The following is a 43,032-nucleotide window of genomic DNA, read 5'->3' as shown; positions in this document are numbered from 1 at the left end:
GGCCCGCGCTCTCGTTTGACTCTCACTGACCTCACCGTCATCGTACGTACACGAACGATATGGGTGTCTACCTTCGTCCATACAGCCTTGAAGAGGCGCTGAGCGTGCTGGCTCGGCGGCACACGGTGCTGGCCGGCGGCACCGACTTCTATCCGGCGCGGGTCGGCCGGGCGATCGACGAGGACGTGGTCGATATCGGCGGCATCGACGTTTTGCGCGGTATCACCGCCGATGCGGCAGGCTGGCGATTGGGCGCGACCACGACCTGGAGCGAACTCATAGAGGCCGATCTTCCGCCCGTGTTCGACGGCCTGAAGCAGGCCGCCCGCGAGGTCGGCGGCCGGCAGATCCAGAACGCCGGCACCTTGGCCGGCAACATCTGCAACGCCTCGCCGGCCGCCGACGGCGTGCCCGCCCTGCTGGCGCTCGATGCCGAGGTCGAGATCGCAGGATCGACGGCCCGGCGGCTGCCGCTCCGCCAGTTCATCACCGGCGTGCGCCGCACGGCGCTGGCGCCGGGCGAGCTGGTGGTGGCGCTGCACGTGCCGCGCCCCCGGCATGATGCCGAAAGCGCGTTCCTCAAGCTGGGCGCACGGCGCTATCTCGTGATCTCCATCGCCATGGCGGCGGCGACTCTGGAGTTCGCCGACGGCCGCGTCGCCGCCGCCCGCGTCGCCGTCGGTGCCTGTTCGCCCGTGGCCGAACGGCTGCCGGCATTGGAGGCAGCGCTGATCGGCGCGCCGCGCGACCGACTGGCCGACCGGGTCGATGCCGCGCAGCTCGCGCCGCTCTCGCCGATCGACGACGTACGCGGCAGCGCCATCTATCGGCGGGACGTGGTCGTCACCCTGCTGCGCCGCCTGCTGATGGGCTTCGCCCGATGAAGGTCGACTTCACCCTGAACGGCCGATCGGCCGCTTGGGAGGGGCCGCCGATCACGCGACTTGCCGCCGCGCTGCGCCTCGACCTCGGACATACCGGCACCAAGGTCGGCTGCGACGCCGGCGACTGCGGCGCCTGCACCGTCCTGCTCGACCAGAGACAGGTCTGCGCCTGCCTGGTGGCGATGGGCCAGGTTGCCGGCCGCACGGTCGAGACCGTCGAGGGCCTCGGCGATGGCAACGGCACGCTCGCCGCCTTGCAGACGTCGTTCCTCGCCCATGGCGCTGCCCAGTGCGGCATCTGCACGCCCGGCATGCTGATGGCAGCCCACGAGCTTTTGGGCAGGACGGCGCGGCCGACGCGCAGCGACGTCGAGGATGCGCTGGGCGGCGTGCTCTGCCGCTGCACCGGCTATGGCAAGATCGTCGACGCCGTCATGGATGCAACGGCATCCCTGCCGGTTGCACCACCGGCCGGTGGTGCTGTCGGTGCGCGGCTGGCGCGGGTCGACGGCATCGCCAAGATCGCGGGTCGCGAGAAGTTCGGCGCCGACGATGTTCCCGCCGATGCCCTGTGGATCCGGGTCGTGCGCTCGCCGCATGCGCGGGCGCGTTTCACCCTGGGTGATCTTGGGCCATTGCGCCGGCGCCTCGCCGCGGTGCTGACGGCGGCCGATGTGCCGTCGAACGGCTACGGCATCTATCCCGACATCAAGGACCAGCCGGTGCTGGCCGATGGCCAGGTGCGCTATCGCGGCGAAGCCGTCGTCGCCCTGGTCGGCGAGCGCGAGGTCGTGCTCGCGATCCGCGACGAGGAGGTGCCGATCACCTGGATGCCGGAGCCGCCGGTCGTCGGCATCGAGGCCGCGACCGCGCCCGATGCACCCCTGGTGCAGGCCGACAAGCCGCGCAATCTCCTGCTCGAGGGCGGAGTCCGGCGTGGCAAGACCGATGAAGCCTTCGCGACCTCGGCCGCCGTGGCCGAGGGCGTGTTCGAGACCACCTTCGTCGAGCACGCCTATATCGAGCCCGAGGCCGGGTGGGCCGAGCGCGTCGGCGATCGCATCGAGATCCATGTCTCGACCCAGACGCCCTACATGGACCGCGACGAGGTGGCGATCGTCATGCGGCTGCGGCCCGAGGCGGTGCGCATCGTGCCGACGGCCTGCGGCGGCGGCTTCGGCGGCAAGCTCGATCTCTCCGTCCAGCCCTTGGTGGCGCTGGCAGCATGGAAGCTCCGGCGGCCGGTCGCCCTGGTCTACACGCGGCCGGAAAGCATGGCCGCCTCGACCAAGCGCCATCCGGCGCGCGTTGCCGCGAAGTTCGGCTGCGACGCCGAGGGCAGGCTTTTGGCCTGCGAGGTGACGGCGAGCTTCGACACCGGCGCCTATGCCTCGTGGGGACCGACTGTTGCCAACCGCGTGCCGGTGCATGCCATGGGGCCCTACCGCGTGCCCAATGTGCGCACCTGGGGCGACGCGTGGTTCACCAACGCGCCGCCGTCCGGCGCCTTCCGCGGCTTCGGCGTGCCGCAGGCCGCCATCGCCCACGAGGCGATGATGGACGAGTTGGCCGACAAGCTCGGCATCGACCGCCTGGAGTTCCGCCATCGCAATGCGCTCAGGGTCGGCGACACCACGGCGACCGGCCAGACGCTGGCCCATTCCGCCGGCCTGGCCCAGTGCCTGGACGCGCTGCGGCCGCATTGGCGCAAGGCGCAGGACGAGATCGCAATCTTCAACGCGCCCGGTGGTCCGAAGCGGCGCGGCGTCGGTGTCGGCTGCATGTGGTACGGCATCGGCAACACTTCTATGTCGAACCCGTCGCGCATGCGGGTCGGCCTGTCGCCGGCCGGCACGCTGACGCTCTACAGCGGCGCGGTCGATATCGGCCAGGGCTCCAACACCATCATGACCCAGATCGCGGCCGATGCGCTGGGCCTGCCAGTCGCCCAGTTCGCCCTGGTGTCGGGCGACACCGATCTCACCGCCGACGCCGGCAAGACCTCGGCCTCGCGCCAGACCTTCGTCTCGGGCCAGGCCGCCGAACGCGCCGGGCGCGACCTGCGCCAGCAGATCCTGCGCCTGGCCAATGCCGGGTCGGACGCCACGCTCTCGCTCGACGGGCCGAAGCTTGCCGTGCGCGATGGCGACGAAGTGCGCGTGATCGATCTCGCGACGGCCGGCACCCTGATGGGCGAGGGCACCTTCGATCCGCCGACCATGCCGCTCGATGCCGACGGCCAGGGCATCCCCTATGCGACCTACGCCTTCGCCGCGCAGATCGCCGTCGTCGAGGTCGATATCGAGCTGGGCACGGTGAAGGTGCTGCGCATGGTTGCTGCCCATGATGTCGGCAAGGCCATCAACCCGACCCTGGTCGAGGGCCAGATCGAAGGCGGGATCGCCCAAGGCCTGGGCCTGGCGCTGATGGAGGAATACCTCCCCGGCCGCACCGAGAACCTGCACGACTATCTCATTCCCACGGTCGGCGACGTGCCCGAGATCGAATGCATCCTGATCGAGGATCGCGAGCCGCTGGGTCCGTCGGGCGCCAAGGGCGTCGGCGAGCCCGGCTTGGTCCCGACGGCGCCGGCCATTTTGGGCGCGGTCCATCACGCCACCGGCGTGCGGGCGAAGCGCGTGCCGCTGTTGCCGCATCGCCTGCGCGAGGCCATCGTTGCCAATTCGCTCACCTCTCCCGCGAAGCGGGGGAGGCAGGGAGGGGGCTCATGAGCGACGACATCACGCTCACCGAGGCCGAGGCCAAGGCCGGCATCGTGCGCTGCGATGCCTGTCCAGTGCTGTGCCGCATCCGGCCGGGCCGCGCCGGCGCCTGCGACCGCTATGCCAACGAGGACGGCAAGCTGGTGCGCGTCGATCCCCTGGTGCTGCTGGCCAAGCCCGACCTCGCGCGCGTCGCTTTCGTCGAAGGCAGCGATTCCTGGCGCGGCGAGCTTGGCAAGGGGGAAGGCGCCTTCATCACCGGCATCGGCGCCACCACGACCTATCCCGACTACAAGCCCGCACCGTTCATCGTCTCCTCGAAGCACGAGGGCGTCGACATGGTCACGGTCGTGACCGAGGGCATCTTCAGCTACTGCGGCGTCAAGGTGAAGATCGACACCGACCGCTACCTTGGTCCCGAGCAGGCCGCGGTGCGCGTCAAGGGCGAGGCGGTGGGCCACGTCACCACGGCGGAGTATGGCTCGCAGATGCTGTCGCTGGGCGGCGTGCATCACCTGGTCGGTGGCAGCAAGAAAGAGGGCGTCGTCACCTGCGACGCGCTGCTGGCGCTCTGCAATAGAGAAGCCGTCGAGCTTGCGATCGACGATGGCTCGACCGTGGTGGTGCAGGCCGACCGGCCGCCGGTGGTCAACGGCACGCGCGAGGAGCGCATGCGCGTCGGCTGCGGCTCGGCCGCCATCGGCATGTTCGCGCCGCAATGGCAGGGCCATGTCGACGAGGTGATCGTGGTCGACGACCACATCACCGGTGTCCTGAGCGAGCACCAGGGCGGCCGCTTCCTCGACATGAAGCCCGCGGGCATCCGCGTGCGCGGCCGCAAGTCGACTCCTGGCCGCTATTTCCAGGTTGCCGAGCCCGGACTGGGCTGGGGTGGCACCAACGTCTCCGATCCGCTGGACATCATCGAGAAGATCGATCCCAAGCAGGCCTGGCCCGGCCTGAAGCTGCTGATGGTCTCGACCACCGGCGAGCATTCGGCGTGGTTCGAGCTCGACCAGGACCTGAAGCCAAAGCCCGCCGATATGCCGGCGCCGGTGCGCCATGTCGTGGAGCGCATCGCCGAGAACTGCGAGCCCGCGCTGTGCACCGTGATGTTCATGGCCGGCGCCGGCGGCTCGCTGCGCGCCGGCGTCACCGAGAATCCCGTGCGGCTCACACGCTCGGTGCGCGATGCGCTGACCAAGGTGACCTTGGGCGGCGTGCCCGCCTATGTCTGGCCAGGCGGCGGCATCACCTTGATGGTCGACGTTGCCAAGATGCCGGAGAAGTCGTTCGGCTACGTGCCGACACCGGCACTGGTGGCGCCTATCGAGTTCACCTTGCGCGCCAGCGACTACGCCGCGCTGGGCGGCTACGCCTCGCGCGCTGTCACGCTCGAAGACGTGCTGCGCACCCACAAGGTGCGGCTGGACGAGGGTGGGCAATGAGCGCCATTGCTGCCCGCTTCCCTGACGGCCGCCTGCATCTGCAGCACGGGCCGATCGATCTCATCATCGAAGCGTTCGGCGCCGTATCGGAAGTCGAGCGCGCCTATGCTCAGGCGATCGATCGCTTCAGCGACATCCTGCCGACCTTGGTGCGCGAGCTCCCAACGCTACGCCGCCCGGTCGGCGATGCCTATCCGCTGCTGCAGGGGCCGGTGGCGCGCCGCATGGCCGAGGCCGTGTGGCCGCATCGCGCGGTCTACATCACACCGATGGCCGCGGTGGCTGGCGCCGTCGCCGACGAGATACTGCAGGCGCTGGTAAAGGGCCGCACGCTCGACAAGGCCTACGTCAACGACGGCGGCGACATCGCCATCCACCTGACGCCGGGCCACGAGCTGCGCGCCGGCATCTTCGCCACTGCGCTCGACGGCGTTGCACGCCTCACCCACGACCAGCCGGTACGCGGCATCGCCACTTCAGGCCGCGGCGGGCGCTCGTTCTCCCTGGGCATCGCCGATTCGGCGACCGTGCTCGCGACATCCGCCGCCGCTGCTGATGCCGCGGCAACGCTGATTGCCAATGCAGTGAACCTGGACCATCCAGCGATCGAACGTCGACCCGCGCGCGAGCTCGATCCCGATAGCGACCTTGGCGACCTGCTGGTGACTGTCGCGGTCGGACCGCTGCCGGATGTCGCTATCGCCCAAGCCCTGGACAGCGGCGCGGCCGAAGCACGCCGCCTGCGGCTCTGCGGCCTGATCGAAGGCGCGGCGATCTCGCTTGGCGGCCAATGGCGACTGGAAACGGGCGGCACGGCGCTTGCTCGGGTGAGGGCAGGATGAGCGATCCCCTGAAGGAAGCGATGGCGGTGCTCGACGCCTACATGGACGGCCTCAATCGCCGCGACGAAGCGGCGACCAATGCGGCCTGCAACTTCCCGCATGTGCGGTTGGCTGGCGGCAAGGTCGTGGTCTGGAACAATCACGGCGACTACAAGCTCGCGGATTTCATCGCGCGAGCGGGCGAGGGCTGGGCGCGCAGCCAGTGGGACGAGCGCACGCCGATCCATGTCGGGCCGGACAAGGTGCATCTGAAAGTCGCGTTCAGCCGCTGGAAGGCGGACGGTTCGCTGATCGGCCGCTTCGAGACGATCTACATCGTCACGCGTCAGGATGGGCATTGGGGGATACAGGCGCGCTCTTCTTTCGCGAACTGAGCGGCTTGTGATGCGTAGGCCGGGCTCGCTAGGCTCGGTCAGGGAAAAGGTCTGCTTCACGGAGGGGATACATGCTGACCCGTAACACTTTTCTGGCCGGAGCCGCGGCACTCGTCGCGCTGTCGGTCGTGGCGCCAGCCGGCGCCCAGGCGCCGATCAAGATCGGCGAGCTCAACAGCTACAAGGTCTTCCCGGCCTTCCTCGAACCCTACAAGAAGGGTTTTGAGCTGGCGGTCGAGGAGGTCAATGCCGCGGGCGGCGTGCTCGGCCGCAAGATCGAGGTGGTGAGCCGCGACGACAACGGCAATCCCGGCGACGCCGTGCGCGTGGCCGAGGAGCTTTTGAGCCGCGAAGGCGCCTCGTTCCTGGTCGGTACCTTCCCGTCGAACGTCGGCTTGGCCGTCGCCGACTTCGCCAAGCAGCGCAAGGTGCTGTTCATCGCCGCCGAGCCGCTGACCGACAAGATCGTGTGGGACCAGGGCAACGCCTACACCTTCCGCCTGCGCACCTCGACCTACATGCAGACGGCGATGCTCATTCCCGACGCCGTCAAGCTCAACAAGAAGCGCTGGGCGATCGTCTATCCCAACTACGAGTACGGCCAGTCGGCCACGGCCGCCTTCAAGAAGCTGTTGTCGGCCAAGCAGCCGGGCGTCGAGTTCGTCACCGAGCAGGCCACACCGCTCGGCAAGATCGACGCCGGCGCGGTGGTGCAGGCCCTGGCCGACGCCAAGCCCGATGCGATCTTCTCCTCGCTGTTCGGCCCCGACCTCGCCAAGTTCGTGCGCGAGGGCCAGCAGCGTGGCGTCTTCAAGGGCGTAGAAGTCTTCAACCTGCTGGCGGGCGAGCCCGAGTATCTCGATCCGCTGAAGGAGGAGACGCCGGACGGCTGGTACGTCACGGGCTATCCCTGGAGCGAGCTGAAGACTCCCGAGCACACCAAGTTCCTCGATGCCTATCAGGCCAAGTACAAGGACTATCCGCGGCTCGGCTCAGTGGTGGGCTACGCCACCATCATGTCGGCGGTGGCGATCATCAAGAAGGCGGGCTCGCTCGATCAGGACAAGCTGATCGCGGCGGCGAGCGGCATCACCGTGCTGACGCCGTTCGGCATGGTCGAGTACCGGCCGATCGACCATCAGTCGACCATGGGCGCCTATGTCGGCAAGCTCGGCGTCAAGGACGGCAAGGGCTACATGAAGGAATGGCGCTTCGTCGACGGCAAGGACGTGTTGCCATCGGATGCCGAGATCAAGGAGATGAGGCCGGCCAAGTGACGACGACGAAAGTCGTCGTCATCCCGAGCGAAGCGCAGCGAAGTCGAGGGATCTTGCCCGAAGCAGGCAAGGTCTCTCCGCTCCGGGCTTCGCCCCCGGTCGAGACGACGGATAAGTGACCTTCGCCTCCATCATCATCCAGCTCCTGAACGGGCTGGCGGCTGCGGCGTCGCTGTTCCTGGTGTCGGCCGGCCTGTCGCTGATCTTCGGCGTGACGCGGATCGTGAATTTTGCGCACGGCTCGCTCTACATGCTGGGCCTCTACGGCGCCTACAGCCTGATCCAGGCGCTCGGCCGCACGCCCATGGGCTTCTGGACCTCGGTCGTGCTGGCGGCGCTGGCCGTGGGCCTGGTCGGCGTGCTGATCGAGGTGCTGATCCTGCGCCGCATCTACAAGGCGCCTGAACTCTTCCAGCTCCTCGCCACCTTCGCCGTCGTCCTGGTGATCAAGGACATCGCCCTCTTCGTCTGGGGCGCCGAGGACCTGGTCGGCCCGCGCGCGCCCGGCCTCTCCACCGTCGAGATCCTGGGCCGGCGCATCCCGACCTACGACCTGCTGCTGATCGCCATCGGCCCCATGGTGCTGCTCGCCATGTGGCTGCTGCTGACGCGCACGCGCTGGGGCGCCCTGGTGCGCGCCGCCACGCAGGACCGCGAGATGGTGGGCGCGCTCGGCGTCGATCAGGCCAAGCTCTTCACCTCGGTCTTCTTCGTCGGCGCCGTGCTGGCGGGCCTGGGCGGCGCGCTGCAGATCCCGCGCGAGCCCGCCAACCTCGAGCTCGACCTTTCCGTCATCGCCGATGCCTTCGTCGTCACCGTGGTCGGTGGCCTGGGCAGCATCGGCGGCGCCTTCCTGGCCGCCGTGCTGATCGGCGTCGCGAAAGCCTTCTGCATCGGCATCGGCACGGTCAACTGGTTCGGTGCCGAGATCGTCTTCTCCAAGCTCACCCTGGTGGTCGAGTTCCTGATCATGGCGATCGTTCTGGTCGTGCGTCCCTTCGGCCTCTTGGGCAAGCCGCAGGCCGCGCAGCGCATCGCGGCCGATCCTGCGCCACCGCTCACCGTGCCGTCCTGGACCTTCGTGCTGATCGGCTTGGCGCTGCTGCTCGTCGTGCCCATCGCCACCGACCGCTACGTCACCATCCTGCTGACCGACATCTTCTGCTTCGCCCTGTTCGCGGTAAGCCTGCACTTCATCATGGGCCCGGCCGGCATGGTGTCGTTCGGCCATGCCGCCTATTTCGGCCTTGGCGCCTATGCCGCCGGCCTGCTGCTGAAACGTGCCGGGCTGCCCATGGAGATGGCGCTGGTGCTGGCGCCATTGGTCGCCGGCGCCTTCGCCGTCGTCTACGGCTGGTTCTGTGTGCGGCTGTCGGGCGTCTACCTTGCCATGCTGACCTTGGCCTTCGCCCAGATCAGCTGGTCGATCGTCTTCCAGTGGGATTCCTTCACCGGCGGCAGCAACGGCGTGTTCGGCGTCTGGCCGTCGGCCTGGCTCGCCGGCAAGACGACCTACTACTACCTCGCGCTCGCCTTCTGCGGCGCCGGCATCGCGCTCCTGTGGCGCGTGCTGTTCTCGCCCTTCGGCTACGCGCTGCGCGCCGGCCGAGATTCGGCCCTGCGTGCCGAGGCGATCGGCATCGACCTGCGCGCCTATCAATGGATGGCCTTCGTGCTGGTCGGCGCCTTGGCGGGGCTGGCGGGCGCCGTCTACGCCTTCTCCAAGGGCAGCATCTCGCCGTCGACCATCTCCATCGCCCAGTCGACCGATGGGTTGATCATGGTCCTGCTGGGCGGCGTCGAGACCCTGACCGGGCCATTGGCAGGGGCGGCCATCTTCACCTGGCTGCGCGACGAGGTCGCCCGCCGTACCGAGTTCTGGCGCGCCGTCATGGGCCTGGTGATCCTGGCGATCGTGCTGCTCTTCCCGCAGGGCCTGGTCGGCGGCCTGAAAGCGCTGACGCAGCGCTGGCGTGAGGCCAGATCATGGGAAAAGACGGTATGAGTGCCGTCCTTCAGGTCGAGGGCCTGCACAAGTCCTTCGGTGGCGTCCAGGCAGTGGCCGACGTCTCCTTCGCCGTCGACGCCGGCGAGCTTTTGGCTCTGATCGGCCCCAACGGCGCGGGCAAGAGCACCTGCTTCAACATGCTGAACGGCCAGCTCGCGCCCGATGACGGCATCGTGCGGTTCGAAGGCCGCGACATCGTCGGCCTGAAGCCGCGCCAGATCTGGCGGCTCGGCGTCGGCCGCACCTTCCAGATCACGGCGACCTTCGCCTCGCTGTCGGTGCGAGAGAACGTGCAGATGGCGCTCTATTCGCACGCCGGCCGCTTGCGCTCGCTGCTCGGCCGCTTCGGCCGCGCCTTCACGGCCGAGGCGGACGCGCTGCTGGGCCAGGTCGGCATGCTCGACCAGGCCGAGCGTCCCTGCGGCGTGCTGGCCTATGGCGATCTCAAGCGTGTCGAGCTGGCGATGGCTCTCGCCAACCAGCCGCGCCTGCTGCTGATGGACGAGCCGACCGCCGGCATGGCACCCAAGGAGCGCGTCGCCCTGATGGAGTTGGCCGCGCGCCTCGCGCGGGCCCAAAAAGTCGCCGTGCTGTTCACCGAGCACGACATGGACGTCGTGTTCAGCCAGGCCGACCGCATCATCGTGCTCGACCGCGGCCAACTCATCGCCGGCGGCACACCGCAGGAGGTGCGCGCCAATCCCAACGTGCAGGCGGTCTATCTCGGGAGCAGCCACTGATGCTCTCTGTGAAGGATCTGCACGCCTACTACGGCCGCGCCCATATCCTGCACGGCGTGTCGCTGGAAGCGTCGGCCGGCGAGGTCGTGGCCCTGCTGGGCCGCAATGGCGCCGGCAAGTCGACGGTGATGAAGACCGTCATGGGCCTGGTGTCGGCGGCCAAAGGCGAGGTCACGTTCGACGGCAAGCGCATCGAGCGCCTGCAGCCCTATCGCATCGCCCGGCTGGGCCTGGGCTACGTGCCCGAGGATCGCCGCATCTTCACCGAGCTCAGCGTCATGGAGAACCTCACCGTCGGCCAGCAGCCGCCGCGGCAGGGCGCGCCGGCGTGGACCGAGGACAAGCTGTTCGCGCTTTTCCCCAACCTCGCCAACATGCGCGAGCGGCCGGGCGGGCGCATGTCCGGCGGCGAACAGCAGATGCTGACCATCGCCCGCACCCTGATGGGCAATCCGCGCTGCGTGCTCTTGGACGAGCCGTCGGAAGGACTGGCGCCCATCATCGTCGAGCAGATGGCCCGCTCCATCCACGCGCTGAAAGGCGAGGGGCTCTGCGTGCTCCTGTCCGAGCAGAACCTGCATTTCTCCCAGGCGGTGGCCGACCGCGCCTATATCATCGAGAAGGGCCAGATCCGCTTCGGCGGCTCGATGGCCGAGCTGACGGCCGACGCTTCCCTTCGTGAACAGTATCTTTCGGTCTAGAAAACATGGCTCCGCGTTACCTCACGGTCGGCATCGATGTCGGTGGCACCTTCACCGACCTTCTGGCGGTCGACCCGCGTTCCAACACCGTCAAGCTCGCCAAGGTGCCGACCACCGTCGACAACCAGGCCGTCGGCTTCATGGCGGCGCTGGCCGCGGCCGATGCCGATCCCGCCACGGTTCAGGCCCTGGTGCACGGCACGACCACGACCACCAACGCGCTGCTGGAGCGCAAGATCGCCAAGGTCGGCCTGATCACCACCAAGGGCTTCCGCGACGTGCTGGAGCTCGGCCGCCGCACACGGCCGCAGCCCTATGGCCTGCGCGGCACCTTCAATCCCCTGATCGACCGCGAGCTCCGCCTGGAGGTGCCCGAGCGCATGGACGCCGACGGCAAGGTGCTGACCCCGCTCGATGAAGCGGCGGTCGGCGAAGCAGCGAAGAAATTGATCGCGCTCGGCTGCGAGGCTGTCGTGATCCATTTCCTGCACAGCTACATCAACCCGGCGCACGAGAAGCGCGCCGCCGAGATCGTGCATTCGCTGTGGCCCAACGGCTACATCACGGCGGGCCACGCCATCCTGTCAGAATACCGCGAATACGAGCGCGGCGTGACGGCGGCGGTCAACGCTTCGGTGCAGCCCGTGCTCGACCGCTATCTCTCGCGCCTCAGGCTGGAGCTTTTGGGCAAGAGCTTCGACCGCGACATCCTGGTGATGCAGGGCAATGGCGGCACGGCCTCGTCGCAGTTCATCGCCCTGTCGGCCGTCAACACCGTGATGTCGGGCCCGGCCTCGGGCGTGATGGCGGCAGCCTATACCGGCCGCGCCTCGGGCCATCCCAACCTCATCACCTACGACATGGGCGGCACCTCGACCGATGTCGGCCTGATCGAGAACGCCGTGCCGACCGTCTCCGGCGAGCTCGAGCTGGAATATGCCATGCCGATCCACGTGCCGATGGTCGACGTGCACACGATCGGCGCAGGCGGCGGCTCGATCGCCTCGGTCGATGCTGCGGGCATGCTGCGCGTCGGCCCCGAGAGCGCCGGCGCCCGGCCCGGTCCGATCTGCTACGGCCGCGGCGGGACCGAACCTACCATCACCGACGCCAACCTGGCGCTGGGCCGGCTCAATCCCGACCGGCTGCTGGGCGTCGACCATCCGGTGACCCTCGACCATGTGCGCGGACTTATCGAAGAGAAGGTCGGCAAGCGGCTCGGCCTCGATGCCGAGGCGGCCGCCGCGGCCGTCCTGCGCGTCGCCAACGACCGCATGGCCGGCGCCGTCCGGCTGGTCTCGCTGTCGCGCGGCCACGATCCGCGCGACTTCGCCCTGTTCGCCTTCGGCGGCGCGGGCCCGTTGCACGCCACCGCGCTGGCGCGCGAGCTCGGCATCCCGACCGTGCTGGTGCCGGCGCGGCCCGGCATCACCAATGCGCTGGGCTGCGTCGTGGCCGACCTTCGCCACGACTATGTGCGCACCGTCAACAAGCCCCTGTCGGCGATCGATGATGCGACGATCACGGCCATCTACGCCGAGCAGGCGACCGAGGGCCGCAGGACCATCGTCAAGGAGGGCGTGCCCGTGCGCGAGCTGCGCCGGGTGCTGAGCGCCGATATGCAGTTCCAGGGTCAGAGCCATATCCTGTCGGTCGGCGTCGAGAACGAGAGCATCGGCGTCGAGGGCCTGCACAAGGCCTTCGCTGCCGCCTACTTCCGCCGCTTCGGCATCGAGTTGCCGGGAATCCCGCCGGTCCTGGTCAACCTGCACACCGCCGTGATCGGCGTGCGGCCGGAAATCTCGCTCGGCGTGCTGGCTACCACCGAGCGCGCGCCGACGCTGAAGGCGGCCCAGGCCGGCGAACGGCGCGTGTGGTTCAGCGACGGCTGGCATCAGACGCCGGTCTATAGCCGGGACAAGCTGCCAATCGACGCCACGTTCGATGGGCCGGCGATCCTGGAGCAGCTCGATTGCACGACCGTCGTCGAGCCGGGCGATCGCGTGACCCTGGACAAGCTCGGCAATCTGCTGATCTCGGTCCGTGGCTAGGGAAGAGGACCTGCTGCGGTCGATCCTGGCGCGCAGCCCGATTGTCGCGACGGTCGTCGATCGTTGGCCGCAGATCGGCCTGCCGGACTGCTGGCTGGTTGCTGGCTGTCTCGCCCAGACCGTGTGGAACGATGTGTTCGGACTGCCGGCCACGCACGGCATCTCCGACATCGATCTCGTCTACTTCGATGGCGCCGATCTCTCGCAAGAGACAGAAGCAGGCCATGCCGAGAGGATTCGCGCGCTGTTCGCCGATCTCGGCCTGTGGATCGACGTCAAGAACGAGGCGCGCGTGCACATTTGGTATGCGGAGAAATTCGGCAATACGCTGGCGCCCTATGTCTCGACCGAGGACGCCATAGCGACCTTTCCGACCACGGCCACGGCGATCGGCGTTCAGCCGCGTCCGGACAGACTTCATGTCTACGCGCCTTTTGGCCTGTCGGACCTGCTGGGCCTGATCGTGCGACCCAACAAGAAGCAGATCACGCAGGCAATCTACGATGCCAAGGTGAAAAGGTGGCAGGCACGGTGGCCAGGCCTGCGTATCGTCGCGTGGTGAGCGTCGCGATTGTCCGACGGTTGCCTTGCGCTTAACGTGCTCACGCTCACGGACTGATGCCGAAGGGAGGGCAGCATGCTCATTCCGCATACCATCGAGTCGACCGCCCACATACGGGAAGTGTGGGTGCGGGAATACAACGTCTTCCGCATGATGTGTCATTGTCCGGAATAGAGAATTCGCTGGTCCGTCTCGCGGATCGTTATCGCAGGTTCGCGGCCGACGAAGCCCAGGGAGTGTCGCCGCACTACGAGCGGCTGACGCGGGAGATCGCTGAGTCGGCGGCCATCCTTCGATTCCTGGGCGACCTGCCGGCGCCGCGACATCAGCCGAATCTGTTGTTGGGCGCAGCGACCCTGATCGTCGGACGGCCGCCCGATATCGCGTCGCTGACCGACATGGTGGCAAACCGTGCCGACGAGCTTCGCGCCACGATGCTCCGGCGCACGACCCAGACCAACGAGCCGGCGCGCTGCGCCGTCCTGATGCCGCTGCTGGCGGCGCTGCCGCAGCCGCTTGCTCTCATCGAGGTGGGCGCCTCGGCCGGCCTCTGCCTGTTGCCCGATCTCTATGGCTACGATTGGGGACACGTCCGTATGGCGCCGACCAGTCCCGACGCGCCCGTCTTCCGCTGTGCCGTGACAGGTCCGGCACCGCTGCCGGCCGCGCCGCCGCGCATCGTCTGGCGCGCCGGTCTCGATCTCAATCCGCTGGACGTCATGTCCGATGAGGACATGGCCTGGCTGAACGCGTTGATCTGGCCGGAGCAGGATGATCGCCGCGCCAATCTCCGTGCGGCGCTTGCCGTCGCGCGACGCGATCCGCCGCGTGTCGTGCGTGGCGATCTCCTGCGCGACCTCGAACCCTTGATGGCCGAAGCACCGGCTGAGGCGACGCTCGTCGTCTTCCATACCGCGGTGTTGGCCTATGTGACCCCTCCCGAGGCACGCCAGCATTTCGTCGATACCGTGCGTGGATCGCGCGCGGTCTGGATCAGCAATGAGGCGCCGCGGGTCTTCCCCGACATTGCCGCACGGGCATCTCAGCCGGCGCCGCATTGGCGGTTTCTCTTGTCGGTCGACGGCGAGCCAAAAGCCTGGACCGGTCCGCATGGACAGTCGCTGGAGTGGTTTGCCGACAACTAGCCTAGTCTAGCCCGGCCGTTTGGCACTGAGGCCAGTGAGCGGACAGTCTGAAAGAAAAGGCTGCCAGAAGCCGGGCTCCCGGCCGTCGTCCAGCTTGGCTTGGCACTCGACAAAGTCGAAGGCCACGAAACCCGCCTCGGCAAACGCAGCGCGATAGGTGTCCGGAGACAGCCAGAAATTGTCGAATCCGAAGGTCGTGCCGTCCGACTTGAGGAAGGAATAACGGATGCGAGAACCCTCTCGGACGGGCGTCTTCACGTCACGTGAGAATCCGTAGTCCGCGTAGGACTGGAGTCCGCCGAAAGCCGTCAATGGGTTGTCGTTGATGCCGACAAGTCGTCCACCTGGCTTCAGGTTCGCCGCGGCTGTGCGCGCGAACGCCAGCAGTTCGGCGGCAGTACGGGCGTAGTTGAACAGATAGCAGGCGACGACCAGATCAAAGGCCCCAAGCGTGCCGAGGCTTGCGGCGTGGCCAACCTGGTAGCGAATTCCGAGAGGGGCCTCGCGTTCGCTCATCCGGGCGCGCTCGACCATGCCGCTGGAGAGGTCCACGCCCAACACCGAGGCAGCCCCGCGCCTGGCAAAAGCGCGTGCGTAGGTTCCGTCGCCGCAGGGGAGGTCCAGGATGGTCTTGCCGCGAACATCGCCGGCGAGGGCGAACAAAGTCGGCGCCTCTACCGCAATACGATAGGGAAGCTGCTTGGAGGCGGCATAGTCGGCCGCAATGTCATCGTACTTGGGCATGATGGGCGGCAGGCGAGAGCATGGCGTCCAACTCAGTACAAAATTTACGTTCTGGCAACTCTCAGGGCAAAGTAGTGTGGCGCGCACGCGAGAAGGCCCTTCAGGTTTGCGGGAGGCGCCGCCCGGGAGGAGCCAATGAAGATCACCGACGTCGCCTGCCACATCCTGCAATGCAAGGTCGACAAGCCGTTCGTGTCCGCGCGCGGCTGGGTCTACGGCACGCGTTCGTCCTGCGTGGTCGAGATCTCGACCGACGAGGGCATCACCGGCTGGGGCGAGTGCTACGGGCCGTCGGCCGTGGCCAAGACCTTCATCGAGACCCAGTACAAGGCGCGTGTGGTCGGCCGCGATCCGTTCGACGTCGAGGCGATCTGGGAGGATCTCTACAATCGCATCAAGGATTACGGCACGACCGGCATGGCGATCTCGGCCATCTCGGGCATCGACATCGCGCTGTGGGACATCATGGGTCGCGCCGTCGGCAAACCGGTGCACAAGCTGATCGGCGGCGCCTATCGCGGCGAGGTCATTCCCTACGCCACCGGCCTTTACTTCATCGACATGGATCGGCTGATCGAGGAAGCCGTCGAGGAGGCGCTGGAGTTCAAGAACGACGGCTTCCGTGCCATCAAGATGAAGATCGGTCTGGGCGACCTGAAGCTCGACGCCAAGCGCGTCGCCGCGGTGCGCCAGGCGATTGGGCCCGACCTCAAGCTCGCGGTCGACGCCAACCACTGCTTCACGGTGCCCAACGCCATCAAGCTCGGCCGCATGCTGGAGGAGCACGACCTCCTGTGGTTCGAGGAGCCGATCAGCCCGGAGGACCATGACGGCTATGTCGAGGTGACGCGGGCGCTCGACATGGCGGTAGCGGGTGGCGAGAACGATTTCACGCGCTGGGGCTTCCGCGACGTCATCGCCAAGAAGGCGATGGACATCGTGCAGCCCGACCTCTGCGCCGCCGGCGGCTTCTCGGAGTGCCGCAAGATCGCGACGCTGGCCAGCGCCTTCGGCGTCGAATGCGTGCCGCACGCCTGGGGCTCGGCAATCGGGCTCGCCGCCACGGTGCAGTTTTTGGCGGCTCTGCCCGACCAGCCGCCGGCCTTCCGTCCGATGCCGCCCATGCTGGAGTTCGAGCAGACGCCGAACCCGCTGCGCGATCACCTGGCGCAGGAGCCGGTCGAGCAGAAGAAGGGGATCGTGAAGGTGCCGACGGGGCCGGGCTTGGGTATCGAGATCGATCGGGACGTGCTTAAGAAGTACAAGGTGGCTTAGCCCACATCCGTCATCCCGACCGGAGCCGAGCGCAGCGAGGCGGAGTGGAGGGACCTCTTTTTAGCCTTCTGTCGACAAAAACAGGTCCCTCGACTACGCCGCCCGGAGTTTACCCCGAGCAAAGTCGAGGGGGCGGCTTCGCTCGGGATGACGGTTTTGGAGGAGTGCTTGCAATGAAAATCGTCGACGTCAAAGCCTACCCCACCTCCTTCCGCGTGCCGAAGGAGCAGCAAGTGTCGTTGGGCATCGGCACCATGACCAAGCGTGACTGCGTCATGGTCAAGGTGACGACCGAGGACGGCATTGTCGGCTGGGGCGAGAGCCACCATGCGCGCTCACCGGGCAGCATCGGCCATCTGATCAACACCACGCTGAAGGGCTTCGTCGTCGGCATGGACGCGACCGACACGGTCGGCATCTGGGCCCGCATCTACAAGTTCCAGCTCGGCAGCCACGGCATGGGGGCGGCCACCGCCATGGCGATGAGCGGCGTCGACCAGGCGCTGTGGGATATCAAGGGCAAGGCCGTCGGCTGGCCGCTCTACAAGCTTTTAGGCGGCACCAACAAGCCCGTGCCGGCCTATGCCGGCGGCATCTCGCTCGGCTATCAGGCGCCCGATTCGCTGGTCGCCGAGGCCGTGCCCATGGTCGAGACGGGCTACCGCGCGCTGAAGCTGCGCATCGGCGACACGGTCGCGGCCGACATTGCGCGCATGACGGCGATCCGCCGCCGCTTCGGCGACGAGGTCGCCATCCTGACCGACGCCAACACCGGCTACAGCGTCGCCGACGTGCGCCGCGTCATGCCGGCGATGGACGAGCTCAATATCGGCTGGCTGGAGGAGCCGTTCCCGGCGCACGACCATCGCTCCTACGCCATGGCCAAGGGGTTCGGCCGCACGCCGTTGGCGGCTGGCGAGAACCACTACACGCGCTTCGAGTTCCATCGCGTGATCGAGGACGGCAACATCACCATCCTGCAGCCCGACCTCTCCAAGAGCGGCGGCGTCACCGAGGTGCAGCGCATCGCTGCGGCGGCCTCGATGTGGAAGCTGCCGGTCCATCCGCACAGCTCGATGACCGGCCTCAACCACGCCGTCTCGATCCACTTCCTGGCCTCGATCGACAACGGCGGATACTTCGAGGCCGACCTGTCAGTGGCCAACAAGTTCCGCGATGAATTGGGCAGCGAGCCCTGGAAGATCGGCCAGGACGGCTGCGTGCGGCCGCTGGAAAAGCCCGGAATCGGCGTCGAAATCGACGAAGAGTTCCTGCTGGCTCATCCGGTGATCGAAGGGCCGGGCTATGTATGAACGCTCGGTCACCATATTGGGCATTTTTATGGCGATGCAGCCGGTGTGACGAAACTCACATAAGGCCGGGGCCAACCCCCGTACTGATCCTCGCGAATGGGCCCAAAGGAGGCACCAATGAATGCGAGTGCAGTACTAGCCAACCTTCTCCGTCTTCGCGTCAACGAAGCGCGCATGGCCTCCGAGCTTCATGAGGCCGACCAGCCAGTCCGGCTGCTGCCGGTGCTCCAGCCCGAGGAGCTGCCGCCGGAGTTCGAGGACGTCGTGCAGATCCAGGTACTCGGTTACCGCGAGCGCCTGACCCTGCTGCACGGCCGCCGCCTGCGCGTGCTCGATCCGGTCTGGACGCTGGTCCCGAGGCACTGAGCTCTCGCAGAGGACTCATGCTCTTCCGGTCCGGAAGAGCATGAGAAGACGCGCCACGGAGTGGCGCGCCCCCAGCAAAGACTAAGCCGCCACGACCAATGTCGACGCGAGCTGGCGTACCGACTTCACCATAGCCATGGCGACCAGCTTGCCGGTCTTGCGGTTCTCTTCGCTGACGGCCACGTCCTCCATGAAGGTGAAGCGGCCGAAGGCTCCCTTGGCCTCCAGCTCGACGATGTGCGTGCTGATCGTGGGATCAGCCACGATCACGACACGCGTACGGTCGAGGCCCAGCCCGGCGATGGCGGCGGCGGCCGAGATGTTGACGTTCTGCGGATAGAGCCGCGCGCCTTCGCGCACCGGGCCGTCAAACACGGTGTGCGGCTGCGTGAGTGTGTCGAGATCGACCAGCGTCTCGGCGACCGTGCCTTTCCAGGCCGACGGATCCTTGCGCACGGTCACGGTGACACTGTCCAACCCGCCGACCGCAGCGCTGCTTAAGATGTCGAGCGCGCCGATGCCGGCCGAGGGCAGGATCAGGCGCTTGCCGTTGGCCTTGGCAACAGCCAGCAGGCGCTCGAACAGGGTGGTGTCGGTGAAGGCGCCGACCGACGTCACCAGCAGGTCCGCGCCGCGCTCCAGCACGCGCTGGCCGTGGCTGCGCACCGCCTCGTGGCCGGCGCATTCCGCGACCGCATCGAAGCGATGGGCGAAGAAGCGGTCGGGCTCGTGGGTCAACAGGCCTTCATTGCGCGGCCGCTTCACCAGGGCCGCGACCAGCTCGAGGTTCTCGATGCTGCCGGCCTTGAGCGCCGCCTCGACATGCTTGCCGATGGCACCATAGCCGATCAGGCCAAGCTGCAAGCTCACGAGAGCTTGCGCTCCACCCAGCGCGCCCAGGCGATCAGCTGGTCGTCCGTGCCGCGCGCGCCGACGAGCTGCACCGACAAGGGCAGGCCGAACGGCCCGGTGTTGAACGGCAGCGCGATACAGGGCGTGCCCAAGAGCGTCCAGAAGCGGTTGAAGATGGGATCGCCCGTGTTGCCCAGGCCCGACGGCGCTTCGCCCTTGGCCGACGGCGCCAGCAGGATGTCGAACCGGGTCCAGGCATCGTCGAGCTGGGCGAGGGCGGTGCGCCGGCGCTTCTTGGCGTCGGCGTACTGCTTGCGGCTCACCGCGTCGCCTTCTTCCATCACGCCATGCATGATAGGCGAGAAGAGGTGCGAGGAGCGGGCGCGTTCCTTGGCATAGGACTGCGTCGCCTCCTTGGTCATGATGCGATGCTGCGCCTGCATCAGGTTCGCCCAGTTGTCGGGCGCCTGCCATTCGCGCACGCGGGCGCCGGCGGCCCGCAGCGTGCGCGCGGCCTCCTCGATGTTCTTCCTGTTGTAGGGCTCGGCGATGTCCCACCACGGCGTGCGGATCAGGCCGATGCGCGGCGGCCGCGCGGGCGGCCCAGGGATCGGATCTGCCGGGGCGTGGCCGTAGGCGGCGCGGATCAACGCCAGGTCGTTGGCCTCGCGGGCGAAGAAGCCCAGCGTGTCGAGGAAAGGCGCGTAGGCCTTGATGCCGGTCATGTCGGCCCAGCCGTAGCTGCCCTTGTAGGCCACGACGCCGTTGAAGGCGCCGGGCCGGATCACCGAGCCTGCGGTCTGCGTGCCGTAGCCCACCGGCACCATGAAGTCGGCGACGGCCGCCGCCGAGCCCGACGAGGAGCCAGCCGGCGTGTGGCGCAGATTGTGCGGATTGTGCGTCTTGCCGGCATGCCCGCCGGCGAACTCGGTGGTCACCGCCTTGCCCAGCACGATGGCGCCGGCTTTCACGAGCCGCGTGACGCAGTCGGCGTCCTTGCCGACGACATGGTCGCGGTAGATCGGCGAGCCGCAGGTCGTGGGCATCGTCTTGGTCGCGATGATGTCCTTCACCGCCAGCGGGATGCCGTGCAGGGGGCCGGTGGGACGACTGCGCTTGTCGAGCACATCGGCCCGCTTGCGCGCGCCATCGGGATCGAGCGCTTCCCAGGCATGGACCTGACCCTCGCGCGCCTCGATGCGGTCGAGGCAGGCCTCGACCAGGTCGCGGGCTTTCAGCCGCTTCTGGGCCATGCGCAGCACGGCCTCGCTGGCCGACAACCGATTAGGCGATTTCGCCATGCGTCTTCCCCTCCAGCCCTTTCTGGGTCACGTCGTTCGGGCCATGATGGCCGAGCGCCACTACAAAAGGTAGTCCATGCCCGACGCCATCGATTTCTGGTTCTCGACCGGGAGCACCTACACCTATCTCACCGTGTCGCGACTGGAGCAGGTCGAGGCGGCCACGGGCATGCGCTTCAACTGGCGGCCGTTCAGCGTGCGCGCCATCATGCGCGTGCAGAACAACAGCCCGTTCGCCAACAAGCCGGTGAAGATGGGCTACATGTGGCGCGACATCGAACGGCGCGCCGGCCTGTATGGCTTGCCCGTCAAGGTGCCGGCGCCTTATCCCTTGCAGGAGTTCGACCGCGCCAACCGCGTGGCGCTGCTCGGCCTCGAAGAGGGCTGGGGCAAACCCTATATCGTGGCGAGCTATCGCCGCTGGTTCGTCGACGGCCAGGAGCCCGGCATGGAGCCCAACCTGTCGGCAAGCCTCAGGGAGGTCGGCCAGGATCCGGCACGGGTCGTGGGTCAGGCGCAGTCCGATCGGATCGGCGGCGTCTACGGCGCCGCCACCGACGAGGCGCGCCGGCTCGGCGTTTTCGGCTCGCCGACTTTCGCCGTCAAGGGCGAGCTGTTCTGGGGCGACGACCGCCTCGACGACGCGATATGCTGGCTGAAACACGGGAGGCTCGTCGCATGAATCCGCCCTTTGCCGTCCAGAAGCTCGGCCACGTCGTGGTCAACGTCTCCGACATCGAAGCCTCGAAGCGCTTCTACACCGAGGTGTTGGGCTTCCGGATTTCCGACATCTACGGCGGCGATAAGATGCCGGGCGGCATGGTGTTCCTGCGCTGCAACGGCGATCACCATTGTCTCGCCCTGATCGGCGGCCTGCCCGCGACGGGTGACGCCAAGAAGACCCTGCATCACATCGCCTTCGAGCTCGCGACGCTCGATGAGGTGTTCCGCGCCCGCGATCATCTCCAGAAGTACGGCGCCAAGATCGTCTTCGAGGGCCGCCGTCGCGCCGGCTGCCAGGTCTCGGTCGAGTTCCTCGATCCCGACGGCCATCACCTCGAGCTCTACTGGGGCGTCGACCAGATCGGCTATGACGGCCGCTCGCGGCCGGAAGAGGAGTGGCGCCAGACACTGAGCCTGGAAGATGCCGTCCGCATCGCCCCGCCGGGCCAGGACACGACCCTGCACGACAAGGCGCTCAGCGATCGCATCGGTGCCGGCACCGACAGGACGTAAGATTACATCGAACTTCTTGAACGGCGCCCAGCCGTCGTTGCGGCGCTGCGGTAAAGCGCTGCCCTCTCCATTGCGCTCAACACGGTTTGCAATGGTAGTGCTTCAAGTTCGACCAGTCGTCATCCAGCTTCTTGAACCTTTTCCTGGCAATCCAGATCGTCTGGCCGGTTTCAAAAGGAAGCGCCCAGGGGTTGTCGGTTTTGCCCATTGCCTCGACTGAGGCGTAGACCTTGAGCAAGTCTTCGCGGCGGCCCCCCACGTGGATGACGACGTCTCCGACATGTCCATGCGGACCCCAGAGGTAATAGTTGTTATGCGCACTGATTGAGGATGGCAGGCCCCAATGTTTCCCAAAGATGTCGACTGCCGCCGCCTCCCCGTAGTTGTCCGCGAAAAATACCGCATCCGCTCGTTCTTCTGGCGACAACGATTGATAGGCATGGCCGACCAGGGCAGCGAGTTCGCGCCAGCCATGCATCTCGGCATAGAATTGTGGCAGACGGCCGAACGTCAACTTTTCGTCGGTGCCTTCCGGAGTGATACCGAGAAAGCCTTGATAGGCAGCGAAACGCTCGATGGGAAGTAGGGGAACGACGAAGGGGAGCAGTGGCAAGCTAAGCAGCACAACGCCGACAAGCAGCGCCGCGCGCAGGCGTCGCGACGTGAGCCACGCCTCCAATGCCACGGCTCCGCCGGCGAAGAGAACGGGATAGGCGCCGCTTGCATAATAGGATTTAGCGTGGAGCGCGATCATCGCCACTAGCAGAAGCAAGTACGCGATAGCGATGACGCGAAGGTCCGCAAACCGACGCCAGAACGCGAACGCTGCAAGCCCCGCGAGCCAGATCGGCGCAAGTACCGGGTTGAGGTCGCGTATCTGGATCAACACAAAGGTCCAGGGCGCCTGCACGACATCGTTGCGTTCAGCCACCGCCGCGGCGAATTCGAGAAACGGCCATCCATGAACCCATTGCCAATACAGGTTGGGCAAAACGATGAGGGTGGCGACCACGGCAGCAACATAGGGGCCTGGGCGGGCAAGACGGCCGCGTGCCGATGTCAGGAGCAGGCCAATCAGGAGAGCAGCAACCCAGAACGCGATGGTGTATTTGACCATGAACGCCAGACCAATCACCAAGCCGATCGGGAGCCACCAGCGTTCATTGTCGTCGCGGATGATGCTGATGAGTGCGTATGCGCAGAACGACCAGGCGATCGGTTGAAGCGAGTCCGTGTAAAAAATCGTCCCGAAAGCAAGCAGGAGCGGACAGAAGAGTGCTGCGATGCCGGCGAGCAGTTGGGCCCAGCTGCCGCCACCGAGCTTGCGAGCCGTTTCGGCAGAGAGCGCAACCGTGCCCGCATGAGCCAGCGCCGGGATCAGACGAAACATCGTCAGCGAGTCGGGAAACAGGGCGTGCATGAGTGCGGCGAGCAGCGGGACCAAAGGCGGCTGGTCGACGTAGCCCCAGTCCGGGTGTTGACCGCAGACGATGAAATAGAGCTCGTCGCGGTGGTAGTCGTAGTCGCCGTTCGCCCATAAATGCAGCGCGGCTGTGAGAAGAGCGAGCCATATGGCAGGACGTGACCGCAAAATGCTTTCCTAATGTGATTTCCCCGGCGATTGCCATTCTAACTTCCAGTACGCGGGACTGCGAGCTGTAGGGGACCGCCACATCGCCGCCGAAATCGAGCGCTGGCCGCCCGTCGTGAAGGCGGCGAATATTCACCTGGAATAAAAAAACATAGGGAGTGGATGTATGCCTGACAGCGTCATGTTCCATGACGGCAATCGCCGTCTGCAAGACCAGTTCGACAGCCGGCGCATCTCCGACCGGCTGGAAGATAAGCTGACGCGCCAAGCCTTCACCGACAATGACCGCACCTTCATCGAGAAATCGATGTTCTTCTTCCTGGCGACGGCCGACGCCGACGGCCGGCCGGACTGCTCCTTCAAAGGCGGCACGCCGGGCTTCGTGAGGGTGATCGGTCCGGGCGAGCTCGCCTTTCCCGACTATGACGGCAACGGCATGTTCAAGAGCCTGGGTAACATTCTGGTCAATCCGGGCGTCGGGCTGCTGTTCATCGACATGGGCGAGAAGCCTCGGCGCTTGCGTGTGAACGGCACGGCGAGCGTCAGCCGCGACGATCCCTTGATGCAGCGCTTCGCCGGCGCCCAGCTCCTGGTGCGCGTGCAGGCGCGCGCGATCTTCCCCAACTGCCCGCGCTACATCGTGACGCCGGGCGGCGAGGAGCCGTCGACGTACGCACCACGGCCGGACTACCAGCCGCCGGAGCCGGCGTGGAAGGGCTTCGACGACTTCAAGGACTACATCCATCCGCGGCAGCCGACGCCCAACGGCGAATGAGGCGAGCGGGGCCGATAGGCGCTATCGAGGACCCGCCGCCAATCAAGGCGCCTCCTGTCCCCTAGTTGAACGGGGATGACAGGAGGTCGAATGAAACTTTTGGCGGCGACGATCGTATTCCTCGTTCTGATCGACTCACCATCGACTCGCGCGGAACAACCCAGGCAGATGCTTGAGGAGATCCGGATGGTCGCTCCGGGTCTGGAAGAATACACGACAGGTCGCTTGTTCGGCGAAGTGTGGAAGCGTCCGGGCCTCGCGCCGCGCGACCGCAGCCTGGTTACGGTCAGCGCCTTGATCGCGGCCGGTCAGGTCGCCCCGATGACCTACCATCTCAATCGGGCGATGGATAACGGGGTCACCCAGGCACAGGCGGCCGAGGTCCTGACCCATCTCGCCTTCTATGTCGGCTGGCCCAACGTCTTCTCGGCGTTGCCGGTGGCGAAGGATGTCTTCGATAAGCGTCCCCGCTAAGGACAAGCTCTTCCGCTATGTCGTCATGGAAAGGCGTTCAACGCCGACAAGTCGGTGACCAACGAGAATCTCGATCGCTGCTTCTCCTGCCACAGGCCACCAAGGACTTCGTGCACATCTACGACCGCATGAAGAGCCTGAACTAGATCGGTTGGATCCGCGTGCCGCGGGTTGATGGCACTGCTGGCACTCGGGTGCGGCGACACAAGGGTGGTGTTATTGCGCGTTAGACCCCTCTATGGAGCGCAAAAACTCTTGAAAACGAGCCTCGCCGTCGCCAACTCAAGTTATTGACAGATTCCTACTTTGGTTATATTCTCGCCCTGTTGCGTTGCCGCGCCGCGCTCCTGCTCTTTGCATCGTTGATCCGAGACCACAAGGCTGCGGCAGGCACCGCACGCGGCCCGTCCGGTCGCTTGCCTGCGGACGGGCCAGCCGGCCTCCACGCCTCTGATGAGGAGGATTCCAACATCTTAACTATCTTAACTATCTAAATTACGGAGTGTGTACCGGCCCCCAACAGATAGGGGGTGCAGTCCAATGCACTCCACTAGGCTCTCTCTCGGAAACCTCGCAAACCTCAGAAACCTCTCGCACCGCTGACAGCAGTGCATGCAGGCTTGACTACTTACGGTAACGCAACGCTGAGGCTGGCCAACCCGGTGTCGATCTCCTCGAAGCGCGGGCCGATCGTGGCGAGCAGCCGTTCACCGGCTTCGGTCGGCGAGACGCTGCGCGTGGTCCGCGTCAGCAACCGCACGCCCAGCCGCGCTTCCAGCTGGCGGACGGTATGGCTCAGCGCCGATTGCGAGACGCCGAGCTTGGCCGCAGCCTTGGTGAAGCTGCGCTCGCGGGCTACGGCCAGGAAGGCCAGAAGGTCGTCCAGGGTGCCGCGCTTGCATTAGTCGAACCAGCTCATAAGTGCATGCCGATTATAGGGCCTAGTTCTGGCCGCGGGTCGGCCTACATCTTGGCCATGACCCGTTTCGACGTGGATGCCCTGCGCGATCTGCGCAGCACAAAGGAAGTCAGGATCTGGACCGGCAAGCACCCCGAGAGCGCCGTGGTGATCTGGGTAGTGGTTGCCGACGACGCGGTCTTCGTGCGCTCGTACCGCGGCGCTCGCGGGCGCTGGTACCGGGACCTCGCGGCCGGTGGCGATGCCATGCTGGAGGTGGCGGGCCGCCAGCTGGCGGTTCAGGCGATACCGGAGCACGACCCTGCTGCGATCGAGCGCGTGAGCGGGGAGTTCCTGCGCAAGTACGGTCCGGGCCCGTACGCCGAGGCGATGGTGAAGCAGGAGATCCTGGCGACGACGCTGCGCCTGGAGCCGCGCTGACTGGAGAAAGACATGGAGATCAAGCGCAACGGCGCGCAGCCGTCCAATAAGGGCCCGCTCGACTGGTTCACCGGCACGGTCCGCATCGACCCGTTGTTCCCGGCGCGCGATCCGGCTCGCGTATCGGGCGCCTATGTCACCTTCGAGCCCGGCGCCCGCACCGCCTGGCATACCCATCCGCTGGGCCAGGTGCTGGTCGTCACCGCGGGCTGCGGCTGGGTCCAGTGCTGGAACGGGCCGGTCGAGGAGATCCGGCCCGGCGACGTCATCTGGACCGCACCCGGCGAGAGGCACTGGCATGGCGCCAAGGCGACCACGGCCATGACCCCTATCGCCATCCAGGAAGCGCTCGACGGCAAGACCGTCGACTGGATGGAGAAGGTCAGCGGCGAGCAGTACGGCAGGTGATCGCGGAAGGATATCTTCACCGGCCATGCTGCGAATCGATGCGGCGATGGTGAAACTCCGGCGAGTCGGCTAGGCTCGCGGCGACCTCGATCGCTGCCTTTCCGTCGCCCATAGCGCCAGGAACGTCATTCGACACTCGATCGATCGGGGCGCTCAAGCAAGCACCGTGGCGCGAACATGATCGTTCGCCACCACACCCCTTGGAGGCCAGCCATGAGCAAGTTCACCGTCAACGGCAAAGCACAAAACTTCACCGGCGATCCGGAGACACCGCTTCTCTGGTATCTGCGCGACATCGTCGGCATGACCGGCACCAAGTTCGGCTGCGGGCGCGCGCTGTGCGGCGCCTGCACCGTGCATGTCGACGGCACGGCCGTGCGGTCCTGCCAGATCCAGGTCGGCGACATCGACGGCCAGGCGGTCATCACCATCGAAGGCCTGTCGGCTGACGGCAATCATCCGGTGCAGAAGGCGTGGCGCGAGCTCAACGTGGCGCAGTGCGGCTACTGCCAGACCGGACAGATCATGCAGGCGGCGTCGTTGCTCAAGGACACGCCCAAACCCACGGACCAGCAGATCCTCGACGCCATGAGCGGCAACATCTGTCGCTGCGGCACCTACCCACGCATCCGCGACGCCATCAAGCGCGCCTCGGGCAAGGCATAGGGGAGGGCATGACCATGACCAACATCATTAAAGTCGCGAACGTCGCGCGCCGCTCGGTTCTGCTCGGTCTCGCTGCCGGCAGCTTCGTGCTCTCGGTCCGTCTTTCCTCGCCGGCGCTGGCGCAGGAGAAGAAGTTTGGCGGTGACGGCATGCCCGGCGGGCTGAAGGACGATCCACGCCTCTTCCTCTCCATCGCCGAGGACGGCACCGTGACCCTGCTCTGCATTCGCGCCGAGATGGGCCAGGGCATCCGCACCAGCTTCGGCATGGTGGTGGCGGACGAGCTGGAAGCCGACCTCGGTCGCGTCAAGGTGCTGCAGGCGCCGGGCGATCAGACGCGCTTCGGCAACCAGGACACTGACGGCTCGCGCAGCATGCGCCATCACTTCGAGCCGCTTCGCCGCATCGCCGCGGCGGCCCGCCAGATGCTCGAGCAGGAAGCGGCCGCCCGCTGGAGCGTGCCGGTCACCGAGGTCAAGGCCGAGAACAACGGCATCGTCCATGCCGGCAGCGGCCGGCGCCTCGATTTCGGTGCGCTCGCCAAGGGCGCGGCGGCGCGGCCGGTGCCAGCTCAGGATAAACTGGTCTTCAAGGGCCCGAGCCAGTTCCGCTACATCGGCAAGGACAACGTGCCCTTGATCGACAATATGGACATCACCACGGGCAAGGCGATGTTCGGCATCGATGCGCGCGTCGAGGGCATGGCCTATGCCGTCGTGGCGCGGCCGCCGGTGTTCGGCGGCAAGGTCAAGAGCTTCGATGCGGCCAAGGCGATGAAGGTCCCGGGTGTGCTCAAGGTCGTGGCCATCGACCCGCCGACGCCGCCCGTGGTTTTCCAGCCGCTGGGCGGCGTCGCCGTGATCGCGGAGAACACCTTCGCCGCCATCAAGGGACGTTCCCAGCTCGAGATCCAGTGGGACGACGGGCCGAACGCCAGCTACGACTCCGTCGAGTACCGCAAGACGCTGGAGGCGGCCGCGGCCAAGCCCGGCAAGGTGGCGCGCAACGACGGCGACGTCGATGCCGCGCTGGCTAGCGCGGCCAAGCGCGTGTCGGCGGAATACTACGTGCCGCATCTGGCGCAGGCGCCGATGGAGCCTCCGTCGGCAACCGCCCGTGTCACGGCCCAGGGCTGCGAGGTCTGGTGCAGCGTGCAGAATACCGAGGCTGTCCGCACCGACCTGTCGAAACGCTTCAACGTGCCGATCGACAAGGTCATCGTGCACGCCCTGCTGCTGGGCGGCGGCTTCGGCCGCAAGTCCAAACCCGACTTCGCCAGCGAAGCGGCGATCTGCTCCCATGCCATGGGCGGCCGTCCGGTGAAGCTCACCTTCACCCGCGAGGACGACCTGCAGCACAGCTTCTTCCACACGGTGTCGGTCGAGCGGGTGGAAGCGGGTGTCGACGCCAACGGCAAGGCCGTCGCCTGGCTGCACCGCACCGTGGCCCCGTCGATCTTCGCGCTCTTCATGCCGGATCCCAAGCACGAGGCGCCGCTCGAGCTGGCGATGGGCGCCGTCGACAATCCCTTCGCCATCCCCAACCTCCGGGTCGAGAACCCGGAGGCGGCGGCGCACACACGGGTCGGCTGGTTCCGCTCCGTGTCCAACATCCCACATGCCTTCGCCATCCACAGCTTCGTGGCGGAGCTTGCGGCTTCCGTGGGACGCGATCCCAAGGACTACCTGCTGGAGCTGATCGGGCCGCCGCGCCTGATCGATGCCGGGGCGATGTCGGATGCCTGGCTCTACGGCGAGGATCCCAAGCGCTATCCGTTCGACACCGGGCGACTGCGTGCGGTGGTCGAGAAGGCGGCGGCCGAAGCGGGCTGGGGCCGCAAGCTCGAGCAAGGCCGTGGGCTTGGCATCGCCGCGCATCGCAGCTTCGTCAGTTACACCGCCGTCGTCACCGAGGTGGCGGTCGGGCCAAGGGGTGAACTCACCATCCCGCGGGTCGACATCGCCTTCGACTGCGGCGCCGTGGTCAACCCCGACCGCGTGCGCTCGCAGCTCGAGGGTGCCGCCATACAGGGCATCAGCCTGGCGACCCTGGGCGAGATCTCCTTCAAGAACGGCCGCGTCGTGCAGACCAACTTCGACGGCTACGAGCTGACGCGCATCGACGGCGCACCGACGGAGATCCGCACGCATCTGGTGAACACGACGGCGTTCGACAAGCCGCTGGGCGGCGTCGGCGAGCCCGGCGTGCCGCCGGTCGCGCCGGCGCTCGCCAACGCGATCTTCGCCGCCTGCGGCAAGCGCATCCGCAGCCTGCCGATCCGCGACCAGCTCGCGGGGAAGGTGTAGGCGGGCGTTTCTTCGCAGGCGTTTCCTCGCCTCAACTCATATTCCTCTCCCCCGCTAGGGGGAGAGGAGCTTGATAAGGCAAGAGATTGGCTGGCGCTTCGGGCTACTGCCCCGGATCCACGACCTTGTACTGGACCGTGGCCGGCTTGCTGCCGAGGCCCTTCACCTTCTCGCGGAAGGTCTGGAAGGCGACGTACAGGCCCGGGATCACGAAGATGCCCAGCATCGAGGCCGCGATCATGCCGCCGAACACCGCGGTGCCGACAGCGCGCTGGGTCGCGGCACCCGCGCCCGAGGCGATGACCAGCGGCACCAGGCCCAGGATGAAGGCGAACGACGTCATCATCACCGCGCGGAAGCGCAGGCCCGCGGCCGTGGTCGCCGCGCTGACGATGTCCTTGCCGTGCGCGCGCTCCTCCATCGCGAACTCGATGATCAGGATGGCGTTCTTGGCGGCGAGCGCGATCAGCACGACGATGCCGATCTGGGCGAAGATGTTGTTGTCGAGCCCGGTGAGGAAGAGCGCCGTCACCGCCCCGAACAGGCCGACCACGACCGACAGCAGCGCTGCGATCGGGATCGCCGTGCTCTCGTAGAGGCCGACCAGGAACAGGTAGGCGAACAGCACGGCCAGGGCCAGGATGAAGCCGGTCTGGCCGCTCGCCGCCTTCTCCTGCAGCGCCGTGCCGGTCCATTCGTAGCCATAGCCCGCGGGCAGCGTCGATTTGGCCAGCCGCTCCATGGCGGCGATCGCCTGGCCCGAGGAGAAGCCGGGCGCCGGCGCGCCGTTCAGCACCACCGAGCGCAGGTTGTTGTAGCGCACGATCGACGAGGGCGCAGTCACCAGTTCGATATTGGCCACGGCCTGCAGGGGCACCAGCTCGCCGTTCGACGAGCGTACGCGCACGCGGAACACGTCGTTGACGTTGCCGCGGTCGGGCGCGTCGGCCTGCACCTTGACCTGCCAGACGCGGCCGAACAGGTTGAAGTCGTTGGTGTAGGTGCCGCCCAGCGTCGTCTGCATCGCCGAGAAGATGTCGGAGATGCTGACGCCCAGCTGCTGGGCGCGCTCGCGGTCGAGCTTGAGGTTGATCTGCGGCGTCGTCGCGGCATAGGTCGTGAAGACGTTGGCGAGCTCGGGCGCGGTCTGCGCCGAGATCATCAGGCCGCGGGCGACGGATGCGAGATCGACCGGCGGCGCGCCCGCCAGCGACTGCACGACGAACTCGAAGCCCGACGAATTGCCCAGCCCCATGATGGGCGGCAGGTTGAAGGCGAAGACGTTGGCCGAGGCGATCTGGGCGAACGCCTTGTTCACCTCCTGCAGGGCATAGAACACCGTCAGCGTCGGATCCTTGCGCTCGGCGAACGGCTTCAGCTCGACGACGACCAGGCCGCGGTTGGGCAGGTTCAGGCCGTCGAGGATGCTGTAGCCCGAGACGGTGAAGATGCTCTGCATCCACGGCTTGCCGATGATCGTCTGCTCGACCTCCTCGATCGACTTCAGCGTGCGATTGGTCGAGGAGGCGTCGGGAAGCTGGACCTCGGCCATGAACGCGCCCTGGTCCTCGTCGGGCAGGAAGCCCGACGGCACCAGGCTGCCGATGCCGCCGGTCGCCAGCGCAAAACCTGCGACCAGCAGCAGGGAGATGAAGCCGCGCCGCGCGATCGGCGTCACCACCCGGACGTAGCCGTCGCGGCTCTTGTCGATGCCGCCCTGCAGCCAGGCCATGACGCCGCGCGGCTTCTTGCGATGGCGCAGGATCAGCGAGCACAGCGCCGGGGAGAGCGACAGGGCGTTGATGGCCGAGATCACCATCGATACTGACACCGCCACCGCGAACTGCGAGTAGAGCTGGCCGGTGATGCCGGGGATGAAGGCCGTCGGGATGAACACCGAGAGCAGCACCAGGGTGATGGCGATGATGGGCGCGGTGACCTGGCCCATCGCCTTCTCGGTCGCCTGGGCGACCGTGAGGTCGGGCTCGTGCTCGAGGATGTGCTCGACCGCCTCGACCACGACGATGGCGTCGTCGACCACGATGCCGATCGCCAGCACCAGGGCCAGCAGCGAGATGGTGTTGGCCGAGAAACCCAGCATCAGCATGACGGCGAAGGTGCCGATCAGCGCCACCGGCACGGCGATGATGGGGATCAGCGTGGCGCGCAAGTTGCCGAGGAAGATGAAGACCACGATCGCCACCAGCACGAAGGCCTCGATCAGCGTGTGGATCACGCTCTCGATCGTGGCCTCGACGAACACCGTGGTGTCGTACATGACGTTGTAGGAGACGTCGTCGGGGAAGCGCGGTTCGAGGTCCTTCAGCGCCTTGCGCACGCCCTGTGCGGTCGCCAGCGCATTGGCGCCGGGCAGCTGGTAGATTTGGATGCCGGCCGCCGGCTTGCCGTTGTAGCGGCCGATCGAATCCATGGACTTGGCGCCGAGCTCGACGCGGGCGATGTCCTTGATGCGCACCAGGCCGCCGTCGGACCTGGCGCGCACGACGATGTCCTCGAACTCGCCGGTGGTGACCAGGCGGCCTTGCGTCGTGATGTTGAGCTGGAAACCGACCTCGTCGACCAGCGGCGCGGCACCGACCAGGCCGACCGCGGCCTGCACGTTCTGCGCCTGCACGGCCTTGACCACGTCGTCGGCCGTGATGTCGAGGCTCGACATGCGGTCGAGGTTGAGCCAGATGCGCATCGAGTAGTCGAGCGGCCCGAACAGCGTGGCATCGCCCACGCCCGGCACGCGGCGCAGCGTGTCGAGCAGCGTGATGGTCGCGAAGTTTGAGAGGAACAGGCCGTCGCGGCTGCCCTTGGGCGAATAGATCGCCACGACCTGCAACAGCGACGACGACTGCTTCTTAGTCGTGACGCCGAGCTGCTGGACCTCGGGCGGCAGCAGCGCCAGCACGGCATTGATGCGGTTGGTGACGTTGACGGTGTTGAGATCGGGGTTGGTGCCGACCTCGAAGCTCACGGTCAGCGCATAGCTGCCGTCGCCGCCCGACGTCGACTTCATGTAGATCATCTTCTCGACGCCGTTGACCTGGCCCTCGATCACCTGGGCCACGCTCTCCTCGACCGCCTGGGCCGAGGCGCCGGGGTAGGTCGCGGTGACGCGGACCTGCGGCGGCACGATGTCGGGGAACTGCGCCACCGGCAGGGCGGTGATGGCGAGCAGGCCGGCGATGGTGATGACCGTCGAGACGACGAAGGCCAACCGCGGCCGGCGGATGAACAGCGATGAGATCGTCATGGCGCTACTTCTTGGGCTGGGCCGGAGCCGCGCTCGGCGCCACCGTCATGCCGTCGCGGATGCGCTGCTGGCCCTGGATGACGACCTTCTCGCCTTCCTTCAGCCCTTCGGTCACCACTAGCATGCCGTTGCGCACGATGCCGGTCTTGATGCGCCGCAGGTGAACCACGTTCTTGTCGTCCACGGTGAAGAGATAGGGACCGGTCTGGTCGAGGGCGACCGCCTGCTGCGGCACGGTCACGACGGTCTGCGGCTTGCTTTCCTCGAGGAGGACGCGGACCGTCTGGCCGTCGGTCAGGAGATTGTCCTTGTTGTCGAAGGTCGCGCGCACGATCTGGCCGTCGGTCTTGGAATCGACGGTGATGTCGATGAAGTCGATCTTGCCCTTCTCCTGGTAGATGCTGCCGTCGGCGAGCTTCAGCCGGACCGCCGGCGGATCGCCGATCTGGGCGTCGCGCTTGGCGTCGAGCAACTCGCGCTGCGTCACGGGGAACAGCACGCGAATGGGGCTCTCGCTCACCACCGTCGCCAGCACGCCGGAGTCCGGGCTGACGAGGTTGCCGGGCGAGACGGCAGCGCGGCCGATGCGGCCGTCGATCGGCGACTTGATGGTAGTGTAGGAGAGCTGGATCTCGGCATCGCGCAGCTGGGCGCGGGCGTCCTCGAGGTTCGCCTTGGCCTGGAGCTGCTCGGACAGGCGCTGGTCGTAGGTCTGCTTGGTGCCGGTGTTGGTGCGCAGCAGCTCGGTGGCGCGGCTCAGCTGCAGGTCGGCGTTGGTGAGGGCGGCCTGCATGGAATCGCGCTGGGCGAGCTTCTGGTCGACCGCGGCCTGATAGGTTTCCGGCTCGATGGTGAAGACGACCTCGTCCTTCTTCACCATGTCGCCGTCGTTGAACTTGCGCGGCCCGAGGAAGCCCTTGACGCGGGCGCGCAGCTCGACCTTGTCGACGGCGGCGGTCCGGCCGATGAACTCGTACCGTTCGGCGATCGGCGTCAGCTCGGCGGCCTGGACCAGCACGGCCGGCGGCGGCGCGGCCTGCTGGGCGAAGCCGCCGGCGGCGAAAGCTGTGACCATACAGGCCGCGACGAGCGCTGCGAGGATTGAGCGCTGTTCGATCATTGTCTTCGTCCCTGCCCGTAGTAACCTACGAACACTGCCTTAATTCGACAAAGCGGTCACGGCCTTTCCGGCTGGGGCTCGTCAGGCTGACAGGCCGCGGCGAAAAAAGGAGATGCAGTGATCGTGTTGCGGTGGGTTGTCCTCGTCTTGTCGCTGGCGCTTGCCCTGCAGTCGCTCGATGCGGCTGGCCAGGCGCGCAGCAGCTTCGCCAATCCCGCCGAGTACGACAACTTCCAGGCGGCGCTCAAGACGCAGGACCCGGCCAGGCGCGCCACGGCGATGGAGGTCTTCGCCGCCTGGTATCCCGGCAGCATCCTGCGCACCGAATCGCTGGAGCACGCAATGGCCGCCTGGATGGCGGCCAAGGAGCCGGCCAAGGCCGACTTCGTCGCCGGCAAGCTGCTGCAGATCGATCCCGACAACGTCCATGCCCTCGCCCATCGCGTCTACGCCGCCCGCGCCCGCGCCGTGCAGGGCGACAAGGCGGCGATCGAGCCCATGGTCGCCGGCGCCGAGCGCGGCGTTGGCGCGTTGGCCAAGTGGCAGAAGCCGAGCACGCTCGACGACGCCACCTTCGCCCGCGCCAAGGAGCAGATGAGCGCGGTGTTCAACGGCGCGCTGGGCTATGCCGCCCTCCAGGTCAAGGATTACGACAAGGCGCGGCGCTACTACCGCGCATCGGTGACGGCCGAGCCCGACAATCTGCAGGACGTCTATCAGCTCGCCGTGGCGCAGCTCGAGGGCACGCCGCTCGACGCGCTGGGCTTCTGGTTCGCCGCGCGCTCCATCGCCATCGCCCGCGCTGCCAAGAACGACACGGCCGCCAAGGACATCGATCGTTACGTGCGCTCGCGCTACCGCCTCTATCGCGGCAGCGAGGAGGGCTGGGACGAATTGCTGGCGCGTGTCGTCGCCGGCGAGAAGGCGCCGCCGGGCGGCTTCGTGAAGTCGATCCCGCGCGCGCTGACGCCGGCTGAGCTCGCCATACAGCTCGTCGAGGACAACGATCCCGGCGCGCTCTCCTTCGTCGACTGGGCGCTGATCCTGCGCCATCGCGACACGACGCCGGCCAATCGCGCCGCCGCCGAGAAGACATGGCAGGCGATCGTCGACAAGCAGCAGGGCGGTGGCACGCGCATAAAAATCCCGGTGAAGGTGATCTCGGCCACGCCCGACGTCATCGAGGCCGCCATCACCGACGAGGCGCAGGCCGGCAACGTCGCCGACCTGCATATCGCCATGGCGCGGCCGTTGGCGCCGCTGCCGGCGCTGGGATCGAAGATCGCCATCGTCGGCTCGTTGAGCGACTACAAACCGCAACCCTTCATGTTCATGATGGTCCGCGGCGAGCTCGCCCCCGAATCGATGCCGGTGGCGGGCGGCCCGTGCGCCGATCCCCGGCCGCAGATGTGCACCCGCGAATACCGGCCAGCCTGTGGCTTGCACCGCGACGGCACCCGCAAGACCTACGGCAATGCCTGCTCGGCCTGCAGCAATCCCGACGTCCTGACCCAGTCCGCCGGCGCCTGCCCGTAAGCTACTTCCGCCGCTAAAAAAGCCCTTGAAAACTGCGCTTTGAGACAATAGTTAAGTATATGCTTAACTATCAACCGGCACCCCTCGACCTCGCCTTCCAGGCACTAGCCGACCCGACCCGACGCCTCATGGTCGAGCGGCTGAGCCAGGGCCCGGCCTCGGTGAGCGAGCTCGCCCAACCGCTCGACATGACCTTGTCGGCGGTGGTGCAGCATCTCGCGGTGCTGGAGGCGAGCGGCCTGGTGCGGTCGCAGAAGGTGGGCCGCGTGCGCACCTGCCGCATCGAGCCCCAGGTGCTGCACTCGGCCGAACGCTGGATCAGCGAGCGGCGCGCCAGCTGGGAGAGGCGCCTCGATCGCCTGGGCGCATTCCTGGTCGAGACCGACCCCACCACAAGACCCCGGAGCAAGTAATGACGATCCGCAACGCCAAGCATGCCACCTTCACCATCGAGCGTGTCTATCCCTCGACGCCGGACCGCGTCTTCGCCGCCTGGTCGAGCAAGGAGGCGAAGACGGCCTGGGCCTATTGCCATGCCGAATGGCCGGTGACGGAGCACATCTTCGACTTCCGCGTCGGCGGACGCGAATACGCCGTGACCGGCCCGGCCGGCGGCACTCGGCATGTCTTCAATGCGCACTACTTCGACATCGTGCCCGACCAGCGCATCGTCTACGCCTACGACATGCATCTCGACAACCGGCGCATCTCGGTATCGCTGGCGACCATCGAGTTCTTCGACGTTGCCGGCGGCACGCGGCTGGTGCTCACCGAGCAGGGTGCGTTCCTCGACGGCTACGACGACATCGCCGGCCGCGAGGAGGGCACGCGCATCGGCCTCGGCAATCTCGACCGGCTGTTCAGCCAGCAGCGCGCCGCCTAGGAGCAGCAGATGACCGAACGTTCGACCAAGCACGCGACCTTCACCATCGAGCGCACCTTCGCCGCGGCGCCGTCACGCGTGTTCGCAGCCTATGCCGACGTGAAATCGAAGGCGCGTTGGTTCGTCGGACCCGAGGGCTGGGAGAAGTCAAATCTCAAGCTCGACTTCAAGGTCGGCGGTCGCGAGAGCGTGAGCGGCGGGCCGCCGGGCGGACCGATGCATTACTACAATGCGATCTACCAGGACATCGTGCCCAACGAGCGCATCGTGCTGACCTACGAGATGCACCTGGACAAGACGCGCATCTCGGTCTCGCTCGGCACGACCGAGCTCAAGCCGGCCGGCACCGGCACGCGCCTGGTCTATACCGAGCAGGCCGTGTTCCTCGACGGCTACGACGATGCCGGCAGCCGCGAGCAAGGCACGCGCGGCCTGTTTGACCAGCTCGCAAGGTTCCTGGAGATGCAATGACGGCGCGCTCGGTTCAGCACGGCACGATCCGGCTGGAGCGGCGCTACAAGGCCGCTCCGGCGCGGGTCTTCGCCGCCTGGGCCGAGCCCAAGGCGCGCGCCCAGTGGGACGTGCCGGGACGCTGGGTGATCGCCGAGCAGAGCTTCGATTTCCGCGAGGGTGGCCGCGAGCTGAAGCGCTTCGGGCCAAGCGACGATCCGCGCTTCGTCGCCGACACGCTCTATCTCGACATCGTGCCGGACCGCCGCATCGTGTTCAGCTATTCGATGACCAGCCGCGGCGAGCCGGTCTCGGTGTCGCTCACCACGGTCGCGCTTTCAGCCGACGGCAAGGGCACGCGCCTGCTGCTCGTCGAGCAGGTCGCCTTCCTCGACGGCAAGGACAATGCGGCCAGCCGCGAAGAAGGGTTGACCTCGATGCTCGACAAGATCGGCGAATCGGTCACCGCCTAGTGCGCCATTAGTGCGCCATCAACAGCGGCACGCGGCAGGACGAGATCACCTTGCCGGTGGCGCCGCCCATGCCGAGGAAGCTCAGGACCTGGCCGCGGCCGTAGGCGCCCATCACCAGCAGGTCGGAGCCCTTGCCATGGGTATAGTCGAGCAAGGCGCGGCCGCGGGCGCGGCCCGACACGGCGCCGGGATCGATGGCGTCGACCTCGGTCTTCAGCCCATGCCGGCCGAGATTGCGCGCAAGGTAGGCCGCACCGACATCGTCGGGCGTGCTGCCGACGACCAGGATGGTGATGCTCGACGCCTTGGCGAGGAACGGCAGGGAATATTCGACGGCGCGCGCGGCCTGGAAGCTGCCGTTCCACGCCACGATCACGTTGTCGAAGCTGCCGCTGCCGGGGTTGGGCGGCGCGATCATGACGGCGCGCGCGCATTCGTGGATGGCGGCCTCGACGGTTGCCGGCGCCACGTTCTCGGGGTCGGCGCCGGGCCGGCCCAGCACGATGATGTCCGAGCAGCGGCCCATCGCCACCAGCGTGTCGAGCGTCGCGGTCTTGGCGGCGGTGAAGGTGGCGCCCTTCACCGGCGCGATGAGCTCGCTGTAGATCCGCTCGCTCTCCTTGGCGCGCGCCTCGAGACGCTCGTCGTCGATGTTCATGATCAGCGGCATCGCCTCGCCGCTCATCGCCAGGCCGCCCACCATGCCGCCGGCCGGGCCGACCGGCAGGTGCAAGGCGTCGACGCAGCCGTCGAACAGCCCGGCCACGCGGGCCGCGAGCTTGAACGACATGGCGGCATCCGGTCCGCCTTCGGACACGGCCAGGATGGACTTGTACATCGAGAATTCCCCCATCAAACGGACGCGATTAAGAAGCGCCTAGAGCCGGCATGCAAGCCGAGACTTCGTCCGTCGCGTCACGCTGCGGACCGGGAGAGTTCGCGCTTCCTGATCCAGTGAATGAACGGCAGGGCGGCCAGCACCATCCAGAGCTTGCCCAGGATCTGGCCAGCGAGGAAGTCGAGGCTGCCGAAGGCCAGCCACAGGAACAGGATGCTGTCGGCGACCAAGCCGACCAGGCTCGACGCCAACACCGCCAGTACCAGCCCGCGCGACTGCAGCGGCGTGTAGACGGCGAAGTCAGCCAGCTCCGACAGCAGGAACGCTGCGGCCGAGGCATAGACCAGCGGCGGCGGCGCCACCGCGCCCGACAGCAGGGCGCCGGCGACGATGGCGGTGAGCGCGGCGGCGCGGCCGAGCCGGCGCTGCACCATGTCTCGCAGCACCAGGGCGAGGCCGATCAGCAGCACGCCCGACGGCGCCATCAAGGGCATGCCCTTGGGTCCCCACGGCCAGACCGGCACCAGGCAGGGGCCGTGCGGCGGCGCGCACACCGTTCCGAGGTTGCCGATCATCCAGTTGGCGGCCGGGATGCAGGCGATGAAGGCCAGGAGATAGACCAGCGCTTCGGCCTTTTGCCGGGGCGAGGACAGGGAGGGCGTGGGCGTCATTGCGCGCGCTCCTAGCAGGCCCGCGAGGCGGGGAAAAGGCCACTTGAAATGCACAAATCGACGCTGGCGTACCTGCTTCACACGTGATGGAATCGCCGGACGGGGAAGGACGAGGGCTGAAAGAGCGTCGTCTAGGAGGGCTTCTAGGCCCGCAACCTTTCTCCGCGGCACTACGTTGCTGAACTTACCCGTTGGACAACATTGCGGAGGGGGAACCATGTTCGTCTCCGACATTCTCTCGCAGAAGGGCGCTCTCGTCTTCTCGGTGATGCCCAGCACCACCGTGGCAGAGGTCGCCAAGCAGCTCAGCGTACGGCGCATCGGCTCGGTCCTCGTTCTCAACGAGCACAGCTCGGTCGTCGGCATCGTCTCCGAACGCGATCTCGTGCGCGCCATGGCAACCCATGGCGACAAGGCAATGGAGCTCGAGGCGCGTCAGGTGATGACCCGCGATGTCATAACCTGCCACCCCGACCATTCGATCGAAGAGGTGATGCAGGCCATGACCAGTGGCCGCTTCCGCCATCTTCCCGTGGTCGATCGCGGCGAGCTTTTAGGGCTGGTCTCGATCGGTGACGTGGTCAAGGCGCGGCTGGAAGAGACCCAGCACGAGACCGAGGCGCTGAAGGCCTACATCGTCGCCGGCTAAGCCTTCGTGAAGATCTCCTCGCAGGTCACGAGGGTCACGTTGCCGTCGAGGATCGGCTGGGCGATCGCGAAGAACTTCGCCACGACATCCGAACCGTTGTGCCGGTCCATGGCGGCCCGATCGGTGAATCGTTCGTAGGTGGTGAACACCGTCGGGTCGGCCGCATCGCGCGAGATGAAGAAGCCCACCGTGTCGGGTTCGTTGGCGCGCACATGTCGCGCCACGTCCAGAAGGGCCTCCTGCAACGCGCCCTCGTGACCCTTCCTGGCGCGGATGACGGCGGTGATCGTCAGCATCGATTCTGCTCCTTTCGCGTGGTCGCCGCCGGAAGTGCAAGAAATCGACCATTCGGACCATGTCGACAGGCGGCGAGCAGACTGGCAGTTTGCCCGCCATGCCATCAGAATCACTTCCCTTGCAGGGCAAGGTCGCCCTGGTCACTGGTGCGGGCCGCAACATCGGTCGCGCCATCGCTCTTACCCTGGCGCGCGACGGCGCGTCGGTGCTGGTCAACGGCCGTGCCGACAAGGCGGCGGTCGACGCCGTGGTCGCGGAGATCGTTGCGGCGGGCGGCAAGGCCGTCGCCGCCATGGGCGACGTCTCCGATCCGCAGGTGCCGGCGCGGCTCGCCGACCAGGCGGCCAAGGCGTTCGGCGGCGTCGACATCCTGGTGAGCAACGCGGGCTTGCGCCGTCAGACCTCGTTCCTCGACATGTCGTTCGAGGAATGGCGCGAGATCCTGTCGGTGGCGCTCGACGGCGCCTTCCTGCTGGGCAAGGCCTTCATCCCACAGATGGTGGCCAAGGGCCAGGGCGGCGCGTTCGTCGCGATCTCCGGCGTTTCCACGCATGTCGGCACGCCCAACCGCTGCCATGTCTCGGCATCGAAGTCCGGACTGGAAGGGCTGATGCGCGCGCTCGCCGTCGAGCTTGCGCCGCATCGCATCACCTGCAACGCGCTGGCGCCCGGCGCCATCGAAACCGCGCGCGCTGCGTCGGCGGGGCCGGCGCCGGCCAGCCGCATGAACCGCCCGATCCCGCTGAAACGCTTCGGCACGGTCGACGAGATCGCCGCCATGGTGCGCCTGTTGGTCGGGCCGCAGGGCACCTTCATCACCGGCCAGACCATCCATGTGAATGGCGGTGAGCACCTGACGTGAGGAACCTTTTGACCGACGTACCCGGAATCCTGGTCGGCAACGCCCACGATGCGCAGGCGGCGACGGGCGTCACCGTGGCGGTGTTCGAGCGTAGCGTCGTGGCAAGCGTGGCGACGTTGGGCGGCGCGCCGGGCGATCGCGCCGTCACCTTGCTCGAGCCCGAGATGACGCGCGGCATGATCGACGCTGTCGTGCTGTCGGGCGGCTCGCTCTACGGCCTCGATGCCGCAGGCGGCGTCACCGCCGTGCTGTGCCGCCAGGGCAAGGGCGCGCAGTTCGGCGGCCTCACCCTGCCGGTGGCGGTGCAGGCCATCCTGTTCGACCTGACGAACGGCGGCGCGAAGGAGTGGTTGACCGAGCCCGTCGACAAGCGGCCGCCCTACTGGGATCTCGGCCGCGACGCCACGCTCGCCGCCGCACAGGACTTCGCGCTGGGCACAGTCGGCGCGGGCTTCGGCGCCACCACGGTCACTGCAAAGGGCGGGCTCGGTTCGGCAAGCACAGGCACGCGGCAGGGCTTCACTGTCGGTGCACTGGCGGCCGTGAACGCGGTCGGCTCGGCGCTGATTGGCGATGGGCCGCATTTCTGGGCGGCGCCCTACGAGCAGGGAGCGGAGTTCGGCGGCCTGGGCTGGCCTCAGAAGATTCCACCCGAGGCGCTTGCCGTGCGCTTCAAGGGTCAGCCGGCGCCGGCCACCGCCACCACCATCGCCATGGTCGCGACCGACGCCACGCTCACAAAGGCTGAGTGCAAGCGCTTGGCCATCATGGCCAACGACGGCTTATCGAAGGCGCTACGCCCAGTGCACGCGCCCAACGACGGCGACACGGTGTTCGCGGTCTCGACGGGCCTCGCCGGATCGGGTGGTGAGCCGCCGGTACTGACCGAGCTCGGTACGGCAGCGGCCGATTGCCTCGCCCGCGCCGTGGCGCGTGGCGTGTACGAGGCGACGGCGCTGCCCTACAAGACCGCAATGCCCGATTGGAAGACGCGCTTCGGAGGCGGCCGGCGATGATGGCATATCTGGTGGTGTTCGTGGGGGCGGGCATCGGCGGCTCGATCCGGCACGGCATGAACGTTTGGGTAGCGCATTTCCTCGGAACCCACTTCCCCTGGCACACCTTCGTCATCAACATCCTGGGCTCGCTGGTGATGGGCCTGGTCGCCGGCTGGTTCGCCGAGCGCGGCGGCCAGCCGGGCCACATACCGCTGTTTCTCACCACCGGCATCCTGGGCGGCTTCACGACCTTCTCGGCCTTCTCGCTCGATGCCGTGTTGCTGTGGGAACGCCATGAGCATCTGCTGGCCGCGCTCTATGTCGGCGGCTCGGTGGTGGGCGCCATCGCCGGCCTCGTCCTCGGCCTCTGGATCGTGAGGACGGCGCTGGCGTGAGCCAGCAATACGACGTCATCGTCGCAGGCGGCGGCGCGGCCGGCCTGATGTGTGCGCTCGGCGCCGGCCAGCGCGGGCGGCGCGTGCTGGTGCTGGAGCTCGCCGACAAGGTCGGCAAGAAGATCCTGATCTCGGGCGGCGGGCGCTGCAATTTCACCAACCTCGACAGCCGGCCCGAAGCCTTCCTGTCGGCCAACCCGCATTTCTGCAAATCGGCGCTGGCGCGCTACACCCAGCACGATTTCATCGCCCTGGTCGGCAAGCACCGCATCGCCTGGCACGAGAAGACCTTGGGCCAGCTCTTCTGCGACGGCTCGGCGCGGCAGATCGTGGCCATGCTGCTGGCCGAGTGCGCCGCCAACCAGGTCGAGGTGAAGGTGGCGCATCGCATCACCGGCATCGACAAGGCCGATCGCTTCACGGTGACGACCGACCACGGTGCGTTCACCTCGTCGTCTCTCGTGCTGGCCACGGGCGGCCTGTCGATTCCCAAGATGGGCGCGACCGGTTTTGCGCACGACGTCGCCCGCCGCTTCGGACTGCGGCTCACCGAGACGCGGCCGGCGCTGGTGCCGCTCACGCTGAACGTGCCGGAGCTGAGCGGCGTGTCGCTGGAGGTGGTGACGCGTCTTGGCCGCGCCAGCTTCCGTGAGGCCATGCTGTTCACCCATCGCGGCTTGTCGGGACCGGCCATCCTGCAGATCTCGTCCTACTGGCGAGGCGGTCAGGAGATCGCGATCGACCTGCTGCCCGATGTCGATGCGTCATCCTTCCTGAAGGAGCGCAAGCGCACGCGACCGAAGGCGGAGCTACGCACGGTGCTGGGCGAAGTGCTGCCGCAACGCCTGGCGCAGCACCTTGCCAACGAAGGGACCATGGCGAACGCGCGCGATCGCGATCTCGATGCCTTGGCCGAGCGCTTGAAGACCTGGAAGATCGTGCCCACCGGCACCGAGGGCTACGCCAAGGCCGAGGTCACGGTGGGCGGCGTCGACACTGATGAACTGTCGTCGCGCACCATGGAAGCCAAGAAGGTGCCCGGCCTGTTCGTGATCGGCGAAGCGGTCGACGTCACCGGCTGGCTGGGCGGCTACAATTTCCAGTGGGCCTGGTCGAGCGGCTGGGCAGCGGGTGAGGCGGTGTAGGTCTCATGCTCTTCCGGACCGCCGGCCTCCGGCCGGCTCATGCTCTTCGGAG

The 43,032-nt window shown here is 67.1% G+C and carries 41 protein-coding genes and 2 pseudogenes; 33 read left to right on the top strand and 10 right to left on the bottom strand.

Annotated elements, in window-relative coordinates:
• Positions 1-59: 59 nt before the first annotated feature.
• The 12 genes from RSO01_RS32340 to RSO01_RS32285 all read left to right on the top strand — a co-directional run bounded on the left by RSO01_RS32340 (position 60) and on the right by RSO01_RS32285 (position 14,755).
• The gene (locus tag RSO01_RS32340) at positions 60-884 is read left to right on the top strand and encodes an FAD binding domain-containing protein (protein ID WP_147154689.1); all 825 of its coding nucleotides are present in this window, start codon (positions 60-62) and stop codon (positions 882-884) included.
• Complete coding sequence (locus RSO01_RS32335; RefSeq protein ID WP_147154688.1) at positions 881-3,616, top strand: molybdopterin-dependent oxidoreductase; 2,736 nt, start codon at positions 881-883, stop codon at positions 3,614-3,616. The genes RSO01_RS32340 and RSO01_RS32335 overlap by 4 nt, the downstream gene beginning before the upstream one ends.
• On the top strand, positions 3,613-5,055 hold the full coding sequence (locus RSO01_RS32330; RefSeq protein WP_147154687.1) for a 6-hydroxynicotinate reductase: 1,443 nt from the start codon (positions 3,613-3,615) through the stop codon (positions 5,053-5,055). The genes RSO01_RS32335 and RSO01_RS32330 overlap by 4 nt, the downstream gene beginning before the upstream one ends.
• Positions 5,052-5,897: a UPF0280 family protein gene (locus RSO01_RS32325; protein ID WP_147154686.1), complete on the top strand. Its 846-nt coding sequence runs from the start codon at positions 5,052-5,054 to the stop codon at positions 5,895-5,897. Before RSO01_RS32330 ends, RSO01_RS32325 begins: the two co-directional genes overlap by 4 nt.
• Positions 5,894-6,271 carry a DUF6841 family protein gene (locus RSO01_RS32320; protein ID WP_147154685.1) on the top strand — a complete coding sequence of 126 codons (378 nt, stop codon included), beginning with the start codon at positions 5,894-5,896 and terminating at the stop codon, positions 6,269-6,271. Before RSO01_RS32325 ends, RSO01_RS32320 begins: the two co-directional genes overlap by 4 nt.
• 71 nt (positions 6,272-6,342) lie before the next feature.
• The gene (locus tag RSO01_RS32315) at positions 6,343-7,548 is read left to right on the top strand and encodes an ABC transporter substrate-binding protein (RefSeq protein ID WP_147154684.1); all 1,206 of its coding nucleotides are present in this window, start codon (positions 6,343-6,345) and stop codon (positions 7,546-7,548) included.
• Positions 7,549-7,663: 115 nt separating this feature from the next.
• Positions 7,664-9,553 (top strand): ABC transporter permease, encoded by a 1,890-nt coding sequence (locus RSO01_RS32310; RefSeq protein ID WP_147154683.1) that lies wholly within the window; start codon positions 7,664-7,666, stop codon positions 9,551-9,553.
• Positions 9,550-10,296, top strand: a complete 747-nt coding sequence (locus RSO01_RS32305; protein ID WP_147154682.1) for an ABC transporter ATP-binding protein — start codon at positions 9,550-9,552, stop codon at positions 10,294-10,296. Before RSO01_RS32310 ends, RSO01_RS32305 begins: the two co-directional genes overlap by 4 nt.
• Entirely contained in the window at positions 10,293-10,997 is a 705-nt protein-coding gene (locus RSO01_RS32300; RefSeq protein ID WP_218037523.1) for an ABC transporter ATP-binding protein, read from the top strand. Before RSO01_RS32305 ends, RSO01_RS32300 begins: the two co-directional genes overlap by 4 nt.
• Positions 10,998-11,002: 5 nt before the next feature.
• On the top strand, positions 11,003-13,048 hold the full coding sequence (locus RSO01_RS32295) for a hydantoinase/oxoprolinase family protein (RefSeq protein WP_147154680.1): 2,046 nt from the start codon (positions 11,003-11,005) through the stop codon (positions 13,046-13,048).
• Positions 13,041-13,610, top strand: coding sequence for a nucleotidyltransferase family protein (locus RSO01_RS32290; protein WP_147154679.1), 570 nt, complete (start codon positions 13,041-13,043; stop codon positions 13,608-13,610). The genes RSO01_RS32295 and RSO01_RS32290 overlap by 8 nt, the downstream gene beginning before the upstream one ends.
• 161 nt (positions 13,611-13,771) lie before the next feature.
• Entirely contained in the window at positions 13,772-14,755 is a 984-nt protein-coding gene (locus tag RSO01_RS32285; RefSeq protein ID WP_246158970.1) for a DUF2332 domain-containing protein, read from the top strand.
• A gap of 6 nt (positions 14,756-14,761) precedes the next feature.
• Here RSO01_RS32285 and RSO01_RS32280 read toward each other — a convergent pair whose 3' ends face one another.
• A complete protein-coding gene (locus tag RSO01_RS32280) occupies positions 14,762-15,499 on the bottom strand; it encodes a class I SAM-dependent methyltransferase (protein ID WP_147154677.1) in 738 nt (245 codons plus the stop codon).
• A 135-nt stretch (positions 15,500-15,634) separates the two neighbouring features.
• On the opposite strand from RSO01_RS32280, the gene RSO01_RS32275 reads away from it, so the two are divergent.
• The 3 genes from RSO01_RS32275 (at position 15,635) to RSO01_RS32265 (ending at position 18,453) form a co-directional block, all read left to right on the top strand.
• Positions 15,635-16,774, top strand: coding sequence for a mandelate racemase/muconate lactonizing enzyme family protein (locus RSO01_RS32275; RefSeq protein ID WP_147154676.1), 1,140 nt, complete (start codon positions 15,635-15,637; stop codon positions 16,772-16,774).
• A 173-nt stretch (positions 16,775-16,947) separates the two neighbouring features.
• Positions 16,948-18,087, top strand: coding sequence for a mandelate racemase/muconate lactonizing enzyme family protein (locus tag RSO01_RS32270; RefSeq protein ID WP_147154675.1), 1,140 nt, complete (start codon positions 16,948-16,950; stop codon positions 18,085-18,087).
• Positions 18,088-18,204: 117 nt separating this feature from the next.
• Positions 18,205-18,453: a hypothetical protein gene (locus RSO01_RS32265; protein ID WP_170303519.1), complete on the top strand. Its 249-nt coding sequence runs from the start codon at positions 18,205-18,207 to the stop codon at positions 18,451-18,453.
• Positions 18,454-18,534: 81 nt separating this feature from the next.
• On the opposite strand, the gene RSO01_RS32260 is transcribed toward RSO01_RS32265, so the two are convergent.
• Both RSO01_RS32260 and RSO01_RS32255 read right to left on the bottom strand, forming a co-directional pair.
• Positions 18,535-19,323: an aspartate dehydrogenase gene (locus RSO01_RS32260; protein ID WP_218037522.1), complete on the bottom strand. Its 789-nt coding sequence runs from the start codon at positions 19,321-19,323 to the stop codon at positions 18,535-18,537.
• The gene (locus RSO01_RS32255; RefSeq protein WP_147154673.1) at positions 19,320-20,606 is read right to left on the bottom strand and encodes an amidase; all 1,287 of its coding nucleotides are present in this window, start codon (positions 20,604-20,606) and stop codon (positions 19,320-19,322) included. Before RSO01_RS32255 ends, RSO01_RS32260 begins: the two co-directional genes overlap by 4 nt.
• 76 nt (positions 20,607-20,682) lie before the next feature.
• On the opposite strand from RSO01_RS32255, the gene RSO01_RS32250 reads away from it, so the two are divergent.
• Together RSO01_RS32250 and RSO01_RS32245 are read left to right on the top strand one after the other, a co-directional pair.
• Positions 20,683-21,288: a 2-hydroxychromene-2-carboxylate isomerase gene (locus RSO01_RS32250; RefSeq protein ID WP_147154672.1), complete on the top strand. Its 606-nt coding sequence runs from the start codon at positions 20,683-20,685 to the stop codon at positions 21,286-21,288.
• The gene (locus RSO01_RS32245; RefSeq protein ID WP_170303518.1) at positions 21,285-21,842 is read left to right on the top strand and encodes a VOC family protein; all 558 of its coding nucleotides are present in this window, start codon (positions 21,285-21,287) and stop codon (positions 21,840-21,842) included. The genes RSO01_RS32250 and RSO01_RS32245 overlap by 4 nt, the downstream gene beginning before the upstream one ends.
• 76 nt (positions 21,843-21,918) lie before the next feature.
• Here the strand turns inward: RSO01_RS32245 and RSO01_RS32240 are convergent, their stop codons facing one another.
• A complete protein-coding gene (locus RSO01_RS32240) occupies positions 21,919-23,433 on the bottom strand; it encodes a glycosyltransferase family 39 protein (protein WP_147154670.1) in 1,515 nt (504 codons plus the stop codon).
• 166 nt (positions 23,434-23,599) lie between these two features.
• Between RSO01_RS32240 and RSO01_RS32235 the strand changes: the two genes are divergently transcribed.
• Both RSO01_RS32235 and RSO01_RS32230 read left to right on the top strand, forming a co-directional pair.
• Positions 23,600-24,208 (top strand): pyridoxamine 5'-phosphate oxidase family protein, encoded by a 609-nt coding sequence (locus tag RSO01_RS32235; protein ID WP_218037521.1) that lies wholly within the window; start codon positions 23,600-23,602, stop codon positions 24,206-24,208.
• Positions 24,209-24,397: 189 nt separating this feature from the next.
• Positions 24,398-24,682 (top strand): annotated as a pseudogene (locus RSO01_RS32230) (carboxymuconolactone decarboxylase family protein); the annotation flags it as partial.
• Positions 24,683-25,325: 643 nt separating this feature from the next.
• On the opposite strand, the pseudogene RSO01_RS32225 reads toward RSO01_RS32230, so the two are convergent.
• Positions 25,326-25,568 (bottom strand): annotated as a pseudogene (locus RSO01_RS32225) (LysR family transcriptional regulator); the annotation flags it as partial.
• Between the two features lie 90 nt (positions 25,569-25,658).
• Here RSO01_RS32225 and RSO01_RS32220 point away from each other — a divergent pair.
• The 4 genes from RSO01_RS32220 (at position 25,659) to RSO01_RS32205 (ending at position 29,401) form a co-directional block, all read left to right on the top strand.
• Positions 25,659-26,021 carry a DUF2255 family protein gene (locus RSO01_RS32220; protein ID WP_170303517.1) on the top strand — a complete coding sequence of 121 codons (363 nt, stop codon included), beginning with the start codon at positions 25,659-25,661 and terminating at the stop codon, positions 26,019-26,021.
• Positions 26,022-26,033: 12 nt separating this feature from the next.
• Entirely contained in the window at positions 26,034-26,429 is a 396-nt protein-coding gene (locus RSO01_RS32215; protein WP_147154667.1) for a (R)-mandelonitrile lyase, read from the top strand.
• 213 nt (positions 26,430-26,642) lie between these two features.
• Positions 26,643-27,095 carry a (2Fe-2S)-binding protein gene (locus RSO01_RS32210; protein ID WP_147154666.1) on the top strand — a complete coding sequence of 151 codons (453 nt, stop codon included), beginning with the start codon at positions 26,643-26,645 and terminating at the stop codon, positions 27,093-27,095.
• A 14-nt stretch (positions 27,096-27,109) separates the two neighbouring features.
• Positions 27,110-29,401, top strand: coding sequence for a xanthine dehydrogenase family protein molybdopterin-binding subunit (locus tag RSO01_RS32205; protein ID WP_246158969.1), 2,292 nt, complete (start codon positions 27,110-27,112; stop codon positions 29,399-29,401).
• Positions 29,402-29,504: 103 nt separating this feature from the next.
• Here RSO01_RS32205 and RSO01_RS32200 read toward each other — a convergent pair whose 3' ends face one another.
• The gene (locus RSO01_RS32200; RefSeq protein WP_147154664.1) at positions 29,505-32,663 is read right to left on the bottom strand and encodes an efflux RND transporter permease subunit; all 3,159 of its coding nucleotides are present in this window, start codon (positions 32,661-32,663) and stop codon (positions 29,505-29,507) included.
• A gap of 4 nt (positions 32,664-32,667) precedes the next feature.
• Positions 32,668-33,738, bottom strand: coding sequence for an efflux RND transporter periplasmic adaptor subunit (locus tag RSO01_RS32195; RefSeq protein ID WP_170303516.1), 1,071 nt, complete (start codon positions 33,736-33,738; stop codon positions 32,668-32,670).
• 162 nt (positions 33,739-33,900) lie between these two features.
• On the opposite strand from RSO01_RS32195, the gene RSO01_RS32190 reads away from it, so the two are divergent.
• Genes RSO01_RS32190 through RSO01_RS32170 form a run of 5 tightly spaced genes read left to right on the top strand, consistent with a single transcriptional unit; the run spans position 33,901 to position 37,125 of the window.
• Positions 33,901-35,319: a hypothetical protein gene (locus RSO01_RS32190; protein ID WP_147154662.1), complete on the top strand. Its 1,419-nt coding sequence runs from the start codon at positions 33,901-33,903 to the stop codon at positions 35,317-35,319.
• Between the two features lie 59 nt (positions 35,320-35,378).
• Complete coding sequence (locus RSO01_RS32185; RefSeq protein ID WP_147154661.1) at positions 35,379-35,732, top strand: ArsR/SmtB family transcription factor; 354 nt, start codon at positions 35,379-35,381, stop codon at positions 35,730-35,732.
• The gene (locus RSO01_RS32180) at positions 35,732-36,202 is read left to right on the top strand and encodes an SRPBCC family protein (protein ID WP_147154660.1); all 471 of its coding nucleotides are present in this window, start codon (positions 35,732-35,734) and stop codon (positions 36,200-36,202) included. The genes RSO01_RS32185 and RSO01_RS32180 overlap by 1 nt, the downstream gene beginning before the upstream one ends.
• A gap of 9 nt (positions 36,203-36,211) precedes the next feature.
• Complete coding sequence (locus RSO01_RS32175) at positions 36,212-36,673, top strand: SRPBCC family protein (protein WP_147154659.1); 462 nt, start codon at positions 36,212-36,214, stop codon at positions 36,671-36,673.
• The gene (locus tag RSO01_RS32170; RefSeq protein WP_147154658.1) at positions 36,670-37,125 is read left to right on the top strand and encodes an SRPBCC family protein; all 456 of its coding nucleotides are present in this window, start codon (positions 36,670-36,672) and stop codon (positions 37,123-37,125) included. Before RSO01_RS32175 ends, RSO01_RS32170 begins: the two co-directional genes overlap by 4 nt.
• A gap of 7 nt (positions 37,126-37,132) precedes the next feature.
• Here the strand turns inward: RSO01_RS32170 and RSO01_RS32165 are convergent, their stop codons facing one another.
• Both RSO01_RS32165 and RSO01_RS32160 read right to left on the bottom strand, forming a co-directional pair.
• Positions 37,133-37,963 carry a universal stress protein gene (locus RSO01_RS32165; RefSeq protein WP_147154657.1) on the bottom strand — a complete coding sequence of 277 codons (831 nt, stop codon included), beginning with the start codon at positions 37,961-37,963 and terminating at the stop codon, positions 37,133-37,135.
• Between the two features lie 77 nt (positions 37,964-38,040).
• Positions 38,041-38,634, bottom strand: coding sequence for a VUT family protein (locus RSO01_RS32160; protein ID WP_147154656.1), 594 nt, complete (start codon positions 38,632-38,634; stop codon positions 38,041-38,043).
• Positions 38,635-38,851: 217 nt separating this feature from the next.
• Here RSO01_RS32160 and RSO01_RS32155 point away from each other — a divergent pair, with 217 nt between their 5' ends.
• Complete coding sequence (locus RSO01_RS32155) at positions 38,852-39,283, top strand: CBS domain-containing protein (RefSeq protein WP_147154655.1); 432 nt, start codon at positions 38,852-38,854, stop codon at positions 39,281-39,283.
• Here the strand turns inward: RSO01_RS32155 and RSO01_RS32150 are convergent.
• Positions 39,280-39,579 carry a putative quinol monooxygenase gene (locus RSO01_RS32150; RefSeq protein WP_147154654.1) on the bottom strand — a complete coding sequence of 100 codons (300 nt, stop codon included), beginning with the start codon at positions 39,577-39,579 and terminating at the stop codon, positions 39,280-39,282. The genes RSO01_RS32155 and RSO01_RS32150 overlap by 4 nt on opposite strands.
• Before the next feature lie 98 nt (positions 39,580-39,677).
• Here RSO01_RS32150 and RSO01_RS32145 point away from each other — a divergent pair, with 98 nt between their 5' ends.
• The 4 genes from RSO01_RS32145 to RSO01_RS32130 are packed head-to-tail and all read left to right on the top strand — an operon-like array spanning position 39,678 to position 42,980.
• Positions 39,678-40,442: an SDR family NAD(P)-dependent oxidoreductase gene (locus tag RSO01_RS32145; protein WP_147154653.1), complete on the top strand. Its 765-nt coding sequence runs from the start codon at positions 39,678-39,680 to the stop codon at positions 40,440-40,442.
• Positions 40,443-40,450: 8 nt separating this feature from the next.
• Positions 40,451-41,458 (top strand): P1 family peptidase, encoded by a 1,008-nt coding sequence (locus RSO01_RS32140; RefSeq protein WP_308933107.1) that lies wholly within the window; start codon positions 40,451-40,453, stop codon positions 41,456-41,458.
• Positions 41,458-41,835, top strand: a complete 378-nt coding sequence (gene crcB / locus RSO01_RS32135; protein ID WP_147154690.1) for a fluoride efflux transporter CrcB — start codon at positions 41,458-41,460, stop codon at positions 41,833-41,835. The genes RSO01_RS32140 and crcB overlap by 1 nt, the downstream gene beginning before the upstream one ends.
• Complete coding sequence (locus RSO01_RS32130) at positions 41,832-42,980, top strand: BaiN/RdsA family NAD(P)/FAD-dependent oxidoreductase (RefSeq protein WP_147154651.1); 1,149 nt, start codon at positions 41,832-41,834, stop codon at positions 42,978-42,980. The genes crcB and RSO01_RS32130 overlap by 4 nt, the downstream gene beginning before the upstream one ends.
• The last annotated feature ends 52 nt before the right edge of the window (positions 42,981-43,032 follow it).

The sequence above is a fragment of the Reyranella soli genome, from assembly GCF_007992495.1.
GTDB classification, from domain to species: Bacteria; Pseudomonadota; Alphaproteobacteria; order Reyranellales; family Reyranellaceae; genus Reyranella; species Reyranella soli.
Note: the sequence above shows the minus strand (reverse complement) of the source record. Positions and strands in the feature narration are given on the sequence as shown.

What these genes read in the sequence shown, in the direction of transcription:
- RSO01_RS32180 (WP_147154660.1), top strand. Translation starts at nt 35,732, where the DNA reads ATGACGATCCGCAACGCCAAGCATGCCACCTTCACCATCGAGCGTGTC.
- RSO01_RS32305 (WP_147154682.1), top strand. Translation starts at nt 9,550, where the DNA reads ATGAGTGCCGTCCTTCAGGTCGAGGGCCTGCACAAGTCCTTCGGTGGC.
- RSO01_RS32175 (WP_147154659.1), top strand. Translation starts at nt 36,212, where the DNA reads ATGACCGAACGTTCGACCAAGCACGCGACCTTCACCATCGAGCGCACC.
- RSO01_RS32280 (WP_147154677.1), bottom strand. Translation starts at nt 15,499, where the DNA reads ATGCCCAAGTACGATGACATTGCGGCCGACTATGCCGCCTCCAAGCAG.
- RSO01_RS32195 (WP_170303516.1), bottom strand. Translation starts at nt 33,738, where the DNA reads ATGGTCACAGCTTTCGCCGCCGGCGGCTTCGCCCAGCAGGCCGCGCCG.
- RSO01_RS32270 (WP_147154675.1), top strand. Translation starts at nt 16,948, where the DNA reads ATGAAAATCGTCGACGTCAAAGCCTACCCCACCTCCTTCCGCGTGCCG.
- RSO01_RS32200 (WP_147154664.1), bottom strand. Translation starts at nt 32,663, where the DNA reads ATGACGATCTCATCGCTGTTCATCCGCCGGCCGCGGTTGGCCTTCGTC.
- RSO01_RS32215 (WP_147154667.1), top strand. Translation starts at nt 26,034, where the DNA reads ATGGAGATCAAGCGCAACGGCGCGCAGCCGTCCAATAAGGGCCCGCTC.
- RSO01_RS32330 (WP_147154687.1), top strand. Translation starts at nt 3,613, where the DNA reads ATGAGCGACGACATCACGCTCACCGAGGCCGAGGCCAAGGCCGGCATC.
- RSO01_RS32265 (WP_170303519.1), top strand. Translation starts at nt 18,205, where the DNA reads ATGAATGCGAGTGCAGTACTAGCCAACCTTCTCCGTCTTCGCGTCAAC.
- RSO01_RS32255 (WP_147154673.1), bottom strand. Translation starts at nt 20,606, where the DNA reads ATGGCGAAATCGCCTAATCGGTTGTCGGCCAGCGAGGCCGTGCTGCGC.
- RSO01_RS32205 (WP_246158969.1), top strand. Translation starts at nt 27,110, where the DNA reads ATGACCAACATCATTAAAGTCGCGAACGTCGCGCGCCGCTCGGTTCTG.
- RSO01_RS32295 (WP_147154680.1), top strand. Translation starts at nt 11,003, where the DNA reads ATGGCTCCGCGTTACCTCACGGTCGGCATCGATGTCGGTGGCACCTTC.
- RSO01_RS32325 (WP_147154686.1), top strand. Translation starts at nt 5,052, where the DNA reads ATGAGCGCCATTGCTGCCCGCTTCCCTGACGGCCGCCTGCATCTGCAG.
- RSO01_RS32315 (WP_147154684.1), top strand. Translation starts at nt 6,343, where the DNA reads ATGCTGACCCGTAACACTTTTCTGGCCGGAGCCGCGGCACTCGTCGCG.
- RSO01_RS32235 (WP_218037521.1), top strand. Translation starts at nt 23,600, where the DNA reads ATGCCTGACAGCGTCATGTTCCATGACGGCAATCGCCGTCTGCAAGAC.
- crcB (WP_147154690.1), top strand. Translation starts at nt 41,458, where the DNA reads ATGGCATATCTGGTGGTGTTCGTGGGGGCGGGCATCGGCGGCTCGATC.
- RSO01_RS32320 (WP_147154685.1), top strand. Translation starts at nt 5,894, where the DNA reads ATGAGCGATCCCCTGAAGGAAGCGATGGCGGTGCTCGACGCCTACATG.
- RSO01_RS32150 (WP_147154654.1), bottom strand. Translation starts at nt 39,579, where the DNA reads ATGCTGACGATCACCGCCGTCATCCGCGCCAGGAAGGGTCACGAGGGC.
- RSO01_RS32210 (WP_147154666.1), top strand. Translation starts at nt 26,643, where the DNA reads ATGAGCAAGTTCACCGTCAACGGCAAAGCACAAAACTTCACCGGCGAT.
- RSO01_RS32250 (WP_147154672.1), top strand. Translation starts at nt 20,683, where the DNA reads ATGCCCGACGCCATCGATTTCTGGTTCTCGACCGGGAGCACCTACACC.
- RSO01_RS32275 (WP_147154676.1), top strand. Translation starts at nt 15,635, where the DNA reads ATGAAGATCACCGACGTCGCCTGCCACATCCTGCAATGCAAGGTCGAC.
- RSO01_RS32335 (WP_147154688.1), top strand. Translation starts at nt 881, where the DNA reads ATGAAGGTCGACTTCACCCTGAACGGCCGATCGGCCGCTTGGGAGGGG.
- RSO01_RS32165 (WP_147154657.1), bottom strand. Translation starts at nt 37,963, where the DNA reads ATGTACAAGTCCATCCTGGCCGTGTCCGAAGGCGGACCGGATGCCGCC.
- RSO01_RS32160 (WP_147154656.1), bottom strand. Translation starts at nt 38,634, where the DNA reads ATGACGCCCACGCCCTCCCTGTCCTCGCCCCGGCAAAAGGCCGAAGCG.
- RSO01_RS32340 (WP_147154689.1), top strand. Translation starts at nt 60, where the DNA reads ATGGGTGTCTACCTTCGTCCATACAGCCTTGAAGAGGCGCTGAGCGTG.
- RSO01_RS32245 (WP_170303518.1), top strand. Translation starts at nt 21,285, where the DNA reads ATGAATCCGCCCTTTGCCGTCCAGAAGCTCGGCCACGTCGTGGTCAAC.
- RSO01_RS32220 (WP_170303517.1), top strand. Translation starts at nt 25,659, where the DNA reads ATGACCCGTTTCGACGTGGATGCCCTGCGCGATCTGCGCAGCACAAAG.
- RSO01_RS32145 (WP_147154653.1), top strand. Translation starts at nt 39,678, where the DNA reads ATGCCATCAGAATCACTTCCCTTGCAGGGCAAGGTCGCCCTGGTCACT.
- RSO01_RS32185 (WP_147154661.1), top strand. Translation starts at nt 35,379, where the DNA reads ATGCTTAACTATCAACCGGCACCCCTCGACCTCGCCTTCCAGGCACTA.
- RSO01_RS32170 (WP_147154658.1), top strand. Translation starts at nt 36,670, where the DNA reads ATGACGGCGCGCTCGGTTCAGCACGGCACGATCCGGCTGGAGCGGCGC.
- RSO01_RS32155 (WP_147154655.1), top strand. Translation starts at nt 38,852, where the DNA reads ATGTTCGTCTCCGACATTCTCTCGCAGAAGGGCGCTCTCGTCTTCTCG.